The sequence below is a fragment of the Streptacidiphilus pinicola genome (assembly GCF_003258295.1).
Taxonomy (GTDB): domain Bacteria; phylum Actinomycetota; class Actinomycetes; order Streptomycetales; family Streptomycetaceae; genus Streptacidiphilus; species Streptacidiphilus pinicola.
Map to the genome: position 1 here is coordinate 1 of NZ_QKYN01000042.1, position 57,259 is coordinate 57,259.

A 57,259-nucleotide genomic window follows, 5' to 3' on the forward strand; every position below is an offset into this window, starting at 1 on the left:
CGACCGGCGCGGGCGCGGCGGCAGCGGCCGGAGCCGGGGCGGCCACCGGGGCGCCGGTGCCGTCGTCGATGATGGCCAGTTCGGCGCCGACCTCGACCGTCTCGTCCTCGGCGACCTTGATGGAGGCCAGGATGCCCGAGGCGGGGGCCGGGATCTCGGTGTCGACCTTGTCGGTCGAGACCTCGAGCAGCGGCTCGTCGGCCTCGACGCGCTCGCCCTCGGCCTTCAGCCAACGGGTGACGGTGCCCTCGGTCACGCTCTCGCCGAGTGCGGGCAGTGTTACTGAGACCGCCATGGTTTCAGTTGCTCCTTGTGGTGCGTTGCGGATGGTTGGCGTGCGACGAGGGGTTGTCAGTCGTGATTGTGCAGCGGCTTGCCCGCCAGCGCGAGGTGGGCCTCGCCGAGGGCCTCGTTCTGGGTGGGGTGCGCGTGGATCAGCTGCGCCACCTCGGCGGGCAGGGCCTCCCAGTTGTAGATCAGCTGGGCCTCGCCGACCTGCTCGCCCATGCGCTCGCCGACCATGTGCACGCCGACGACGGCGCCGTCCTTGACCTGGACCAGCTTGATCTCGCCGGCGGTCTTCAGGATCTTGCTCTTGCCGTTGCCGGCCAGGTTGAACTTGGCGGTGACGACCTTGTCGTCGCCGTACAGCTCCTTGGCCTTGGCCTCGGTGATGCCGACGGAGGCGACCTCGGGGTTGCAGTAGGTCACGCGCGGCACGCCGTCGTAGTCGATCGGGACGACCTTGAGGCCGGCGATGCGCTCGGCGACGAGGATGCCCTCGGCGAAGCCGACGTGGGCCAGCTGCAGGGTCGGGATCAGGTCGCCGACGGCGGAGATGGTGGGGACGTTCGTCCGGCAGTACTCGTCGACCAGGACGTAGCCGCGGTCCATGGCGACCCCGGCCTCCTCGTAGCCGAGGTTCTGCGAGACCGGGCCGCGGCCGACGGCGACGAGCATGAGCTCGGCCTCGACCTGCTTGCCGTTCTCCAGCGAGGCGCGGACACCGGTCTCGGTGTACTCGACGCCGGCGAAGCGGGCGCCCAGCTCGAACTTGATGCCGCGCTTGCGGAAGGCGCGCTCCAGCAGCTTGGAGGAGTTCTCGTCCTCGAGCGGGGCCAGGTGCGGCAGCGCCTCGATGATGGTGACCTCGGCGCCGAAGGACTTCCACACGGAGGCGAACTCGACGCCGATGACGCCGCCGCCCAGCACGATCGCGGACTTCGGCACGCGGTCGAGGGTCAGCGCGTGGTCGGAGGAGATGACCCGGTTGCCGTCGATGGCCAGGCCCGGCAGCGACTTCGGCACGGAGCCGGTGGCCAGCAGGATGTGGCGGCCGGTGTAGCGCTGGCCGTTCACGTCCACGGAGGTGGGGGAGGAGAGACGGCCCTCGCCCTCGACGTAGGTGATCTTGCGGCTGGCGACCAGGCCCTGCAGGCCCTTGTACAGGCCGGAGACGACGCCGTCCTTGTAGGCGTGCACCGCGTTGATGTCGATGCCCTCGAAGACGGCCTTGACACCGAAGCCCGCGGCCTCGCGGGTCTGGTCGGCGACCTCGCCGGCGTGCAGCAGCGCCTTGGTCGGGATGCAGCCCTGGTGCAGGCAGGTGCCGCCGAGCTTGTTCTTCTCGATGAGCGCGACCTGCAGACCCAGCTGGGCCGCCCGCAGCGCCGCGGCGTAACCGCCGCTTCCGCCTCCGAGAATGACTACGTCGAAAACGGTGCTGGCGTCGTTCGCCACGTCACGTCCTCCATGCAATGGGTGCGGATGCTCCCGGTCGTTCGCCGGCCGGGTGTGGTGCTCCCTTGTGGGGAGACCCGTCGTGCCGGAGATACATCCTCGCACTTGTCGTGCGGTGGTGAGGGACCGGGCCACGGTGTGGACGGCTCCCTCCCGCGGGGGTGGGGTGGGTGCCTCGCCGGGAATTGTCTGTTTCCGCAGGTCGAGACGCAAATTCCGGTGCGGGGAAGGGGGCCAGGTCAGAAGGGTTTGCGGTCGCCACGGGAAGGACCCCCGCTCGCGTTCGCCCAGGGCGAACACGAGCGGGGGTCCGATCAAGGGGTTACCCCTCGGTAGATCACAGCCCGTCGATCACGGCGTGCGGATCACAGCTTGCCGTCGGCCGCGTGCTCGGCGAGCGCGACCAGGGTGCGCACCGCGGTGGCGGTGCCGCCCTTGGGGGTGTAGCCGAAGGGCGCGCCCTCGTTGAACGCCGGGCCGGCGATGTCCAGGTGGGCCCAGGTGATGCCGTCCGCGACGAACTCCTTGAGGAACAGGCCGGCGACCAGGCCGCCGCCCATGCGCTCGCCCATGTTGGAGATGTCGGCGACGGTGGAGTCCATCGGACCGCGCAGGTGCGCCGGGAGCGGCATGGCCCAGGCGGGCTCGCCCGCGGCCTCGGCCAGCTCGGTGACGGTGCCGCGGAAGGCGTCGTCGTTGGCCATCACGCCGAAGGTGCGGCTGCCCAGCGCCATCACCATGGCGCCGGTCAGGGTGGCGACGTCGATGATGTAGCCGGGCTTCTCCTCGCCCGCGCGGACGATGGCGTCGGCCAGCACCAGGCGGCCCTCGGCATCGGTGTTGAGCACCTCGACGGTCTTGCCGCCGTACATGCGCAGCACGTCGCCGGGGCGGGTGGCCGAGCCGGACGGCATGTTCTCCGCCAGCGCGAGCCAGCCGGTGACGTTGACCGGCAGGCCGAGCTTGGCGACCGCGAGCACCGAGGCGAAGACGGCGCCGGCGCCGGCCATGTCGCACTTCATGGTCTCGTTGTGGCCGGCGGGCTTGAGCGAGATGCCGCCCGAGTCGTAGGTGATGCCCTTGCCGACGAAGGCGAGGGAGGCCTTGGCCTTGGGGTGGGTGTAGGCGACCTTGACCAGGCGCGGCGAGCGGGCGGAGCCGGTGCCGACGCCGAGGATGCCGCCGAAGCCGCCCTTGGTGAGCGCCTTCTCGTCGAGCACCTCGACCTTGACGTTGCCGAGCTCCTTGCCGGCGGTGGTGGCGATGTCGGCGAAGGACTTCGGGAAGAGGTCGTTCGGCGGCATGTTGACCAGGTCGCGGGCCCGGTTCATCTCCTCGGCCACGACGGTGCCGCGCTCGACGGCGGCCTTGGCCGCCTTGTCGGCGCGCTTGGCGCCGGTGACGGCGACCTCGGCGAGGGGGGCCTTGGCGTCGGCCTTGCCGTTCTCGCTGCGGCAGGCGGTGAAGGTGTAGGCGCCGAGCAGCGCGCCCAGGGTGATGGCCTCGACGGCGGTGGCGTCGGCGGCGGGCAGGGCGAAGGCGGCCTTCTTGCTGCCCTGCAGGGTGCGCGCGGCGACGCCCGCGGCGGCGCGCAGCGCCTCGGCGGCGTAGCCGTCCTCGGCGGCCTCGCCGAGACCGACGGCGAGCACCAGCGGGGCCTTCAGACCGGCGGGGGCCGGGACCTTGACGGCCTCGCCCGCGGCGCCGGTGGCGCCGAGGGTGGTGAGCACCTCGGCGAGGCGGCCCTCGAACGCCTCGTCGACCACCTCGGCCCCGGGGGCCAGGACCAGGCCCTTGGGGCCCTTGGCCACGGCCACGACGACGGCGTCCGCGCGCAGCGCGGCGGCCGTGGAGGTGCTCAAAGACACTGCAGTCACGGAATGCGTCCTGTTCTGTCGAAAACTGTTCTGTCGAAAACGCCCTGCGCGAAAGTCTTGAGTTCGCTTGTCTGTCCGGATGCGGGCAGGCGTCGTCCCACGGCTCGGCCACGGCGGGTGAACAGACCGGCTCCTGGCATGGTAGTCCGCATAATGAGCCCTCGCTCCGTCGCGGGGCGCGAAATTTCGAGACAGCACCCCGCTACGGGGTGGCAGCTGCGAAAAGGGTCCACAAAAGAAGTGATCCAGTGGCCGAGACCTCGACCATCGCGCCCAGGACATCTCCGGTGATTCCGCCGAAACGCCGCAGACAGTGCGTGAGCAGCAGGGCGGCGAGCCCGAGGCCGCCGGCCGCCGAGACGACGGTGCCGAGCGCCAGCGGCAGCTGGTTCTGGCCGTAGCGGGCGGTGGCCCAGCCGGCGAAGGCCAGGGCGGCGACCACCACCAGGGTGACCAGCGCACCGCGCAGCCGCGGCACGGTGCCCGCGACCATCGCGCCCAGGCCGCTCTCGCGCGCCGACGGCACGCCGTCGGCGCAGCCGCGCAGCAGGGCGGTGCGCGAGGTCACCGCGGCCAGGCCGAGCGCGAACGCGCCCTTGGGCAGGCCCAGGTCGAAGCAGCGGGCGACCGCGGCGATCTGCGCCAGCAGGGTGAGCACCAGCACCAGCACCCCGAAGGGGCCGATGTCCGAGGCTTTCATGATCTTCAGTGCGGCGTCCGGCGGCCGGTTGCTGCCGAGCCCGTCGGCGACGTCGGCCAGGCCGTCCAGGTGCAGCCCCCGGGTGAGCGCGGCCAGGGCGGCCACCCCGGCCACGGCGGCCAGCAGCGATCCGGTGTGCGCCCAGGCCAGCAGCGTCGCGAAGCCGGCGGCCAGTCCGCCGAGCACCAGGCCGACCAGCGGGGCCAGGGATATCGCCCGGCCCGCCGTGGGCCGGTCCCAGCGGTTCACCCGAACGGGCAGGACGGACAGGGTGCCGAAGGCGAAGCGCAGCGGTTCGAGGCCGCGCTTGAAGAGCTGTGCGAGCACTCAGTCCCCAACCGGTTTCAGCGGCAGTTCGGCGAGCAGCGCCGCTGCGGCCTTGAGCAGCGGCAGCGACATCAGCGCGCCCGCGCCCGCGCCGGCCGCGACGTGCTGGTCCTGCAGCGGCGTGATGCCCATCCGCTCGTACGCCTTGGCCTGGGCCGGCTCCCCGGTGACCTGCCCGGCCCGCCACCACTCCGGCGCCCGGAAGGCGATCCGCTGCGCGACCAGCGCGCAGGCCGTGGAGACGACGCCGTCCAGCAGCACCGGCAGCCGGCGCAGGGCGCACTGCAGCAGGAAGCCCGCCATGGCGGCGAAGTCCGCGCCGCCGACGGCGGCCAGCAGGTCGATCTGGTCGGCCAGCACCGGGCGGGCCCGGCGCAGCGAGTCGCGGATCGCCGCGCACTTGACCATCCAGACGCGGTCGTCGATGCCGGAGCCGCGCCCGGTGACGACGGCCGCGTCGGTGCCGCAGAGCACGCCGATCAGCACGGCGGCCACGGTGGTCGAGCCGACGCCGAGGTCGCCGAGGACGACCAGGTCGGTGCCGGAGTCGGCCTCCTCGTCGGCGAGCGCGACGCCGGCGGCGAAGGCCTGCTCGGCCTGTTCGCGCGTCAGCGCGTTCTCCACGTCGATCCGGCCGGAGCCGCGGCGGACCCGGTGCCGGCTCACCTCGGCCGGGAACGCGTCCTCGTCGGCGTCGACGGCGAGATCCACCACGCGCACCTGTGCGCCGAACTGACGGGCCAGCACGCTGACCGGCGCGGTGCCGTCGAGGATCGAACGCACCCGGCGCTCGGTGGTGCCGGGCGGCAGCACGGAGACGCCGAGCGAGGCGATGCCGTGGTCGGCGGCGAAGACCAGGACCTTGACGCGTTCCAGCGGCGTGGTGGGGACCTTGCCCTGGACCGCGGCCAGCCAGCCGGCCAGGTCCTGCAGCTCGCCCAGCGAGCCGCGCGGCAGGTCGAGCGCGGCGAAGCGCTCCTCCGCGGCGAGGCGGCACTCGTCGTCGGGCCGCGCCAGCCGCGCGGAGATCTCGTCGAGGTCGAAGGTCGTCACGGCCCGAACGTTACCGTCACCGCTCGGACAGGCGCAGCGCCCGGCCCGCGACCACCAGCCGCACGTCGTCGCAGACCTCGGCGACCGCGGCGTTGAGCCGGCCCAACTCGTCCCGGAACCGGCGGCCGGAGGCGGTGGCCGGCACGACGCCGCTGCCGACCTCGTTGCTGACCGCGACCAGCCGCCGCGGGCTCGCGGCCAGCGCCGCGACCAGCTCGGCGGTGCGCGCCCGCAACTCCTCTTCGCCGCCGCCGTACCAGCGCTCCTCCTCCCAGGCGCCGACCCGGTCCATCGCGTCGGTCAGCCACAGCGCCAGGCAGTCGACGAGCAGCGGGCCGCCGCGCTCGGCGAGCAGCGGGGCGAGGTCGCAGGTCTCCACGGTGCGCCAGTGTCCGGGGCGGCGGCCCCGGTGCAGTGCGATGCGCTCGGCCCACTCGGTGTCCCCCTCGCGCCGCCCGGCGGTGGCGACGTAGGTCACCTCCGGGTCCTGGGCGAGCAGCCGCTCCGCGAGCGAGGACTTGCCGGAGCGCGCGCCGCCGAGCAGCAGCGTGCGGAGCGGACGGCGACGGAGGAGGAGGCGCATCGGGCCATTGTGCCGGGTACTGTCCAGTTGTTGACGCGAGGGCGAGAGGAGCCCGGCATGGTGTGGACCTGGCGGTACGAGAAGCTCGACGGCTCGGTGGTGCCGGCGTCGAACGGGGTCGAGGAGTTCCCGACCCAGGGTGACGCGGAGACCTGGATCGGCGAGACCTGGAAGGAGCTGCTCGCCGACGGCATCGACCAGGTGGTGCTGCTGGAGGACGGCGAGAAGATCTACGGTCCGATGAGCCTGCACCAGTAGCGGTGACACGGAAGGGGTCCGGGGCGGCTGCCCCGGACCCCTTCCGTGTCGCTGGGAACGCGTCAGTTCACGCGGCCCTTGGGGGAGTTCTCGGCGGTCTTGGCCGGGTCGAACTCGGCGACCGGGGCGAGGATCTCGTCCATGGCCTTGAGCAGACCGGCGTCCAGCTTCACACCGGCGGCCTTGACGTTCTCGGTGACCTGCTCGGGCCGGGAGGCGCCGATGATGGCCGCGGAGACGTTGCTGTTCTGCAGCACCCAGGCGACCGAGAGCTGGGCGAGCGTCAGGCCGGCCTCGGCCGCGAGCGGCTGCAGCCGCTGCACGCGCTCCAGCACGTCGTCGCGCATCCAGCGCGAGATCATGTTGGCGCCGCCCTTGTCGTCGGTGGCGCGCGAGCCGGCCGGCGGCTGCTGTCCGGGCAGGTACTTCCCCGTCAGCACGCCCTGCGCGATGGGGGACCAGACGATCTGGCCGATCCCCAGCTCCTCGCAGGTCGGCACGACCTCGGCCTCGATGACCCGCCACAGCGCGGAGTACTGCGGCTGCGAGGAGACCAGCGGGACGCGCAGCTCCGTCGCCAGCTCGTGCGCGGCGCGGATCTGCTCGGCGCTCCACTCGGAGACGCCGATGTAGTGGGCCTTGCCGGAGTGGACGATGTCCGCGAAGGCGACCATGGTCTCCTCCAGCGGCGTCGCGGTGTCGTAGCGGTGGGCCTGGTAGAGGTCGACGTAGTCGGTCTGCAGGCGCTTCAGCGAGCCGTTGATCGACTCCATGATGTGCTTGCGGGACAGGCCGGTGTCGTTCTTGCCCGGGCCGGTGGGCCAGTAGACCTTGGTGAAGATCTCCAGGCCCTCGCGGCGCTGTCCGGAGAGGGCCCGGCCGAGGACGGCCTCGGCGCGGGTGGCGGCGTAGACGTCCGCCGTGTCGAAGGTGGTGATCCCGGCGTCGAGGGCGGCGTGGACGCAGGCGATCGCCGCGTCCTCCTCGACCTGGGAGCCGTGGGTGAGCCAGTTGCCGTAGGCGATCTCGGAGATGACGAGGCCGCTGCGGCCGAGGTGACGGAACTCCATGAGGGCGAGCCTAACCCCGCCCGTCCACGGAGCTACGGCCGTACACCCACCAGATGCGTCAGCGCCGCGACCTGACGGTAGGGATCGGTGCGCCCGGCGCGGTCCTCGGCCTCCAGCAGCAGCGCGAGCTCCGCCGGGGTGGGGGCCGTGGAGTCGGCCAGGTCGGTGAAGACCCGCACGCCGTACCAGGCCCGCAGTGGCACGTCGAGCTCGGCGAGGGTCCGGCCGAGTGTCTCGCGGCGGTCGGCGCGGGTGGGCAGACCCAGGCGGTTGGTGTAGCCGTCGCCGGCGAAGGCGGCGACGGTGGTGGCCCAGTCGCCGGACAGTCCGGGTCGCATCGCCAGCGCGTCGCCGTTGCGGACCAGCACCGACAGCAGGCCGCCGGGGGCCAGTATCCGGGCCAGCGCCGCCAGCAACGGGCCGGGCTCGGGCAGGTACATCAGCACGCCGTGGCAGAGCACCACGTCGAACGCGGCCGGTCCGAACCAGCGGCCGCAGTCCTCGCCGGAACCCTGCAGCAACTGGACTCGGGCCTGCGTGTCGGGGGCCTCCAGGGCGAGCGCCCGCCGGGCGGCGTCGAGCGTCGTCGGATCCGGGTCGAGGCCGGTCACCCGGTGGCCGAGACGGGCCAGGCGCAGCGCCTGGGTGCCCTGGCCGCAGCCGACGTCGAGGACCCGCAGGCCCGCGTCGACCCCGTCGTGCCGGGCGAGCTGTTCGTCGAGCTGCCGGGCGACGAGCTCCTGGCGCACCAGGTTGCGCAGTCCGCCGAGCCCCGCGAGCCAGGCCGCCGCGCCGGGCGTGAAGCCGACCGGCGGCGGGACCGGACGGGGCACCGGCGGGAGGGACTCAGTGGCCGCCCGCTGTAACGGCAGCACCATGGTGGACTCGTCCGCGCCGGGACGCGGGTCCATCCACAGACCGGCGTCCAGGGGCGAGTACGAGTACCCGAAGTGGCCCCCGCCCTCGGGGGCCCGATGGCTGGTCAGGGCCGCTGCCCGCGCTTGACGGCGGGCTTGGGCAGACGCATCTTCCGGATGTTGGAGGAGCGCAGCAGACCGTAGGCGACGGCGCCCTTGGTGTTCTGGTTCGGGAAGCGCCGGGCCAGCTCCTTGCGCAGGCCGCGCGCGAAGAAGAAGGTCGCGACGACGATCAGCAGGATCACCGCGTAGAGCGCCAGCGTGGAGAAGACCACGACGGAGGCGCTGCGCAACAGCGTCGCCAGCAGGAAGATCACGATGACGACCGGCATCGCGAACTCGAGCGCGGTCCAGCGCGAGTCCACGTAGTCGCGCACGAACTTGCGGACCGGTCCGGCGTCGCGCGGCGGCAGGTCGCGCGGGTCGCCCTGGCCGCGCATGGCCAGCATCTGGCGCTCGCGGTCGCTGCGCCCGGCGGTCTTGGCCGCCCTGGCGCTGGCCTTACGGTCCGGCGGCACGTAGGCGCGGCCACGCTGGTTGGTCGTCGCGGCGCTGCGCTTCGGCGTCGGTCGGCCCTTCTTGGCCTCCGCCGCGGGCACGGCCTTCTGAGCCTCGGCGGCCTCGTCCTCGACGAGGGTGGCGGCGTCGGCAGGGGCATCGGAGGAGCTACGTCGGAACACACAGCAAGAGTACGTGGTCAGGTGGTGTATTCCCCAGCCCCCCGGGTAGTGGGCTTGATCAGGGATCCTCTCCGCCGCGCGGCGTAGATCGGCTCGCGCCCGATCAGCCCCACGGATGAGGCGTGAGCGCTCTTGGCTGTAGCAGTCTTGTTGCAGCGCGGATCGCTGCGGCGACGGCCGCGCGACCCGTAGGCTTGGGTGCGAGAAGACGGCGAAACCGGCAGGTCGAAGAAGGGGGCGCGCGAAGCCCATGAGCGACGGAATCATGAAGCGGATGGGGATGATCTTCCGCGCCAAGGCCAACAAGGCCTTGGACCGCGCGGAGGATCCGCGCGAGACGCTGGACTACTCGTACCAGAAGCAGCTCGAACTGCTGCAGAAGGTACGGCGCGGCGTCGCGGATGTGGCGACCTCCCGCAAGCGTCTCGAGCTGCAGCTCACGCAGCTGCAGCAGCAGTCCTCGAAGCTGGAGGAGCAGGGCCGCAAGGCGCTCTCCCTCGGCCGTGAGGACCTGGCCCGCGAGGCGCTGACCCGCCGCGCCGGGGTCCAGCAGCAGGTGCAGGACCTCGAGGTCCAGTACCAGCAGCTGCAGGGCGAGGAGGAGAAGCTGACGCTGGCCTCCCAGCGGCTGCAGGCCAAGGTGGACGCCTTCCGCACCAAGAAGGAGACCATCAAGGCCCAGTACAGCGCCGCCCAGGCGCAGACGCAGATCGCGGAGTCCTTCTCCGGGATCTCGGAGGAGATGGGCGACGTCGGCCTCGCCATCCAGCGCGCGGAGGACAAGACCGCGCAGCTGCAGGCGCGCGCCGGCGCGATCGACGAGCTGCTGGCCAGCGGCGCGCTGGACGACCCGTCCGGCATGCGCAAGGACGACATCGCGGCCGAGCTGGACCGCATGTCCGCCGGCTCGGACGTCGAGCTGGAGCTCGCCCGGATGAAGGCCGAGCTGGGCGGTGGCAGCGCGCCGACCCCGGCGATCGAGCAGGGCAACGGCGCCGCGGCGCCGCAGTCCGCGCCGCAGCAGAACCCGTACCAGGCGCCGCAGGACCAGCGCCCGCACGAGGGCTGAGGGGGCGGGGCATGATCGTCAGGATCCTGACGGAGGGGCAGTTCGAGATCCCGGACACCCTGGTCGAGCGCCTCAACGAGCTGGACAACGCGGTGCTGGCCGCGCTGGACAGCGGCGAGGAGCAGGAGTTCAAGGTCAGCCTGGCGGCGCTGCTGGGCGCGGTCCGCGAGGCCGGCACGCCGGTCGCGGCCGACTTCCTGGGCGCCTCGGACGCGACCCTCCCGTACGCGGACGCCACGGTCGAGGAGACCCGCGCGCTGCTGAAGTCCGACGGACTGATCCCGGGATAAGCCCCGGGACAAGCCCCGGCATAAGCACAGCCCGGGCTGAACAACGAAAGGACCGGCGCCCCCTCGGGGGCACCGGTCCTTTTGCGTGTGCTACTTACGGCAGCGCGAGCATCTGGTCCAGCGCGGCCTTGGCGAAGCGTTCCGTCTCCGGGTCGACCGTGATGACGTTCGGCACGCGGCCGTCCACCAGCGACTCCAGCGCCCAGACCAGGTGCGGCAGGTCGATCCGGTTCATCGTGCTGCAGAAGCAGACGCTCCGGTCCAGGAAGACGATCTCCTTGTCCGGGTGCGCGTTCGCGAGCCGGCGGACCAGGTTGAGCTCGGTGCCGATGGCCCACTTGGAGCCCGGCTCGGCCGCGTCCAGGGCCTTGATGATGTACTCCGTCGAGCCGACCATGTCGGCGGCCTCGACGACCTCGTGCGTGCACTCGGGGTGCACCAGCACGGTGACGCCGGGGACGCGCTCGCGGACCTCGTTCACCGAGTCCAGGCTGAAGCGGCCGTGGACGGAGCAGTGGCCCCGCCACAGGATCATCCTGGCCGCGCGCAGCTCCTCGGCCGTGAGGCCGCCGTTCGGCTTGTGCGGGTTGTAGACGACGCAGTCGTCCAGCGAGAGACCCAGCTCCTTGACGGCGGTGTTGCGGCCGAGGTGCTGGTCGGGCAGGAAGAGGACCTTCTCGCCCTGCTCGAAGGCCCACTCCAGCGCCCGCTTGGCGTTGGAGGAGGTGCAGATGGTGCCGCCGTGGCGGCCGGTGAAGGCCTTGATGTCGGCGGAGGAGTTCATGTAGGCGACCGGCACGACGCTGTCGGCGACGCCCGCGTCGACCAGCTGGTCCCAGCACTCGGCGACCTGCTCGGCGGTGGCCATGTCGGCCATGGAGCAGCCGGCGGCCAGGTCCGGCAGGACGACCTGCTGGCGCCCGGAGGTGAGGATGTCCGCGGACTCGGCCATGAAGTGCACGCCGCAGAAGACGATGTACTCGGCCTCGGGGCGGGCGGCCGCGTCGCGGGCCAGCTTGAAGGAGTCGCCGGTGACGTCGGCGAACTGGATGACCTCGTCGCGCTGGTAGTGGTGTCCCAGGATGAAGACCTTGTCGCCCAGCGCGGCCTTGGCCGCGGTGGCCCGCGCGACCAGGTCCGGGTCGGACGCGGCGGGGAGGTCGCCGGGGCAGTCCACGCCGCGCTCGCTCGCGGTGTCGGCCTCGCGGCCGAGCAGCAGCAGGGCCAGCGGCGTGGCGCCGGGCTCGGCGAAGGGTGCGCCCGTGGCGGGCGCGGTGGTGGTGGTCACGGGCGGCTGCCCTCCTGCTCGGCGGGGTGAGCGACCTCGCCTTATCGTCTACCTGACGCTATCTATGATAGCTCGCCACGATCACACCGGCCATGGGCTCAGAGGCAATGTGACCTACCCCGCTCTCGACACCTCGGCGCTACCGACGAGGGGCACGGACCTGCCCTATCGTCTGGGGACATGGCCACAGAGAGGGTAGTGGACGGCCGGAGCATGCGGCCGCGCGGGCGGGCGGAGAAGCACCGGGCGGCCACGCCGCTGGAGCTCTTCTTCGACCTCTGTTTCGTCGTCGCCGTCGCGCAGGCCGGCTCGCAGCTGGCTCACGCACTGGCGGGCGGACAGCTCCGGCACGGGATCCTGGGCTACCTCGTGGTCTTCTTCGGGATCTGGTGGGCCTGGATGAACTTCACCTGGTTCGCCTCCGCCTACGACACCGACGACGTGCCGTACCGGATCGCCACCTTCGTACAGATCGCCGGCGCGCTGATCCTGGCGGCGGGCGTGCCCCGGGCCTTCGCGGACGGCGACTACCGGATCACCGTCACCGGCTACGTGGTGATGCGGGTGGCGCTGGTCGGCCAGTGGCTGCGCGCGGCGGCCTCCAACGACGGGGCGCACCGGACCGTCGCGCTGCGCTATGCCGCCGGGGTGGCGCTGGTGCAGGTGTACTGGGTGCTCTGGATGCTCGACATCCCCGGTCAGGCGAAGCTTGCGACCTTCGTGGTCGGCATGGTCGCCGAGCTGGCCGTCCCGGTCTTCGCGGAGCGGCCGGCGGCGACGGCCTGGCATCCCGGGCACATCGCGGAGCGGTACGGCTGCTTCACGTTGATCGTGCTGGGGGAGTCGGTCTCGGCGGCGACGATCGCGGTCCAGTCGGCGGTGGACGAGCACGAGGCTCTCGGGCAGCTGTGGCCGATCGCCGCGGGCGGGCTGCTGATCTGCTTCTCCGCCTGGTGGATCTACTTCGCCCGGTCGGTCGAGGGGCATCTGAGCGGCAACCGGCAGGCCTTCGTCTGGGGTTACGGCCACTACCTGGTCTTCCTCTCCGCGGCCGCGATCGGCGCCGGGCTGGAGGTGGCCGTCGAGCACGCGGTCGGCAAGGCGCACGTCGCGGCGCACACGGCCACGCTCGCGGTGACCGTCCCGGCCGCGGTCTACCTGTTCACGGTGTGGGCGCTGCACTCGCGGCACACCAAGCGCGGGGCGGCGCTGTGGGTGCTGCCGGTGAGCGCGGTGGTGGTGCTGTTCTCGCCGACGGTGCTGGTGGCGGGGGTCGTCTGCGCGGCCTCGGTGGCGGTCGGCCTGCTGATCCACCGGCTTCAGGGCGAGGACGTGCGGCGCTGACCTGTGACGGCGCAACCTGTGAAAGGCTGAGCGTGTGCCAGCACCGAGAACGCCGATCAGTCCTGCCGCCAGCCTCGACGACGTCGACCGCAGGGTGCTGGAGCTCCTCGGGCGCGACGGGCGTGCCTCCTACGCGGAGATCGGCCTGCTGGTGAACCTCTCCGCCACCGCGGTCAAGCGGCGCGTGGACCGGCTGCGCGAGCGCGGCGTGGTGCGCGGTTTCACCGTGGTGCTGGATCCGGGCGTGCTGGACTGGACGACGGAGGCCTTCGTCGAGGTCTTCTGCCGCGAGCGCACCCCGCCGGAGGAGATCCTCTCCTCGCTGCGGCAGTTCCCCGAGGTCGTCGCCGCCTGGACGGTGACCGGCGACGCGGACGCGCTGGTGCACCTGCGCGCGGCGGACATGCGGCACCTGGAGGCGGTCATCGAGCGGATCCGCCGCGAGCCGGGCGTGCAGCGCAGCCGCAGCACCGTGGTGCTCAGTCGTCTGATCGGTTGACGATCCTGCGCGCGCAAGCCTGAACGCGCAGGAATCGTGCGCGGGCTGCAGGGTTCCGACAGGCGTCGAGCGCGGTGTGGTGCCTAGGGTGGCAATGCCCCTCACCACCCCCTGTGCACCGAAGGATCTCCCGTGTCCCACGCCGACCGTATGCACCGGTACGACGCACGCATGGTCGACCTGGTCTTCGACTACATGCGGGAGCGCCTGCAGTACGACCCGGTCCCGCTCGACCACCCCGGTGACGGCGAGAAGCTGAGCGCCGCGCTGGACGGGCTGCTGAACGACCGCGGAAACGATCCTGCGGACGTGCTCAAGCTCTACGACCACGAGCTCTCGCGGGCCGTGATCTCCGCCGACAGCCCCCGCTACCTCTCGTTCATCCCCTGCGCGCCGACCAAGGCGGCGCTGCTGTTCGACATGGTCGTCTCCTGCGCCTCCCTTCAGGGCATCTCCTGGCTGGAGGCCGCCGGCGCCATCGCCGCCGAGAACCAGGTGCTGCGCCTGATAGCGGACCGGGCCGGGCTGCCCGCCACGGCCGGCGGCTGCTTCGTCTCCGGCGGCTCGGCCGGCAACCTCTCCGCGCTCGTCGTCGCCCGTGACGTCGCCCGCCAGCGCCTCGGCGTCGGCATCGGCGCCCGGCTGCGCATCGCGGTCAGCGACCAGACGCACTCCTCGGTCACCAACACCCTGAACATCATCGGCGTCGAGAAGTTCGTCGTCCCGACGGTGGACCACCGGCTCACCGGTGAGGCGCTGCGCGCCGCCATCGCGGCCGACGGGGACCCGGGCTCGATCATCGCCGTGGTCGGCACGGCGGGGACCACCAACGCGGGCATCGTCGACGACCTGGCCGGCATCGCCGAGGTCGCCCGCGAGCACGGCCTCTGGTTCCACGTCGACGGCGCCTACGGCGGCGCCGGTCTCTTCGCGCCCTCGGTGCGGGAGAAGTACCGCGGCATCGAGCACGCCGACTCCTTCGTGGTGGACCCGCACAAGTGGCTCTTCGCGCCGTTCGACTGCGCCGCGCTGATCTACCGCGACCCGCGCCTGGCCAAGGCCGTGCACACGCAGGACGCCTCCTACCTGGACGTGCTGCACACCGCCGACCACGAGCAGGAGTGGAACCCGACCGACTACGCCTACCACCTGACCCGGCGCGCCCGCGGTCTGCCGCTGTGGTTCTCGCTCGCCGTGCACGGCACCGAGGCGTACTCCGAGGCGATCGAGACCGGCATCACGCTGGCCAGGGACACCGCGGCGCTGATCCGGGCCGAGTACCCGGACCTGGAGGTCATCCGCGAGCCGGAGCTCTCCAGCGTGGTCTACCGGCGCAAGGGGTGGACCGCCAAGGACTACTACGCCTGGTCCGAGCGTCTGCTGGCCGACCAGATCGGCTTCGTCACCCCGACCGGCTGGGAGGGCGAGGTCGTCGCCCGCTTCGCCTTCCTCCACCCGGGGACGACGATGGAGATGGTCCGGGAGATCCTCGACACGATGGTCTGAGGCGACCACGGCTACAGGTAGGCCCCCGACGGCAGGTAGTGCGTCGGGGGCTTCATGCCGCGCAGGGCCAGGTAGCCGCGGGTGGCGGCGGTCAGCCCGGCGGCCATGGCCACGTCCACGGCCCAGTCCTGCTCGGCCGTCGCCGAGCGCACGTCCGCGGTCTCCACGTCCGGGATCCGCGCCAGGGTCTCCGTCAGCAGCGCGGTGGCGACCCGGCGGGAGGTGGCCGCGAGCAGCATCACCCGTCCGCCCAGGCGGTAGCAGTAGCCGGAGCCGCCGAGGGTGTCCGCGACCAGCAGTTCGTCGCTGGTGCGCAGCAGCGCCAGATGGTCCTCGCCGTGGGCGGCGCCACGGCTGCGGCGGTCGACGGAGTCGAGCAGGTCGAAGTGGGTGGCGTCGCCCAGGTGCACCGGGATGCCGCCGGTGGCGGGCAGGCCGGTGCGGTCCACCCGGCCGCTCAGCGCCATGGTGGGGTGCAGCCGGAAGCCGGCGGCGTGGTAGCGGCGGGCGGCGCGCGGGTCCTCCGAGGCGACGATCATGCCGCGCAGGCAGCCGTGGGCGTAGCTGAGCGCGTGGTCCAGCAGGGTGCGGCCGAGGCCCTGGCCCTGCCCCTCGGGCCGCACGGCCAGCAGCGCCAGCCCCCACAGGCCTTCGCGCTTGAGGGAGAGGGCCACCCCGAGCGCGGCGCCGTCCTCCTCGGCGAACCAGCAGCCCGGCTGGTCCGCGGCGGCCAGCCGTCTGGTGCGCACGTCGGCGCGGGCGGCCTCGCGGCCTTCCAGCGGTTTGCCGAAGGCGGCCGCGTCGATCGCCCGGACGGCGGAGGTGTCGGCGGCGGAGTCGTGGACGGGTCGCAGCAGCACGTGCACGATCCTGGCAGCACCGTGGCGCCCTGTCAGCGGGCGCAGTGATGACCGGTGCCGAGTGTGCGAGCATGGACGGGATGGAGCCTCCCGGAATACCTCCGGGGCGTCGGCGGTTTCCGCCGGTGGAAGTACGTCGTCAATCCCGGGAGTAAGCAGATGACCGTCCAGGACGAGACCAGCGTCGAGAGCGGGATCATCCTCACCGACACCGCCGCGGCCAAGGTCAAGAGCCTGCTGGAGCAGGAGGGTCGCGACGACCTCGCGCTGCGCGTCGCGGTGCAGCCCGGTGGCTGCTCGGGCCTGCGCTACCAGCTCTTCTTCGACGAGCGTTCGCTCGACGGCGACGTCGTGGCCGACTTCGGCGGCGTGAGTGTCGTCACCGACCGCATGAGCGCCCCGTACCTGGCCGGCGCCACGGTCGACTTCGTGGACACGATCGAGAAGCAGGGCTTCACCATCGACAACCCGAACGCCACCGGCTCCTGCGCCTGCGGCGACTCCTTCAGCTGAACAGCAGCCCGGCTGAACAGCCCCGAAGAGATCCGCCCCGGCCGACGGCCGGGGCGGATCTCTTTCTGTTTCAGCCCTGCCTGTCTCAGCCCTGCGGCTGCACCGGCTGGTCGTTGCTGGCGTCGATCACCTTGCGGCCGTCCAGCGGCCGGCCCAGGTCCACGCCGGCGTGCTGGGAGCTGATCACCATCGGGCACATCTGGCCCGTCGGCGCGTGCTGGGTGACCACCACGGCGACCCGCACCTCGCCCGGCTGCGACTGGTCGGCGGTGACGCCGTACTTGTCGCAGACGCCGGCGTAGAAGTAGACGGTCAGCACGTTGCCCTTGGTGCTGTAGCCGGAGATGGGCAGGCCGTGCGCGGGCTTGGCGGGCGTGCCCGAGCCGGAGCCCGGCCCGGTGCTCGAGCCCGCCCCGCCGGTCTGGGTGGGCGGGGTCGGGGAGGGGGTCACGATCGGGCCGCCGGGGTTGACCCGGGAAGGCGAGCTGCTCGCCACCGGCGGCGCGCTGGAGCCGCCGACGGTGGTGCTGCCCGAGGCGCAGGCCGTCAACCCGGCGGCGCCGACCACCAGCACGGCCAGCGCGCCGAGGACGCGGGAGCGGGAGCGACGATGGGTGTGCACGGTGTGGCCTCCTGGTCTGTCCCTTGCAGTGCGTGCATGGGACGCGGAAGACCGCGGACCGGTTCCACCCCTGACTACTCCGGCAGGCCGCCGAAGATCCGGGCCTCGCGGGCGCCGATCCGGAAAACCGGGTGGCGGCGCGGCGGCGCGGGCGGCGCCGGGGGCTCCACGGCCGCCTGCGGCCAGAACCGGCCGAGTCTGCGCCCGCGCTCCACCAGACCCGCCAACGTGTCGGCGTCCGCTTCGCCGCGCAGGTACGCGGGGATGTGGATCGGGCTCTGCTCGGGCATCATCGGGAGGCCTCCTCACGCCGGGTCGCCGCTGCCGCTGCGCAATGTGACCGGCGTCTCACGATCGACAGTAGAACCACGTCGGCCGCCCTTCCAGTCCTACGCTGCGGTAACGGATGGTGTCCGCCCGACCGGCGGCCGGTACGGTAGATCGTCGTTCCGCCCGTCTCGCTACCGTCACCCCGAGGAGCACGCCGCCGTGCGTATCGCTGTCACCGGCTCCATCGCCACCGACCACCTGATGACCTTCCCCGGTCGCTTCGCCGAGCAGTTCGTCGCGGACCAGCTGCACACGGTCTCGCTCTCCTTCCTCGTCGACACCCTGGACGTGCGACGCGGCGGTGTCGCGCCGAACATCTGCTTCGGCATGGGTGTGCTGGGCCTGCAGCCGGTCCTGATCGGGGCGGCGGGCGCCGACTTCGCCGAGTACCGCTCCTGGCTGGACCGGCACGGGGTCGACACGGCCTCGGTGCACATCTCGGAGACCCGGCACACGGCGCGCTTCGTCTGCACCACCGACGAGGACCACAACCAGATCGCGTCCTTCTACACGGGCGCGATGAGCGAGGCCCGCAACATCGAGCTGCGTCCGGTCGCGGACCGCGTCGGCGGCCTGGACCTGGTGCTGATCGGCGCCGACGACCCGGAGGCGATGGTCCGGCACACCGAGGAGTGCCGCGCCCGCGGTTACGCCTTCGCGGCCGACCCCTCGCAGCAGCTGGCCCGCCTGGACGGCGACTCGATCCGCACCCTGGTGGACGGCGCGGCGTACCTGTTCTCCAACGAGTACGAGAAGGCGCTGATCGAGTCGAAGACCGGCTGGTCCGAGGACGAGTTCCTGGACCGCGTCGGCGTCCGCGTCACCACCCTGGGCGCCAAGGGCGCGCGGATCGACCGCAAGGGCGAGCCGACCATCTTCGTCTCCTGCCCGGCCGAGACCGCCAAGGCCGACCCGACGGGCGTCGGCGACGCCTTCCGCGCCGGCTTCCTGGCCGGCCTCACCTGGGGCGTCTCGCTGGAGCGGGCCGCGCAGATCGGCGCGATGCTGGCGACGCTGGTCATCGAGACCGTCGGCACCCAGGAGTACGAGCTGCGCCGCGGCCACTTCCTCGACCGCTTCTCCGACGCGTACGGCGAGGTGGCCACCGCCGAGGTCCGCGCGAAGATGGGCTGACCCTCGGAGACGGACTGACCCTCAGCCCCGTCCGCCGCTCAGCCCAGTCTGCGCACCAGGTAGGCCGTGCCGTCCGCCCCCGCGAGGTAGTCACTCGCGGGGGCGGTTCCCTCGTAGGACTGGTTCTGCAGGTGGCACCAGGCCGGGACGTCGATCGCGGCGACCTCGTCGTCGCTCAGCACCGCGACCAGGCCGCCCACCGGGACGCCCTCGAAGGCCTTGGCCAGTTCGATGACGGGCACCGGGCAGAGCCGCCCCAGCACGTCCACCACGAGGGCGCCCTGGGCGCTGCGGCCGGTCGCCGTGGGCGTCAGCCGCGCGCGGACCTCGGCGACGGCCGGGGGCAGGACCGCGAGGAACTCCTCGACCTGCTCCCGCGTCGCGTCGCGCGGCAGCGAGACGCGGATGTTGCCCTCCGTCAGCGCGCCCATCGCGGCCAGCACGTGGCTCGGCGTCAGCGTGCTGGAGGTGCAGGAGGAGCCGGAGGAGACGGCGAAGCCCGCCCGGTCGAGGGAGCCCAGCAGGGACTCGCCGTCGACGTAGAGGCAGGAGAAGGTGAGCAGGTGCGGCAGCCGCCTTGCGGGGTCGGCGAGCGCCGGGTCGCCGAGCACGGAGACGTCGGGGACCAGCGCGGGGACCCGCTCGTGCAACAGCCGCACCAGCGGGCGCAGCCGGGCGTCGGCCTCGGCAGCCTCCTGCCGTGCCGCCCGCAGCGCGACGGCCGCGGCCACGATCGCGGGGACGTTGACGTAGCCGGGGACGCGGCCGCCCTCGCGCTCGTCGGCCGGGAGCGGCGAGCGGTAGCGGACGCCCTTGCGGACGGCGAGGACGCCGACGCCGGCCGGGCCGCCCCACTTGTGCGCGGAGGCGGCCAGCGCGGACCAGGGGCCGTCGATCCGGCCCCAGGCCGCGGACTGGGCGGCGTCGACGAAGAGCGGGACGCCCGCCTCCCGCGCGAGTTCGGCCGCGGCGGGGACGGGCTGGACGGTGCCGACCTCGTGGTTGGCCGACTGGAGGCAGGAAAGCGCGGTCCCGGGGGAGCGCAGCGCCGCCTCGAAGGCGTCGAGGTCGACCCGGCCGAGGGAGTCGACCGGAACGACCGTCACCGAGCCGTCGTGGTCCGCCCGGAATCGCTCGGCGGCGTGCAGGACGGAGGAGTGTTCGACAGCGGAATGGACGAGATGACGCCCTTTCCGGTGATTTCCGGCGAGCAGTCCGAGGACGGCCAGATGGTTCGCCTGCGTACCTGACGTAGTGAGACTCAACTCGTCGGCGCGGACCCCGAGGTCGGCGGCGAGGCTCTCGCGGGCCGAATCCAGCAGCAACCGGGCCTGGCGCGCGTCGCGGTAGAGCCGCGCCGGATCGGCCCAGCCCTCGTCGAGCGCGGCCAGCAGGGCCTGCCTGGCCAGCGGGTGCAGCGGAACGGTGGACGCGACGTCGAAATTCGGCACCCCGTCACCGTAACGAGTGCAGCCACCGTAACCAGCGGCGTCGCCTGCCCCTGATGGTATTACGTCCTCATGCGTCGTCAGGAGGCGGCCCCCCGGCCGCCGGACCGGCGTGTCGCGGGCCCCCGGGGCGAGCCGCCCGTACCCCTGCTGACCTGCAAAATCGCCCGAACGAGGGCAGTGCGGGGTGATGATCGGCGCGTTAGTGGGACCTGCCCGCGAACCGTCGATCGGGCTGGAGTAGGGTTTGGGCCGCATAAACATCCAAACCCTGCCCGTGACCATGCCACTGGGAATCCCGGAGACTCGCTCCGGGGCTTCGGTCGGCTGGTGAGCGGGAGAGACTTCGGGAAGGCGCTAAGTGAGTCCCAACGGCTCCGACCGCTCGCCGCGGCGCTCGATGCGGCGGAAGCTGCTTTCAGCGCTGACGCTGGGCCTCGTCCTTGCCACCGCCACAGGTTGCTCGTCCGACGACCTGCCCCGCCTCGGCCTGCCCATCCCCCGGGACCAGCAGGGCCACACGGTCCTCTTCCTGTGGCAGACCTCCTGGATCGCCGCGCTGGCGGTCGGTGTGCTCGTGTGGGGCCTGATCCTGTGGGCTGTCGTGTTCTACCGGCGTAGCCGCACCAAGGTCGAGGTGCCGCCGCAGTTCCGCTACAACATGCCGCTCGAAGCCCTGTTCACCGTGGTCCCGCTGATCATGGTGTCGGTCTTCTTCTTCTACACGGCACGAGACGAGGACTCGCTCCTCAAGATCGACAAGCCGATGCACCACATCAACGTGGTCGGCTTCCAGTGGAGCTGGGCGTTCAACTACGAGTACGCCATGAGCATCCACCAAGACCAGACGAAGGCGGACCCGACCGGCCCCGGCGCCTACGACGTCGGTACCCCCGGCCAGCCGCCGACGCTGTGGCTGCCGCAGGGTGAGTCCGTCGAGTTCGACCTGACCTCGCGCGACGTCATCCACGGCTTCTGGCCGGTCGACTTCCTGATGAAGATGGACGTCATCCCGGGTGTGGTGAACCACTTCCAGGTCACCCCGACCGTGCTCGGCACCTTCCGCGGGAAGTGCACCGAGCTGTGCGGTGTCGACCACTCGCAGATGCTGTTCAACGTCAAGGTGGTCACCCCGGCGGAGTACCAGCAGCACCTGGTCGATCTGCGCGCCAAGGGCCAGTCGGGCAATGTTCCGTCCGGCATCGTTACCACGGGAGCGGGGAACCTCCAGAAATGACCATCCTCAATGAACCCCATGGGCTCAGCGGGGGTACCGCCACTGCGGAGCGCCCGGCCAGGGGAGAGAAGACCGGGACGTCGATCATCAAGTGGATGACGACGACCGACCACAAGACCATCGGTTCGCTGTACCTGGTCACGTCGTTCGCCTTCTTCCTCGTCGGCGGCATCCTGGCGCTGACCATGCGTGCCCAGCTGGCGCAGCCCAACGCGGGCGTCCTGACGAACGAGCAGTTCAACCAGGCGTTCACGATGCACGGCACGATCATGCTGCTGATGTTCGCGACGCCGCTCTTCGCCGGCTTCACGAACTGGATCATGCCGCTCCAGATCGGCGCCCCTGACGTCGCGTTCCCGCGGCTGAACATGTTCGCCTACTGGCTGTACCTGTTCGGCTCGCTGATTGCCGTCGGCGGCTTCCTCACCCCCCAGGGTGCGGCCGACTTCGGCTGGTTCGCCTACGCGCCGCTCTCCGACGCGATCCACAGCCCCGGTGTCGGCGGCGACATGTGGATCATGGGTCTGGCGCTCTCCGGCTTCGGCACCATCCTCGGCTCGGTGAACTTCATCACCACCATCCTGTGCATGCGTGCCCCGGGCATGACCATGTTCCGGATGCCGATCTTCGTGTGGAACGTCCTGCTGACCGCGGTGCTGGTCCTGCTGGCCTTCCCGGTCCTGGCCGCCGCGCTGCTGGCGCTCGAGGCCGACCGCAAGTTCGGTGCGCACGTCTTCGACCCGGCCAACGGTGGCGCCATCCTGTGGCAGCACCTGTTCTGGTTCTTCGGTCACCCCGAGGTCTACATCATCGCGCTGCCGTTCTTCGGGATCATCTCCGAGGTCGTGCCGGTCTTCTCGCGCAAGCCGATGTTCGGTTACTCCTCGCTGATCGCGGCGACCATCGCGATCGCCGGTCTGTCCGTGACGGTGTGGGCGCACCACATGTACGTCACCGGCGCGGTGCTGCTGCCGTTCTTCTCCTTCATGACGTTCCTGATCGCCGTTCCGACTGGCGTCAAGTTCTTCAACTGGATCGGCACCATGTGGCGGGGCTCGCTGAGCTTCGAGACCCCGATGCTGTGGACCATCGGCTTCCTGATCACCTTCGTCTTCGGTGGTCTGACGGGTGTTCTGCTCGCCTCCCCGCCGATCGACTTCCACGTCTCGGACTCGTACTTCGTCGTCGCCCACTTCCACTACGTGGTCTTCGGCACCGTCGTCTTCGCGATGTTCGCGGGCTTCCACTTCTGGTGGCCCAAGATGACCGGCAAGATGCTGGACGAGAAGCTCGGCAAGATCTGCTTCTGGATGCTGTTCGTCGGCTTCCACACCACCTTCCTGGTGCAGCACTGGCTGGGCGCCGAGGGCATGCCGCGTCGTTACGCGACGTACCTGCCCACCGACGGGTTCACCACGCTGAACCTGATCTCGACCATCGGCTCCTTCATCCTGGGCGCGTCGATCCTGCCGTTCCTGTACAACGTCTGGAAGACCGCCAAGTACGGCAAGAAGGTCGACGTCGACGACCCGTGGGGCTACGGTCGCTCGCTCGAGTGGGCGACCTCCTGCCCGCCGCCGCGGCACAACTTCCTCACCCTGCCGCGCATCCGCTCCGAATCCCCGGCGTTCGACCTGCACCACCCGGAGATCGCGGCGCGCGACTACCTGGAGAACCACGGCGAGGTGCCGGCCCACCTGCAGGCCGCACTCGAGAAGAAGGAGGCGGGTGACCGATGAGGGAGCAAGGCAAGATCTTCGCCGGCTTCGCGGTCTTCGTCCTGGGCATGGCCATCTGGTACGGCCTGTGGGCGAAGGATCCGACGGGCACCACCTGCCTGTTCCTGGCCTTCGGGCTGGGGTCGTTCATCGCCTTCTACCTGCTGTTCACCGCCAAGCGCGTGGACACGGGCGCGGGTGACAACCCGCAGGCGGAGGTCTCGGACGACGCGGGTGTGCAGGGCTTCTTCAGCCCGCACAGCTGGCAGCCGCTGGCCCTGGGCCTCGGCGGCACCCTGGCCTTCCTCGGCGTCATCTTCGGCTGGTGGCTGATGATGTTCGCGATGCCGGTGATCCTCATGGGCATCTGGGGCTGGAGCTTCGAGTACTACCGCGGCGAGAACCAGACCCAGTGAGCTGAGTCGGACCGCTCCGAGGGCCGAGCACTGCGCTGAAAAGCGCAGTGCTCGGCCCTTCGGCTTTCCCGGCTCACTCGGGTGGGTGACGGAGCAGGTGCGAAATGTACAGATTTCCTACGATGTGACGGGGCATCGGATTTCTCAGGCGGAGAGGCTGCACATGAAGTCGGCAAGGATTCTGGTCGCGGGCGCGGTCCTGGCCGTCGGTCCGCTGGCGGCATGCAGCGGCGGCGGCGTCGGCCCCGAGCAGCAGGTGGACGCGGGCGGGCTGGTCCAGGTGAGCCCGTCCGGCGGCGGGAACGTCGACCCGTCGCTGCCCGTGGTGGTCACCGCTACGAGCGGCGGGAGGCTCACCGACGTGACCGTCGTCGCCGACAACGGCCGCCAGGTGGCCGGGGCGCTGACCCCGGACGGCCGCTCCTGGCGCTCCACCGGGTCGCTCGCGGCCGGCACCCACTACACCGTCAGGATCGCGGCGGCGGACGGGGACGGGAACGGCCGTGGCGCGGTCCAGAAGAGCTTCACCACGCTCGCGGCGACCGCGACCCTCACCGCGACCATGACACCCGGCGACAAGGCCCTCTACGGCGTCGGTGAGCCGATCACGGTGGCGCTGAGCCACCCGGTCCACGACCCGGCCGCCCGGCAGATCGTCGAGCGGGCGCTGACGGTCCGCTCGACGCCCTCGGTGACCGGCGGCTGGTACTGGGTCGACGACTCGACGCTGCACTTCCGGCCGAAGGACTACTGGCCCGCCCACGCCGTCGTGCAGGCCTCCTTCGACCTCGGCGGGGCCAAGGTGCAGAACGGCCTCTACGGCGGCGCGCCCGCCTCCGCCGCCTTCCGGACGGGCGACAAGATGCTGGCGCTGACCGACGCGGGCAGCGACTACATGACCGTCTACCGCAACGGGCAGCAGATCCGCTCCATCCCGATCACCACCGGCAAGCCCGGCTTCTCCACCCGCAACGGCATCAAGGTGGTGCTGGAGCAGCAGCAGGAGGTCTTCATGAACTCCTCCACCGTCGGCATCGCCGCGGGCAGCCCCAACGCCTACCACCTCGACGTCTACTGGGACACCCGGGTCACCTGGAGCGGCGAGTACGTGCACGCGGCCCCGTGGTCGGAGGGCTCCCAGGGCGTCGCCAACGTCAGCCACGGCTGCACCGGCATGAGCACCGGCAACGCGGAGTGGTTTTACTCCGCCTTCCGCCGCGGCGACCTGGTCCAGGTGATCAACAGCCTGGGCCACCAGATGGAGCCCTTCGGCAACGGCTTCGGCGACTGGAACCTCGGCTGGTCCGACTGGCAGAAGGGCAGCGCGCTGGGCCGCACGGTCACCACCGCGCCCGCCGACCCGGCCGCGGTGACCGGTGGCGGCTCCGCTTCCTCCGGTGCGGCCTCGGCGTCCCTGGCGAGCGTGGGGTACCTGCGTCCCAGCGCCTGAAATCCGCTGCGCCCCCGCTCAAGTCCCGGTAAGAATGGGGACTTTGGCTGATCTTGGGGGAGGGCCCGTGGGGCGCAGCAGATTCGTCCTGCCGATCGTGTTGGTCGGTACGTTCATGGCGATCCTGGACGTCGCCATCGTCAATGTGGCGATCCCGTCGATCCGGTCCGGCCTGAACGCCGGGTTCGGCGCGGTGGAGCTGGTGGTGTCCGCGTACACGATCGCCTACGCCTCGCTGCTGGTGACCGGCGGCCGGCTCGGGGACATCCTCGGGCGCAAGCGGATGTTCGTGCTGGGGCTGCTGGTCTTCACGGCCGCCTCGGCGCTGTGCGGGGCCGCGCCGGACATCGCCGTACTGGTCGTCGCCCGGGTCCTGCAGGGCGTCGGCGGCGCGATGCTGTACCCGCAGGTGCTGGCCATCATCCAGACCACCTACCAGGGCGAGGCGCGGGGCCGGGCGCTCGGCGTCTTCGGTGCGGTGATCGGCATCGCGGCCATCGCGGGGCAGCTGATCGGTGGTGCCCTGCTGGCGCTCGACCTGTTCGGCTGGACCTGGCGTCCGGTCTTCCTGGTCAACGTGCCGGTGGGCATCCTCGCGGCGGTCGCGGCGCTGATCTGGCTGCCGGACGACCGCGAGGAGACGCGGACCCGGCTGGACCTCGGCGGTGCGGCCCTGGTGACGGCGCTTCTGCTGCTGCTCTCGGTGCCGCTGCTGCTCGGTCGGGACCAGGGCTGGCCGCTGTGGCTCGTGCTGATGCTCGTCGCGGCGCTGCCGGTCGGCTGGGCGTTCCTGCGCTGGGAGCGGGCGGTCGCGGCGCGCGGCGGGCAGCCCCTGGTGCGGCTGGCCCTGTTCCGCAACCGCGGCTTCGCCAGCGGCGTGCCGATCGCGGTGCTGTTCCAGGTGTCCTACGCGGGCTTCCTGTTCGTCCTCGCCGTCTTCCTGCAGACGGGGCTGGACTTCTCGCCGATGAAGTCCGCGATGGTCTACACGCCCAGCGCGATCGGCTTCTTCTGCACCTCGTTGCTGGCCCCGCGGCTGGTGCCGCTGCTCGGCCGGCACGTGCTGGCCGTCGGCTACGTGCTGGCCGCGATCGGCCTGCTGGGCACGGCCGCGACGGCGGCCGCCGCGGGCACCTCGCTCTCGGTGTGGGCGCTGGCGCCGACCATGCTGCTGACCGGCGCGGGGCAGGGCCTCGGCATGAGCCCGCTGGTCGGCACGATCCTCTCCGGCGTCCCGCCGAAGGACGCGGGCGGCGCCTCCGGCGTGGTCACCACCTCGATGCAGACGGGCAACGTGCTGGGTGTGGCGCTGTTCGGGCTGCTGTTCTTCACCCTGGTGGGCTCGGCGGCGCACGGCACCGCGTACGCCACCGCGTTCGGCGAGCTCATGCCGTTGAGCGCGGTGCTGCTGCTGGTGGCGGCCTTCCTGGTCTACCGGATGCCGCAGGCGGCCGGACAGCCGGCGAACGCGCTGATCGAGCGGCTGCCGGGGTGGGCGGGTGGCTTCGCCTGGTCGATGTTCCTGGCCACCGGCGGCCGGGTGGGGGAGAGCCTCTTCAACGAGCTGCTGTCCCGGGTGCGCGGCGAGCGCCTGGACCGGGCGGACCACGCGCCGGATCCGCTGGGGGAGTTCCTCAGCTTCCACTACCGCCACCAGGAGGAGGCGGACGCGGCCTGGCTCGCCTACCTCCAGCGCGAGGCGCTCGCCTACGGCGACCGGCCGATCCCGCACGAGGGGGAGCGCACGCCCGTCATCCAGGCGCAGGTCGCCGAGATCGCGCGGCGCCAGGCCGAGGGACGGCTCGACCCGGAGCTGGACCCGGCGCTGTTCCGGCTGATGTGCTTCGGCCTGGCCAGCTACCCGACGCTGCTGCCGCAGGTGACCCGGATGGCGACCGGACTCTCCCCGCACGACCCGGAGTTCGTCACCCGCTGGGAGGAGTTCCTGAGCCGGATCGGCGCCCGCCTGGAGAGCGTGCACGAACGGGGCTGACGCCGTCTATGCGCGGAGATCGGGCTCTGCTCTACTGAACGCTTTCAGCCTTCTCCGCGAAGCGAGGTGGCGTGCGATGTCCCTCCAGCAGACCCATCCGGACGGCCGGGTCGCCCTGGCGGAGGGGGTCGTGCTCGACGACCCCCGGTTCGCCAACGGCGATCTGGCCCCCGTCCCCGTCGAACGGCGCACCTGGCGGACGTACAACTACCTGGCGCTCTGGGTCGGCATGGCCCACTGCATCCCGTCGTGGACGCTGGCCTCCGGGCTGGTCGCGCTCGGGATGGACTGGAGACAGGCCGTGCTGACCATCGCGCTGGCCAACCTGATCGTGCTGGTCCCGATGCTGCTGACCGGGCACGCGGGCACCAAGTACGGCATCCCCTTCCCGGTGTTCGCCCGCGCCTCCTTCGGGCTGCGCGGGGCGAACCTGCCGGCGCTGGTCCGGGCCGCGGTGGCCTGCTGCTGGTTCGGGATCCAGACCTGGATCGGCGGGGAGGGCATCTACCTGCTCGCCGGCAAGGTGCTCGGACCCGGTGCCGGCCACCGCTGGCTGACGGCGAGCCAGGTCTACGGCACGCCGTGGACGCAGTGGGTGTCCTTCCTGGCGTTCTGGCTGATCGAGATCCTGGTGATCACCCGCGGGATGGAGACACTGCGCCGGGTGGAGAACTGGGCCGCGCCGCTGGTGATCGTCGGCGCCCTGGCGCTGCTCGGCTTCATGGTGCACAAGGCGGGCGGGCTCGGCCCGTTGCTGGACCAGCCGTCCAGGCTGGGGTGGGGGAGCGGCTTCTGGAAGGTCTTCTTCCCCTCGCTGATGGGGATGATCGGCTTCTGGTCGACGCTCTCGCTCAACATCCCCGACTTCACCCGGTTCGGCGGCAGCCAGAAGGCGCAGCTGTGGGGTCAAACGCTGGGCCTGCCCACGACGATGACGCTCTTCGCCGTGCTGTCGGTGCTGGTGACCTCCGGCTCGCAGGCCGTCTACGGGGCGCCGGTCTGGGACCCGATCGCGCTCACGGCCAGGATGAGCAACGTGGTCGGGGCGCTGTTCGCGCTGCTGATCGTCATGGTGGCGACCCTGTCGGTGAACATCGCCGCCAACGTCGTCTCCCCGGCCTATGACCTGTCCAACCTGCTGCCGCGGTACGTCAGTTTCCGCACCGGCGCGCTGATCACGGGCGTGGTCGGGATCGCCGTCCTGCCGTGGAAGCTGATCGCCAACCCGCACGTCTACATCTTCACCTGGCTGGGCGTCGTCGGCGGCCTGCTCGGGACGGTGGCCGGCATCCTGATCGCCGACTACTGGCTGCTGCGCGGCACCCGGCTGCACCTGGCCGACCTGTACCGGCGCGGCGGGCGCTACTGGTACACCGGCGGCTGGAACCTGCGGGCGGTGCTCGCGTTCCTCGTCGGCGGCGTGCTGGCGGTGGGCGGCTCGTACTCGACGGTGGTCGCCGGAGTGAAGCAGGGGCCCTTCCCGGAGGGCGGCGTCGTCCCGGCGCTGAAGCCGCTCGCCGACTACGGCTGGGCGGTGGGCCTCGGCTCGGCTCTGCTGGTCCATCTGCTGCTGAGCCTGGGGCACAGGGGGCCGGGCAGCACCCGCGACTGACGCACGGACACGTCACCGGCAACGCACGAGGCCCCCTCCCGAAGGAGGGGGCCTCTACCGCTGTGGCGGCGGCGTTACTGCAGTGCGGCTACCTCAGTGGTGGCCGTGGCCCGAGGTGAGCTCGGCGTGCTCCTCGACGGTCGGCTTCGCGATCTGGCTCTGCGGGCCGAAGTAGCCGTCGGAGAGCTTGGCGCGGAGCTTGGCCGCGCGGCTGACCTTGCGCTTGACGCCGTTCTCGTCCACCGCCGGCGGCAGCTCGGTCGGGGCCTGCTGCTCGTGGGCGGTGAGGCGGAACAGCTCCTCCTGCGGCAGCTGCGCGTGGACCTCGATGAACTCACCGTGCGGCAGACGCTTGATCGTGCCGGTCTCGCGACCGTGCAGGATCTTGTCCTTGTCCCTGCGCTGCAGACCCATGCACCAACGCTTGGTGATCATGAAGGCAGCGACCGGGCCGACGAAGAACAGGATGCGGCAGGCCCAGGTGATCGCGTCGATCGACAGGTGCAGGTGCGTGGCGAACAGGTCGTTGCCACCACCCACCAGCAGGATGATGTACTCCGTGATCCACGCGACGCCGAGGCCGGTGCGGACCGGGGCGTTGCGCGGGCGGTCCAGGATGTGGTGCTCACGCTTGTCACCGGTGATCCAGCCCTCCAGGAAGGGGTAGATCGCGATGACGATGAACATCAGACCGAAGACCATCAGCGGGATGAAGACACCCAGCTCCAGGGTGTGACCCCAGGCGCGGATCTCCCAGCCCGGCATGATGCGGATCAGGCCCTCGGAGAAGCCCATGTACCAGTCCGGCTGGGCGTCCGTGGACACCTGGTCGGGACGGTACGGACCGTACGCCCAGATCGGGTTGACCGAGGCGATCGCCGAGACGAAGGCGATGACACCGAAGACCAGGAAGAAGAAGCCACCCGCCTTGGCCATGTAGACCGGCATCAGCGGCATGCCGACGACGTTCTTCTCGGTGCGGCCGGGGCCCGCGAACTGCGTGTGCTTGTGGTAGAAGACCAGGATCAGGTGGGCCACCAGCAGGCCCAGCATGATGCCCGGGATCAGCAGCACGTGGATCGTGAAGAAGCGCGGGATGATGTCGTTGCCCGGGAACTGACCCCCGTACAGGAACATCTGCAGGTAGGTGCCGACCAGCGGCATCGACAGGATCGCGCCCTCCATGAAGCGGATACCCGTACCGGACAGCAGGTCGTCCGGGAGGGAGTAGCCCATGAAGCCGTCGAACATGCCCAGGAAGAGCAGCAGGAAGCCGAACAGCCAGTTGATCTCACGCGGCTTGCGGAACGCGCCGGTGAAGAAGACGCGCATCATGTGCACCAGCATGGCCGCGACGAAGACGATCGCCGCCCAGTGGTGGATCTGACGGATCAGCAGACCGCCGCGCACGTCGAAGCTGATGTCGATGGCCGACTTGTAGGCCTCGGACATCTTGATGCCCTGCAGCGGGACGTACGAGCCGTGGTAGACGACCTCGCCCATGCTGGGCTGGAAGAACAGCGTCAGGTAGACGCCGGTCAGGATGATGATGATGAAGCTGTAGAGGCAGATCTCGCCCAGCATGAAGGACCAGTGGTCCGGAAAGATCTTCCGGAGGTTGGCCTTGGCCAGGTTGTAGATGCCCAGACGGCCGTCGACCCAGTCGGCCGACTTCTCGCCCAGGTGCTTCTGCTCGACACCGGCCTCGCTGTGGCCGATCTGCTCCTCGTGGGAGCTGTCGTACTCGTGAGTGCTCATTCGCTGCGCTCCCAGAAGCCGGGGCCGACGGGAACAGTGAAGTCGCCGAGCGCCTGCAGGTTGCCGGTGTTGTCGACACCGATCTGCAGCTGCGGCAGGGCGTGGCCGGCCGGACCGAAGATGACGCGGGCGCCGTCGGACAGGTCGAACGTCGACTGGTGGCACGGGCAGAGGACGTGGTGCGTCTGCTGCTCGTACAGGCTGATCGGGCAGCCGACGTGGGTGCAGATCTTGGAGAAGGCGAGGACGCCCTGGTAGCCCCAGGTCGCCGACTTCTTGTCCTTGATGTCACCCGGCTGCAGGCGGACCAGCATCAGCGCGTCCTTGGCGATGCGGACCTGGAAGTCCTCGTCGTCCTCGGACAGGTCCTGCGGCATCGCGAACGTCAGCGAGCCGACCTGCACGTCGGAGGCCTTGATCGGCTCACCGGTGTTGATGTTCTTCAGGAGCATGCCGGCCTTCCAGCCGGTCGTGTCCAGCTTCTGCTCCGGCAGCGGGCCGAGGTCGCGGAAGAGCACGACCGCGGAGAGCGGGACCATCGCCATGGCGCCGATCATCGTGTTGCGGATCAGCTTGCGACGGCCGAAGCCCGACTCCTTGGCGCCCTGGCGGAAGTCGGCGAAGACCTGCTCGCGGACGGCCGGGGTCGCCTCGATCGGGTGACGCTCGGCGATGTGCTCCTCGTCCGACATCAGCGTGCGGGCCCAGTGGACCGCACCGGCGCCGATCGCGAACAGCGAGACGCCCAGGGTGGTGCCGAGGGCGAAGTTCAGCGGGGCGACGTTGCCGATGGGCCAGACGTAGACGTGGTGCGTCGGCCCCGGCTTGAAGATGACATAGCTGGCGATGAAGGCGACGGTCGCCAGCATCGACAGCAGGAACCACATCGCGACCTGGCGCTCCGCACGGCGGGCGGCCTTCTCGTCGATGTCGGTACGGCGCGGCTCGTGGGCCGGCAGGCCCGGGTCGGCGAAGTGTCCGTCCTTGGTGACGACGGGTCCGCCGCCGTGACCGTGCGCGGCCTCCGGCAGGTGTTCTTCAGACATGTTGTCCTGGCTCGTCATGACTTCTTGGCCTTGGGGGTGCGGGCGGCGATCCAGATGGCCGCGCCGATCAGGGCGCCCAGCGCGAAGATCCACCCGAAGAGACCCTCGGAGACCGGGCCGATCGCGCCCAGGGTCATCCCGCCGTAGCTCGGGTTGGTGTTGCTGTCCGTCGTGTGGGTGACGTAGGCGATGATGTCCTTCTTGTTCTGCTCCGACAGGGTGGAGTTGGGGAAGGACGGCATGTTCTGCGGGCCGGTGAGCATGGCCTCGTACATGTGCTTGGCGCTGGTACCCGCCAGGCTCGGCGCGAACTTGCCCTCGCTCAGTGCGCCACCGGCGCCGGCGAAGTTGTGGCACTGCGCGCAGTTGGTGCGGAACAGCTCGCCACCCTTGGAGACGTCGCCGCCGGTGTACTGGCTCTCGGTCGGCACGACCGGGCCGGCGCCGAGGGAGGCGACGAAGGCAGCCATCTGGTCGATCTGGCCCTGGCTGTAGATGACCTTCTTCTTCGGGATCTGCGCGCCCGGCTGCTGGGCCGGCATACGGCCGGTGCCGACCTGGAAGTCGACGGCGGCGGAGCCGACGCCCACCAGGGACGGACCGATCGAGGTGCCCTCGCCGTTCAGACCGTGGCAGCTGGCACAGCCGACCTGGTACAGCCGCTTGCCCTCCTCGACCTGGAGGGACTGGCTGGCGTCGGCCGAGGCGCTGCTCGTCGGCGCGAGCGCCGCGTACAGCCCCCCGGTGACCACCAGGGCGAAGATGAGGACGACGAGCGCTGCCAGCGGGTGGCGCCGTCGTGCGGAGAGCTTTTTCACGGAATAAACCCCGGTGTGAGGATCTGGAGCGTCTGGAGTCCGATAGGACCGTCCCTGACGGTCCGACCCTGCTACTTGATCAGATAGATGGTCGCGAAGAGGCCGATCCAGACCACGTCGACGAAGTGCCAGTAGTAGGACACGACGATCGCCGCGGTCGCCTGCTCGTGCGTGAACCGCTTGGCCGCGTAGGTGCGGCCGAGGACGAGCAGGAACGCGATCAGACCACCCGTCACGTGCATCCCGTGGAAGCCGGTGGTGAGGTAGAACACCGAGCCGTAGGGGGAGGAGGACAGCGACAGGCCGTCCTTCTTCACGAGCTCGGTGTACTCGTAGATCTGACCGCCGATGAACATCGCGCCCATGATGAAGGTCACGATGAACCAGGCCCGGAGCTTCTTCACGTCGCCGCGCTCGGCGGCGAAGACACCCATCTGGCAGGTGAACGAGGAGAGCACCAGGATCGTGGTGTTCACGGAGGAGAAGGGAACGTTCAGCGCCTCGTTCTGGGAGTGCCAGAAGCTGACACCCGTCACCGAACGGAGCGTGAAGTACATCGCGAAGAGGGCCGCGAAGAACATCAGCTCGGAACTCAGCCAGACGATGGTTCCGACACTGGTGAGGTTCGGTCGGTTGACCGAACCGTGCGCGTGCCCGGTTTCTACTGCAGTTGCTGTCGCCACGACCGACATTATGTCGGTCCCTTATTCCGCACTAACGCCGGGGGGTCTTCCTCCGCGTGTCTGGGGGGTGACGTACCCTCCGACGCCTCTTCAGGGCTGGTCATCGCGGGCATGTCGGACCCCCGGGCGACGGGGTGTCGCTCGACGCAGCGCGGCGTCCCTCAAAAGAGTGGGCGTCTGCCGCTGTCCGGACCTTCCTATCAGAGATCGTCGTTCACCCGGTGTTGTGGCGCGCGGGACGCGAGTAGCATCCGAACCGAGCACCGCGCAGTGGTTCCGGTCACCATCCCAGCGGGGAGAGTTACGAGCGATGGCACTGAACATCCTTGTCTACAGCGACGACCGCAACACCCGGGAGCAGGTCCTCCTCGCCCTCGGCAAGCGGCCCGACACGGAGCTGCCGGAGTTCTCCTACCTCGAGTGCGCGACGGCCCCGGCCGTGGTCCGGGCGATGGACGAGTTCCAGAAGGGCGCCCGGCACGTGGACCTGCTGGTGCTGGACGGCGAGGCGGTGCCGCTGGGCGGCATGGGCCTGAGCCGTCAGCTGAAGGAGGAGGTCTACCAGTGCCCGCCGGTGCTGGTGCTGATCGGCCGCCCGCAGGACGCCTGGCTCGCCACCTGGAGCCAGGCGGACGCCGCGGTCCCCGCCCCGCTCGACCCGGTCGCCCTGGTCGGTGCGGCCACCGCGCTGCTGCGTGGTCGCGCGGGCCTGGCCGCCTGAAATCTTGCCGCCTGAAATCTTGCCGCCTGAGATCAGTGGTCTTTTGAGGGGCGCGTCTCGATAGGCTGGGGCCGTCTTGATCGACCCCGGCCTTCGAGAGGCGACAGTCATGGTGCACTCCACTCCTGCGTTCGGCGGCGACGACCCCGCGCGGGTGCGCACCTGGCCGGACGTCCTGATGCCGCTGCTCTCCGGGGAGAACCTGACCGCGGCCGACACGGCCTGGGCGATGGACCAGATCTTCTCCGGCGAGGCGAGCCCGGCCCAGGTGGCCGGCTTCATGGTCGCGATGCGCGCCAAGGGCGAGACGGTCGAGGAGATCTCCGGCCTGGTCGAGGCGATGTACGCGCACGCCACGGTGATCGAGGTGCCCGGCCCCGCGGTCGACATCGTCGGCACCGGCGGTGACCGGGCCAAGACCGTCAACATCTCCACCATGTCCGCGATCGTCGCGGCGGGCGCGGGCGCGCGGGTCGCCAAGCACGGCAACCGCGCCGCGTCCAGCGCCAGCGGCGCCACCGACGTGCTGGAGAAGCTGGGCGTCAACCTGGCTCTTACGCCGCGTCGGGTCGCGCAGGTCGCCGCGGAGACGGGCATCACCTACTGCCCCGCCCCGGTCTTCCACCCCTCCATGCGGCACGCCGCGCCGGCGCGCGGGGACCTGCGCATCCCCACCTTCTTCAACCTGCTCGGCCCGCTCACCAACCCGGCCCGGGTCGGCGCGAACGCGGTCGGCTGCTTCGACGCGCGGATGGCGGGCCTGATCGCGGGGGTGCTGGCCAAGCGCGGCAACTCGGCGCTGGTCTTCCGCGGCGACGACGGCCTGGACGAGCTCACCGTCTCCGCCACCTCGACCGTCTGGCGGGTGCGCGGCGGCGACGTCGAGGAGTTCACCTTCGACCCGCGCGAGGTCGGCATCGACCTCGCGCCGATCGAGGCGCTGCGCGGCGCCGACCCCGCCTACAACGCCGAGGTGGCACGCCGGGTGCTCGCCGGCGAGCGCGGTCCGGTCCGCGACGCGGTGGTGCTGAACAGCGCCTCCGCGCTGGTGGCGCTGGAGCAGGTGGGCGCGACCGCGCCGTTCGTGGAGCAGATGCGCGCGGCGATGGCCCGTACCGCCGCGGCGATCGACTCGGGCGCGGCGGAGCGCAAGCTCGCCGAGTGGGCGAAGGCGACGACGCAGGCGTAGCCGGGGAGGGGCGCGGATCGCCGCGCCCCTCGACGGCTTCTCACATGCCGGAATGGTTCTCGTCCGCACAGTGACCCTCTGGCATACTTCTCGACAGGTCACGAGTGACAGCACGCGGCGTACGCCGCTGAAGCCCCGGCTCGCTGTCCGGCAACCCTCCGACCGTGGTGGGGTGCCTCCGGGTGACGACCAGGCCTGCGGCGAGGTGCCGCCGGGCAAGCGCGTGTCTTCCGAGGAGTTCTCCCGTGCAGAAGCGAATGCGGTAGAGGCCGTTCCGGCCTCCACGTCTCCGTAGTACATCCATGCCCCCCTCCGGGCGGGGCTGATTCGCCATACCCATGTGCAGCTTCCGGAGGTACCGCCATGTCTGTCGTCGCCCGTAATGTCACTGTTTGTCCGCCGCTCGCCGTGCTCGGCCGGGACGTCGAGGTCCCCCTCGTCTCCGGTGAGAAGGTCGGCTACGCCGCCCTCGACTACGCCGCCAGCGCGCCCGCCCTGCAGCGCGTCTGGGACGACGTCGCCGCCTACGCCCCCTACTACGGCAGCGTGCACCGCGGCGCCGGGTACCTCTCGCAGCTCTCCACCGACCTGTTCGAGCAGAGCCGCGCCGCGGTCGCCGACTTCCTCGACCTGCGCGAGGACGACCAGGTGGTGTTCACCCGGGCGACCACCGACTCACTGAACCTGCTGGCCGGCGCGCTGCCGAGCGGCACCCGGGTCTTCGCCTTCGAGACCGAGCACCACGCCTCGCTGCTGCCCTGGCCCGGCCGCGGCCTGGAGGTCGCCTACCTGCGCGCGCCGCGCTCCCCGCGCGAGGCCGTCGCGGCGCTCGACGCCGCACTGGAGGCGGCCGGCAGCGGGCCGAAGCTGGTCTGCGTCACCGGGGCCTCCAACGTGACGGGCGAGATCTGGCCGGTCGCCGAGCTCGCCGCCGTCGCCCACGCCCGCGGCGCCCGCATCGTCCTGGACGCGGCCCAGCTCGCGCCCCACCACCGGGTCTCGGTGCGGGAGTTGGACGTGGACTGGGTGGCCTTCTCGGGCCACAAGCTGTACGCGCCCTTCGGCGCGGGCGTGCTCGCCGGGCGCGCCGATTGGCTGGACGCGGCCGAGCCGTACCTCGCCGGCGGTGGCGCGAGCCGTACCGTCGCGCGGGAGGCGGACGGCTCGGTGGCCGTCGAGTGGCACCGGGGCCCGGCCCGGCACGAGGCCGGCTCGCCGAACGTCATCGGCGCCTACGCCATCGCCTCCGCCTGCCGCGCGCTGACGGAGGCCGGGCTGGACACGCTGCACGCGCGCGAGCAGCAGCTGATCGAGTGGCTGCGGGCGGGGCTGGCCGAGATCCCCGAGGTGCGGGTACTGACCCTGTTCGGCGAGGACCACCCGCGCGTGGGCGTGCTCTCCTTCGTGGTCCAGGGCTGGAACAGCTCGCACTTCGCCGCGGCGCTCTCCGCGGAGTACGGCATCGGCGTGCGCGACGGCCTGTTCTGCGCGCACCCGCTGGTGCGTACCCTGCTGGGCGGCGAGGAGGCCGCGCCGAGCGAGTGCGGCGCGCCCGAGCCCTCGCTGCCGGGCGAGCGCAGCCTCAACGCGATCCGCGTCAGCTTCGGCGCGGGCACGCCCGAGGAGCACGTGGACCGCTTCCTCGCGGCCGTGCGCGAGCTGGTCGGCAACGGCGCGGCCTGGTCCTACCGGACCGAGGGCGGCCGCTGCGTCCCGGACACCCGTCGGTAGGACAGGCCCTAGTCGTCCAGCCCGATGGCGAACGCGGCGTCGAGGTCGTGGGTGGAGTAGGTGCGGAAGGCCACATGGGTCTCCGTGTGCTCCACCCCGGGCACCTTGTTGACCTGACCGGGGATCACATCGGCCAGCTCCTCGTGGGCGCGCACGCGCACGATCGCGATCAGGTCCCACCCGCCGGTGACGGAGTAGACCTCGGTGACGCTCTCCAACGCGGCGATCTGCTCCGCGATCTCGGGAATCCGGTCGACGCTGGTCTTGACGAGCACGATGGCGGTGATCACGGAGGCTCCTGTCGGCGAGGGTCTGCGCGGACCATGCTAGGCGAGCCACCACCCGACCCCGACGAGGACGGTGCCGAGGGAGAGGAAGAAGGCGGCGGCGGTGAACTTGGCCGGCCGCTCCGCGGACCTCACGGTGCCGACCGTGACGACCACGCCACCGATCAGGGTGAGCGCGCCGAAGAAGACCAGCACCATGCCCAGACCGGAGGCGCTGAAGGTGCCGCCGGGGTGGGGGTTGTAGACGCCGCCCGCGAGGGTCCAGAGGGAGGCGGGGTTCGGGTTCACTGACCGGACTCCTGGGAGGCGAGCTGCTGCTGTTCCTTCTGCAGGTTCTGCAGATCCGACTCGACGCCGGAGCCGGCGTTGTAGACGCCCGTGTTGTCGATGGTGCCGCGGACCACGCCGTCCCGGCCGGTGCCCTCCTCGGTGCGGTGGTTGCCGAGGGCCCCGGTCGCGCCCGCGGTGAGGATGTCCTCGCCGACGGTGGTCCCGTTCTTGTCCTGGTGGAGCGTCAGGTCGTCGGTCAGGGTGCCGGAGATGTTGCCGAGGGCGCCGGCGGTCAGATTGCTCACCTTGCCGCCCTCGCCGGTCAGGAACTTGCCCACGTCCTCGGACACCTTGCCCGACCCGGCGATCCCGCCGGTGAGGCCGGCGAACGCGGCCGACCCGAGGGCCTCGGTCGCCCCGTCCTCCATGTCCTGCACGCCGGTCACCTTGGTTCCGGAGAGGATCTGGTTGGCCATCGCGCTGCCGGTGTCCGCCGCGAAGTTGGTGACGAAGGACTTGCCGATCGAGCCGAGCACCTTCGCGATGGTCGCGGCCGTCTCCTCCGAGAGCTCGAAGAACTCCTTCAGCAGCTCGCCCACCTTCTCCGCGGCCGCGGAGAAGCGTTCCACCAGCTCGACGATCTTGGCGACGCGTTCCGCGACCGCGGCATTGGCGAGCAGGTCGCCGATTCCGGCCGTGAGCAGACCCACGAGGAAGCCCGCGGCCTCCATCTCGGCGATCTGTACGCAGATGTCGACGATGGCGAGGTTGATCTCGTCGATCATGTTCGCGTAGGTGCGCAGGCCGTCCGCGATCTTGTGCAGGTTGGACGCGAAGTCGTTCAGCGTCTGTGCCTGCTGCTTCCAGTGCTCGTCGAAGGCCTGCCGCGCCGGACCGCTCCACTCCGCGGGCGTCAGGGCCGCCTGCTGGTCCAGCTCACGGACCCGGTTGCTCAGGTTCTGGCCCATGTCGTCCCAGCCCTGGGCGACGGAGCGGAGCACGTCCCCGTCGCCGCCGGGCAGTTCGACGCCGACCGCCTGGAGGATCTTCAGGACGGTGCCGTCGATCCAGCCGTTGATGTTCACCACTGTGCTGTCCCCCGTACGTCAGAAGCTCTGGTGCACCCGGCCGAACCGCTGCCGGGTCTGCTCCTCGTTCTCCATGTAGATCTGCGTGGTCCGTCCGAGCTGCTCCGCCTCGGCGTCCAGCGTCTCCGCGGCGATGCCGAGCGCCTTGAGCGCGCTGGTGAGCAGGCCGGCGTACTGCTCTGCCGCGCCGTCGCAGATGCCGAGCACCCCGAAGGCCTGGCCGATCCGCGCCGCGTCGGAGCCGAAGGCCATGGCGTCGGTCGTCAGCCCCTGTGCTTCGGCGTGGTAGTCCTGGGCCAGGTTCAGCACGGCCGGGACGTCGATCTCGAACTGTTGGTCAGTCATCTGTCTGTGCTCCCCGTTGCTTGACGCCCGGGAGCCTAACAGTGGCCCGCGTTCCGCTTCGACGCCGCCCGCGGGCGGCGCCACAGGAGGCAGGCGAAGAGGAAGCCGCCGGTGAAGCCGATGAGGTGGGCGGCGTAGGCGACGCCGGGCACGGTGGGGTCGGTGGCGGGGACGGAGAGCCACTGGACGGCGAACCAGAAGCCGAGGACGAGCCAGGCCGGGAAGCGCAGCGGGAGGAAGAGGAGCAACGGGATCAGGCTGGTGACCCGGGCTCGGGGATACAGGCACAGGTACGCACCCAGGACGCCGGCGATCGCACCGGAGGCGCCGACCAGGGTCTGGGTGGCGCCGGGCGAGCCGGACTCGAAGAGGGCGTAGCCGTAGGTGGCCAGGTAGCCGAGGGCCACATAGAAGAGGAGGAACGCCAGCGGGCCGATCCGCTGCTCGACCATGGCGCCGAAGACGAAGAGGAAGACCATGTTGCCGACCAGGTGCAGCCAGCCCCCGTGCACGAACATGGCGGTCAGCACCGACAGGGCCGGGATCTTCGGCAGGCCGCCGGCGCCCACCGCGCAGTGGTGCAGGTGGGCCAGTTTCGCCGGCAGGGGCGCGTTGGTGAGCAGCTCGGCGGGGATGACGCCCCACTGGCGGTAGTAGAGGGTCTGCGCGCAGGCGCGGCCCGCGCCCCCGCCGTAGAAGGGGTCCAGGCCGGAGACCGGGCCGATCACGAAGACGACCACGCACAGCGCGATGAGCGAGTACGTCACCAGCGGCAGGTACGGAACGGGACGGGGGGCGCGTGTCGTGGGCTCCGGGGCCGCGAGGGTCGCCATGGGCAAAGCATTCCTTCTCCGGACGAATCTGACACTCGTACACAGGGGCGAGTGGGGGACCGTGCCCGAGCCGCGGCGGGAGGCCATAGGGTTTCCCGGGTAGAGACGACGACGAGAGGATCTCGCCATGGCCGTTCCCCTGCCGACCGAGGGGACCAGGTGGCGCTGCACGCTCTGCGGCAACCTGACCCGCTTCGAGGTGACGCGCTCCTCCCGTGTCGTCGAGTTCGTCCACCTCGACCTGGCCGGTGAGCCCACCGTCGAGGAGCGCGAGGTGCTGAGCGAGACCGTCGAGTCGGTGCGCTGCCGCTGGTGCAACGCCGTGGACCAGATCGAGCTGGTGGACCGCCCGGGCGCAGCCGCCGAGGCCGCGGAGCAGGCCAAGCGCGGTTGACCTCGCCCGGTTGACGGCGGGGGTACGTGGCGAAATGAACAGCGGGGGGCGTCAGCGGGGACAATGACACCGGACGGTGCAGCGGATCGGAGCGGAAGACGTGGAGCAGCGAGACCAGGCGTCGGCGCCCGGCGACGGCGCCGAGGGCGCTGAGGACACCGAGGACGCCCTGACGCTGGATCGACCGCTGCCCGAGGGCGTGCGGAAGCGAGTCGTCGGCATCGCCGCCGACGCGCTCGGCGCCTTCACCGCGTCCGAGCTGCCGACCCGGCTGCGCCCCTACGTCAAGTTCACCCGCGAGGCCCGGGTCAAGCGCGGGGCCACCGCCATCGCCGCCGCACTGGAGACCGAACCGGCCTTCCGGGCGCGGATAGCGGAACGGGTCCGGCAGGGCCAGCCCGATCTGGTGGCCGCGCTGGAGGGCGGGACGGTCCCGGCCGCCGCCGACCCGCAGGACGTGGCGGCCGCCGCGTACCTGCTGCGCACGCCCGGCTGGACCAGGATCGTCGACGAGGCCGGCGAGGAGGTCGAGCGCGCCGAGCACGAGGGCGCCGCGGCCGAGTCGGCCCGGCTGGCCGAGAAGCTGCAGGACGAGCTGGCGACGCTGCGCGCCGTCGCGCGCACCGACGCCGAGCGGGCCAAGGCCGAGCTCGACGCCCTGAAGAAGGAGGGCGACAGCCTGCGCCGGCAGCTGCGCTCGCTCACCGCCGACACCAAGCGCGCCGAGGCGGCGGCCCGCAAGGCCGCCGGCGAGCTGGAGGCGCTGCGCGCCACCGGCGCGACCGAGCGTGGGGCGCAGGAGAGCGAGGTGCGCCGGCTCAAGCACCGGGTCACCGAGCTGGAGGCCGCCCTGGAGAGCTCGAAGCGGGCCGCCCGTGAGGGGCGTTCGGCGGAGGAGATCCGGCTGCGGCTGCTGCTGGACACCGTGGTGCAGGGCGCCCAGGGCCTGCAGCGCGAGCTGGGCCTGGCGCCGCTGAGCGGCCGGCCCGCGGACTCGGTCGACGCCGTCTCCCCGGTCGCGGCCTCCCCGCACGACGTGGCGCGGCGCGCGCTGGAGGGCGACGACCCGGCGCTGCTGGACCAGTTGCTGGAACTGCCGCAGGTGCATCTGGTGGTGGACGGCTACAACGTGACCAAGACCGGCTGGGCGGGCATGCCGCTCGACCGTCAGCGCCAGCAGCTGACCCGCGGGCTCGGCCTGCTGGCCGCGCAGACCGGCGCGGAGATCACCTGCGTCTTCGACGGGCAGGACCTGGACGGGCCGATCCCGATGGCGCCGCCGCCGCGCGGCGTGCGGGTGCTGTTCAGCCGCACCGGTGAGACCGCCGACGAGCTGATCCGCCGTCTGGTGCGCGCCGAGCCGGAGGGCCGGCCGGTGGTGGTGGTCTCCACCGACCGTGAGGTCGCGGACGGCGTGCGCGCCGCCGGAGCGCGCCCGGTGCCGTCCACGATGCTGCTGCGACGGCTCGTCAGGTCCTGACCCGTCGGTGCTGTCCGCGTGCTCGTCCGACCACGCTGAGCAGCGGGATCTTGAGCGTTTGTTAAGAGAGAGGACCGGATCCACATCCGGGGGAGACAATCGCCTGGTCTCCTCACTATCCTCACGCACAACGTCCGCACTCGCGTTCACATTTCGTCTCTGCGGGCGTTTCCGTGTGCGAAGGGACTGCATTCGTCGTGGCTTCTCACCGCCGGCCCCGTGAGGCCAGCCGTGCCCGTGTCTCCGTGCTGACAGCCGCCGCGGCCACCGTGGTGGCCCTGTCGGCGCAGACGGCGGCCCAGGCTGCCCCGGCGATCAGCACCAAGGACGCCAAGGCCCAGGTCGACGCGGACCGTTCCGACGCCGCGGCCAAGACCGAGCAGTGGAACCAGGCGCACACCCAGCAGCAGGCGCTGCAGCGCCGGGTGGCGATCCTTCAGGACGAGATCGCGCGTCAGCAGGCCGAGATCAACGGCGAGCTGGACAATCTCGGACAGATCGCCAACTCGCAGTACGCCTCCGGCGTGATCGACCCGACCATCCAGCTGATGCTCTCCAGTTCGCCGGACGCCTTCCTGCAGAAGGCCGCCTCCCAGGACGAGCTCACCAGCAACCAGACCTCCGAACTGCAGGCGCTGGTGTCCCAGGAGGCCACGCTCCAGCGCGAGAAGGCCGAGGCCGCCGCCGAGCTCGCCCAGGAGCAGACGCTGCTCTCGCAGATGAGCGCCGCCAAGACCGAGGCCCTGGCCAAGCTGAAGCACGCGCAGTCCGTGCTGGACGCACTGACCCCGGCCCAGCAGACCGCCGTCAACGGCGGCGGTGGCGGCGGTGGCTACGGCTCGGTCTCCAGCAGCGGCTACACCGGCCACATCGACCTGTCCGGCATATCCAGCGCCGCGCGCACCGCGATGGAGGCGGCGATGGGTCAGATCGGCGTGTCCCCCTACCTCTGGGGCGGTTCCACGCCGGCCGGCTTCGACTGCTCGGGCCTGGTCATGTGGGCCTACGCCCACGCGGGCATCTCGCTGCCGCACTCCTCCTACGCCGACGAGAGCGTCGGCACCAGGGTGCCGAGCATGGCCGACGCCCAGGTGGGCGACATCATCGTGATGGAGAACGGCGCCCACGTCGGCCTCTACGCCGGCAACGGGATGCTGCTGAACGCCCCGGAGTACGGCTACGACGTCTCGGTCCAGCCGATGAGCTACTTCGGCGGCGTGGTGGCGATCCGCCGCATGTGACGGCGTGTCGGAGCTTCTGTGAAGACTCTCACAGAACCGGTCCGCACAGCGATGGTATGACCGAATTCTCCCGCATGTCATCGGCATCCGGTCAGATTCCGACTACGGAGCGTTGATCCACTGACGACGCGTCGAAAGTGACGGAAGTTTTTTCTGACAAGGATTTGAAGCGATCACGGTTCGGTTACTAGGGTCTCTCCTCGAACCACCGTACGGTCGTCCATCCATCCCGGGTGGCAGCGGTGGTCACCGTCGAGTTCGACGACGCGGCAGATGGGGGAGGCCGTCGAGTCGGAGCCGGGGAACCAACGGTTCCCGGGGTGAATCGACGCCAGGGGCGGACCGGTGGGATTCCGGGACGACGGAGGCGTCGTAGGGCTGACTTCCTGGCCCGAACCCGTCAGCTCACCCGGTAGGCGGCCGTAGGAAGAAGGAGCTCGCCTTCGTGGCGTCCCATCGTCGTCCCAAGTCTCCCAGTCGCGCGCGCATGTCGGTCCTGACGGCCGCGGCCGCCACCGCGGTGGCGGTTTCCGCCCAGAGCGCGCAGGCTGCCCCGAAGCCGACCACGGCCCAGCTCAAGGCTCAGCTGCAGCAGCTGAACACCGAGGCCGACCAGGCGGTCCAGAAGTACGACGGCTCCCAGGAGCAGCTCCAGCAGCAGCAGGCCAAGGTCGGCACGCTGCAGGACCAGATCGCCCGGAGCCAGGCAGGTGTGAACACCCGCCTCGAGCAGCTCGGCCAGATCGCCAACCAGCAGTACGCGACCGGCGAGGTCGACCCGACCGTGCAGCTGCTGCTGTCCGCCACCCCCGACGACTACCTGACCAAGGCGTCGTCCCTCGGGCAGCTGACGTCGAACCAGGCCTCCGAGATCCAGCAGCTCCAGACCGAGGAGCAAAAGCTCTCCGGCCAGAAGGCCCAGGCGGAGCAGACCCTGCAGCAGATCGAGTCCACCACCAAGCAGCTGGCCGCACAGAAGGCCGAGGCGCAGAAGAAGGTCCAGCAGACCCAGGCGCTGCTCGACTCGATGACCGCCGCGGAGCGCGCCGCCGTCACCAGCGGCCCCGCCTCGGGTTCGGGTTCCGGTTCGGGCGGCTCCGGCGTCACGGTCGGCGTCAACCTCGGCGGCTCCAAGGCCGGCGACTCCGCGGAGGCCACCGCCTTCGCCGCCGCCCAGACCAAGCTCGGCAGCCCGTACGTCTACGGCGCGACCGGCCCGGACTCCTTCGACTGCTCCGGCCTGACCCAGTGGGCCTACGCGCAGGCGGGCGTCTCCCTCGGCCGCACCACCTACGACCAGATCAACGACGGCACCCCGGTGTCCTCCACGGCCGATCTGCAGGTGGGCGACCTGATCTTCTTCAACGGCGACAGCCACGTCGGCATCTACGCCGGCAACGGCATGGTGCTGCACGCCCCGCACACCGGCACCGTCGTCAAGTACGAGCGCATGGACTGGATCGGCTCGATCTACGCGATGCGTCACATCTGAGCCCTGCTCGTCCCGTGAGCCCGCCGTCGGACACCGACGGCGGGCTCATCTGCTGTTGGGTGCCGAGTGTCGGGGTGTCGGGCGTTCACTCCGTCGGGTGCATTTGCGGTGCGGCGTGCGGGGGTGTGTCGACCGGGCCGCCCGCCATCCGTCTCGGGGGCGACCTGCGGATTGGTTCACCTGCGCGGATTTCGTGGGGATTTTTCAGCTCCTGGGAGCTTGGACTGCTTCTGTCCCACTCGCTAGCGTCTCCGCTCGTGGCTTCCCATCGAAGAGGCAGACGTCTCGGCCCCTCCGTGCTGTCCCGGGCCGCGGTGACCGTGGCCGCCGCGACGGCGGCGGTGCTCTCCGCGCAGGCCGGCGCCGAGGCGCAACCCGGTCCGTCCGGCGGCGCCGCCGCCGGCAGCCCCGACGAGGTGCGGCACCAGGTCGACTCGCTCTACTCCCAGGCGGAGACGGCGGATCAGCGGGCCGCGGGGGCGCAGGAGCGGCAGGCCGAGCTGCAGCGCCGGGCCGCGCTGCTCGAACAGCAGCTGGCCCAGGAGCAGCAGCGCGCCAACGACGTGGCGGGGCAGCTGGGCGTGATGGCGCAGTCCCAGTACGAGCAGGGCGGGACGATCGACCCGGTGCTGCAGCTGCTGATGAGCGCCCGTCCCGCGGACTACCTCGACCGCGCTGCCAGCCTCGGTGCGGTCGACTCCGACCTCGCCTCCCGGCTGGACGAGCTGCGCACCGACGAGCAGCGGGTGCAGCGCGACCGCAGGCTGGTGACCGAGCAGCTGGACGAGCTGGAACGGCTGCGCCGCTCCATCGCCACCGCCAAGGCCGACGTGCAGCGCCGGCTCGGCCACGCCCAGGCGCTGCTCGCGAGCCTGACGGCCGGTCAGCGCCAGGCGCTGCAGCGGCAGGAAGACGCCGCGGCTCAGGCCGCCGCCCAGGCGGCCGCGCTGCCGCTGCCGACGGGCCTCGGCCCGGTCGACGCCCGCGCCGCCGCGGCCCTGGCGGCCGCGCAGGCCGCGCTGGGGCTGCCGTACGTGTACGGCGCTACCGGTCCGGGGTCCTTCGACTGCTCCGGTCTGATGTACTGGGCCTGGCGGCACGCCGGGGTGTCGCTGCCGCGCACCTCCCAGGAGCAGGCCTTCGCGGGGCGGCGCGTCCCGCTTTCCGAGGCCAGGCCGGGGGACCTTGTGGTGTACTACCGGGATATGCACCATGTCGGCATGTATGCCGGAAACGGCATGATCATCCACGCTCCGTACCCCGGCGCCCGGGTCCGCTACGAGAGCGTCGACGACATGCCCGTCGCCGCTGTGGTCCGCCCCTGATGCGGCAGAGCTTGAGAACGGCGGGCCCGATATCCCGCAGGAGCGTCCTGCGGTACGGCGCGGGCCTCGCCGTGGCGGGGGCCGTCGGCACCACCGCCTGGCAGGCCTGGGCCGATGCCGTCGACGACGAGCGCGAGGCGCACGCCGTCCGCGCCGACGCGGTGGCGCGGACGCTCGCCGCCCGCGCGGCCGCGGTGCGGGCCCGCGACGCCCGGGCGCTGGCCGCGACGCTGGCCCCGAGCGCCCCGGCGGACCTGGTGCGCCGTCAGCACGAGCTCGTCGCCAACCTGGCCGAGGTCCCGCTGTCGCGCTGGGACTACCGGCCGCTCGCCTACGACGCGTTCACCCTCCCCGCCGCCGACGGCGCGGGAGACCGGGCGGCGGTCGCCGTCGAGCTGGACTACGCGCTGGCCGGCTTCGACGAGGAGCCGATGACGGCCACCCAGTACCTCACCTTCGAGCGGGCCACCGACGGCCGCTGGCTGCTCGCCTCCGACCAGGACCACGGGGGCGGCGACGTGCTGCTGTGGGACCTCGGGCCGGTGCGCGTGGTGCGCGGCCGCTACAGCCTGGTGCTCGGGCTGCGCGACCAGGCCGCCCTGGCCGCGCTCGGCGCGGAGGCGGACCAGGCCGTGCCGAACGTCAGCGGCGTGTGGGGGGGCGGCTGGGGGCAGCGCACGGTGCTGATCGCGCCGCAGACCGCCGACCAGTTCGGCACCCTGCTCGGCGCGGACCCCGCCGCCTTCACCGGCATCGCCGCGGTCTGCACCGGGGAGCTGGGCGCCGCGGACGCGCGGCGCACCGACCGGATCACCGTCAACCCGGGCGCCTGGGACGGCCTGAACGCGCTCGGCCGTCGGGTCGTGATCACCCACGAGACCACCCACGTCGCCACCCGGGCGCAGACCGAGCGGTGGACGCCGCGCTGGCTCTCCGAGGGCGTCGCCGACTGGACCGGCTACCTCGGCACCGGCCGCACCCCGGCCCAGACCACCCCGGAGCTCGGCGCCGCCGTCTCCGCGGCGGGCCCGAACGCGTCCCGCCTGTTCGCCGCCCTGCCCCGCGACGCGGCCTTCGACGGCGGCGCGCCCGGCACGGCGCTGCAGCAGGCCTACCAGAAGTCCTGGTTCGCCTGCCGTACCGTCGTCGAGCGGTACGGGCAGCCGAAGCTGGTCGCCCTCTACGCGGCCGTCGCCGCCGGGGGCCGGGACGGGACGCTCGCCCCGGACGCCGTGCTGGACCGCGCCCTGCGGGCGACCCTCGGGATCGGCACCGCCGCGTTCACCGCGCGGTGGCGCGCCGACGCGCTGGCGGCGCTGGCGACGCCGCAGGCACGCCCGGCGGGGTGAGCGCGGCCGTGCCCGCGTCCGCGCCGGTCCGCCACAGCCGGATGCAGGCCAGCAGCGCGGCGGCGAGCAGCAGCAGGTCGCGCGCGGAGATCAGCGCGGTGCCGAGCGCCGAGCGGCGGACCAGCTCGCCGAAGTACAGCGGGAACTCCAGGAAGGTCAGCGGCGCGGCCGCGGCCACCAGCCAGGCCACCGGCCGCATCCGGGTCGCGGGCACGGTCAGGCAGACCGCGGCCGCGCCCAGCAGCCAGATCAGGTACTGCGGGCTGATCACCCGGCTGGTCACGGTGAACAGCAGCACCGCGGTCAGCGCCGCGTCCGCGACGGTGGCCGCCGTCCAGAGCCGGTTGCGCAGCCGCCACAGCAGCAGGAACGCGAGCGAGAGCAGGCTCAGCCCGACCATCACGTGGCTGACCGCCTGCACGCCCCGGCCGAGGAACTCCAGCGAGCCGTAGTGCATGGCCACCCGGCCGTGCCAGAGCCCCGTCAGCGAGCCGAAGTAGAAGGGCAGGGCGCCCAGCGACTCGACCTCGATACCGCGCGCGCCCTGGAAGTCCAGGAAGGAGAAGGCGCCGTGCGTGGAGACGGCGAAGCCGAAGCAGACCGCCGCGCAGGTCACCGCGCAGGCCGTCCAGGCTCGCCGGGCGGCGTGGCCGCGCGGCGTCGCGCCGGCCAGGACCAGCACCGGCCAGACCTTCAGCATCGCGCCGAGCCCCGCCAGCACCCCGGCCAGCCGGGGCCGGGAGACCAGGGACAGCGTCGCCGCGATCGCGACCAGCGTCACCACCAGGTCGAAGCGGCAGTAGGCGGTCGGGCCGAGCAGCGGCACGGTCACCACCCACAGCCAGGCGCCCGACCGGCCGCCCCCGCGCCGTCCCGCCCGCAGCAGCAGCCCCAGCGCGGCCGCGTCGCACGCCGCGACCAGGGCCAGGAACGCCACGAAGTACGATCCCGGGAGCCACAACGGCAGCAGTATCACCAGGCCGGCCAGCGGCGGGTACTGCCAGGTGACGTCGTCCAGCGGAAAGGTGCCGGTGCGCAGGACCTCCGCCCAGCCCTGGTAGATGACCTTGACGTCGCTGGTGACGTCGGTGTGCGGGACCCGCAGCACGCCCAGGGCCAGTATCACCAGCAGGACCCGGCCCAAGGTCCAGCCGGTCCAGACACGCACGGTGCCGCTGGTGAGGTTACGCATTGCCATATCGTACGTATCAGCCCAAGTCGGACCGAGGAACTCAGAGCCGTCGTGAACAAGACCCTGATCGTCACCAACGACTTCCCCCCGCGCCAGGGCGGCATCCAGACCTTCGTGCACAACATGGCCCTGCGCCTGCCAGCCGACAAGCTCGTCGTCTACGCCTCCACCTGGCGGGACGGCACGGAGGTGCGGAAGTTCGACGCGGAGCAGCCGTTCGAGGTGGTGCGGGACCGCACCACGATGCTGCTGCCCACGCCCCGGGTGACGCGGCGGGCCGCCGAGCTGCTGCGCGAGCACGGCTGCGCGTCGGTCTGGTTCGGGGCGGCCGCCCCGCTGGGTCTGATGTCCCCGGCGCTGCGGCGGGCGGGCGCCGAGCGGATCGTCGGGATGACCCACGGGCACGAGGCCGCGTGGGCGCAGCTGCCCGCCTCGCGGCAGCTGCTGCGCCGGATCGGCGCGGGCACCGACACGCTGACCTACCTGGGCGAGTACACCCGCTCCCGGATCGCCGCGGCGGTCGGCCCGCAGGCGGCCGCCCGCATGGTGCAGGTGCCGCCGGGGGTCGACGAGCAGACCTTCCACCCCGCCTCGGGCGGCGACGAGGTCCGGGACCGGCTGGGCCTCACCGACCGGCCGGTCGTGGTCTGCGTCTCGCGGCTGGTCAAGCGGAAGGGCCAGGACACCCTGGTCCGCGCCTGGCCGAGCGTGCTGGCCAAGGTGCCCGACGCGGTGCTGCTGATCGTCGGCGGCGGCCCGTACCGGGCCGATCTGGAGAAGCTGGCCGAGGAGACCGGCGTCGCCGCCTCGGTCCGGTTCACCGGCGCGGTCCCGTGGGAGGAGCTGCCCGCGCACTACGGCGCGGGCGACGTCTACGCGATGCCGTGCCGGACCCGCCGCGGCGGGCTGGACGTCGAGGGCCTCGGCATCGTCTACCTGGAGGCCTCGGCGACGGGTCTGCCGGTCGTCGCCGGTGACTCGGGCGGCGCCCCGGACGCGGTCCGGCAGGGCGAGACGGGCTACGTCGTGCCGGGCCGCGACCGGGGCGAGCTCGCCGAGCGCCTGGTCGAGCTGCTGGACGACGCCGGTCTCCGCGCCCGGATGGGCGCGGCGGGGCGGCAGTGGGTCGAGCAGGCCTGGCGCTGGGACCTGCTCGCGCACCGGCTGGAGGGCCTGCTCTAGCTGACCCGCTGCCAGATGTCGTACGTCTGCGTCCCGTGGCTGGTCCTGCCCGGAACGCTCGCCACGAGCCGGTAGCCTGCCGGGTCCGCCCGGAGCGCAGCCTTCAGCTGCCTGTCCAGAGCGGCCGTCGGGCCGTAGTCCAGCACGACCAGGTTGAAGTACCCGTCGTGGATGGCCGCCCGGTAGGCCGGGAGGCCGGTCAGGGAGGTGCCCGACTTCGTCGTGTACTGGAAGTAGTACGTGGTCAGCCACTCGTACGGCTCGGTCCGCGCGGCCAGGTAGTAGCGGGGGACCTCGTTCTCCTCCACCAGGTAGCGCTGATTCGAACCCGGCCCGACCAGCGGCCGCAGCGCCGACACCTCGCCCGAGGAGTCCGGCCAGCCGCCGTACATCGGGGTGACGGCGTGGTTCGCGTAGAAGGCCAGCAGCACGCAGACGCCCAGCGCGAAGCCCGGGACCGCCCGGGCCGTGTTGAGCCGCGCCGCCGAGGCGAGGCCCAGGCCCGCCACCGGCGCGGCGAAGAGCAGGCCGAAGCCCACGTGCTTGTGCAGCGAGACCGAGGTGCCCAGGTGCGCCTGGTAGAGCGTGGCGAAGCTCGCCGTCACCGTCAGCGCGGCGGCCAGCAGCGTGCCGGGGAGACGTGGCCTGTCGGGGGACTGGCTCCGCGCCGCCACGACGACGCCGACGACGGCGAGGACCGCGATCCAGCCGCCCCAGACCGCGGAAAGCCGCAGGATGTTCGCGAGCGGTTCGGCGCCGGTCGCGCGGTTGACGGTGGTCTGGTCCAGGCCCTGCCGCAGCGAGGGCCAGGCCACCAGCGCCGCCCAGCCGAGCCCGACGGTCGCGGCCGCCAGCAGGCCGCCGCGCACCGCGGCGCGCGCCCAGGAGCCACCGGCCGCCACCACGGTCAGCGCCGCGGCGACCACCACGGTCGGCAGGTACAGCGCGGAGGCGTACTTGGTCGCCGCCGCCAGCACCAGCACCGGCGCCGCGCACAGCACCCACGCCGGGTTGGCCCGGGCCAGCCGCACCACCAGCCACAACGCCACGGCCAGCAGAAAGACGCACATCGCGTCGTAGGTGGCCAGCCGGCTCAGGAACAGCGTCGGCGCGGAGACCCCGAACAGCACCGCCGCGACGATCGCGGGCTGCCGGCCGTAGAGCCGACGGGCCGTCATCCACACCAGGATGGTGGCGCCGAGCATGAACAGCAGGCTCAGCGCCCGCGCCCCCTCCAGGCCGAGCGCACCGTCGACGAGCGCGGCCAGCACCGGGTAGAGGAAGGGCGCGCCGGAGAAGTACGACGCGTAGGAGTCGTAGGTCGGCGTGTGGTGCAGCAGGAAGGCGAGCTCGCGGTGGCCCGCGTACAGGTACAGCGCCTCGTCCTCGAAGGCGGTGTTGGCCAGCAGGTAGGCGAGGCCGATCTGCAGGGCCAGCACGGCGAGGAGTGGCCACCGGTCCCGGAGCGCGGCGCGGCTGGCGGTGAGGCTCACTGCCCGCCTCCGGCCTGCTGGTGGAAGGTGTGGCCGGTCTTGTCGACGCGGAGGATGTCGATCTCCTGGGTTCCGGTGCCGAACCTGGCCACCACCACGGAGTGCTGCATCGCGGCGCGGACGGTGGGCAGGCCGTTGGGGTCCTCACGGATGATGGAGGAGGACACCACGTAGTCGATGTCCTTCCAGCCGTGCGGCAGGGTGCGGGTGACGGCGGGGTCGAGGTCGACCTTGTAGAACCAGATCGCGCCGAGCCCCGGCCGGAAGCCCTGGTCGACCAGGTCCGGCCACATCGCGTCGTCGGAGACGATCCGGACGTGCGGCCTGTCGGCGACATTGGCTTTGATCCAGGCGGAGGCCTGGCTGTACTCCTGGTTGCTGTAGGCGGTGTCGGCGGTCTCGTCGCCGGCCTCCCAGTGCGGCGCGACCAGGCCCGCCAGGATGACGGCCCCGAAGGCCAGCACGTTGCGCGACTGTGGCAGCCACCGGGACACCCGGCCGCCGAGGAACTGACGGGCCGTCGCGTCCGCGACGCCGGCGGCGCACAGGGCGAAGAAGGGCAGCGCCTGCAGCACGTACATGGCCGGCAGGTACCCGCCGGGCCGCAGCGCCACGGCGACCAGCAGCAGCGAGGCGATCGCCACCTCGCGCACCCGCTTCACGAACAGGGCCACCAGCGTGGCGGCGACGCCGACGGCGAGGATGACCGGGTCCCGGACCACCCACCAGTGCAGCGTCATGTTGGTGACCGAGCCGGTCTGCAGCAGCCAGCCGGAGCTGCCGCCGCGGCCGAGCTGGAACTGGAGCGCGCCGATCAGCGAGTTGTGGTCGGGGCCGGGGAACAGCTCGCCCTTGAGCACCGCGTAGAGCAGGTACTGGAAGCTCAGCAGCAGGAAGCTCATGGCGAAGCCGACCATGGAGAAGATCCGGGTCGAGCGGTCCGAGCCGCGCCACACCGCGAGCACCAGGGCCGGCAGCGTGATGACCATCGTCTCCTTGGAGAGCACCGAGACTCCGGCGCAGACCCCGGCCGCGATGTGGTGCCACAGGTGCTTGCGCTGCGAGAGCGCGAAGGCGAAGGCCGCCAGCATCCACGGCACCGCGAAGTTGTCGAGGTAGATCTCGCGCTGCATGGTCACCGACAGCGGTGAGAGCCCGAAGACGACCATCGCCAACGCGGCCGCCCAGCGCGGCAGGTCCATCCGGCGCGCCACGACGTAGACCAGCGCGGCGGACGCGGCCGTGACCGGCACCATGATGACGCGGGCCTGCATCACCACGTTCATGCCGTGGTCGAACAGGGCCGGGATCCAGGACAGCGCCGCGATCTGCAGCCAGCCCAGCGGCGGATGGTCGTACCAGTAGCTGTAGTGGGCCAGCGCCCCCTCGTGCTGGACCGCCCAGGCCTGCGCGAGGTAGGTGCCCTCGTCGTCGCTGACGGTCGGGAAGTTGCCGATGTTGACCGCCTGGACCAGCACGATCACCACCAGGAGCGGCACGGCGACCACCAGGTCGGGCCGCGCCGCGGCCCAGCGCGCCAGCCGGCCGGGCGGTGGTGCCGCGGCCGGCTCCTCGGTGTTCGGGTGTGTGGCGACGGCCTCGACGACTGACGTCATCGCGGTATTCCCCCCTCGGGATGTTCAGTCAACTCTCGGCGAGGTGCGCGCCGACGTGGCGGGTGAGCTCCCAGTCCTTGCGCCCGCGCAGTTCACGCCAGACCGCGCGCAGCGCCGCCCCCGCCAGGATCAACTGGTAGAACGGGGCCCCCACGAGCAGCTTCGCGTAGTGGCTGAACCGCACCCGCAGCTGGTACTGCTTGCCGAAGTCGTGCAGCCCGACGACCTCGAAGGCCGTCATCGCGGCCATCGGCACCAGCGGCGAGAAGGAGACGAGCGCGACCGCCACCGGCACCTGGGCGACGAAGGCCAGCACCACGCCGGCCAGCAGGGCCAGACCCGACAGGGCCTGGATGAACGGGGTGACCAGCGTGTAGCGGGCCAGCATCCGCTGCCGCAGCGAGGGCAGCCGCTTCCAGTCCTTCTTGCGGTAGACCTGCAGGAAGCCCTGGTTCCAGCGGGTGCGCTGCTTGAACAGCGAGACCACCGAGTCCGGGGTCTCCTCGCGGGTGACCATCTCGGAGTCGTAGGCGACCACGACCTTCTTGCCCTGGCTGGACAGCCGCACGCCCAGGTCGCAGTCCTCGGCCAGGCAGGCCTCGTCCCAGCCGCCGTACTCGCGCAGCAGCTCGGTGCGGACGAAGACGGTGTTGCCGCCGAGCGGGATGAAGCCCTTCTCGGCGTGCAGGTGCAGCCGCGAGCGGAACCAGAAGAAGTACTCCAGGCAGTTGCGCAGGCTGTACCAGCTGGAGTGGAAGTTGATCAGCTGGACGCCCCCCTGCACCACGTCGGCCCGGGTGTCGCGGAAGGCGTGGTCGACGTGCGCCAGCAGCTCCGGATGGACCTGGTCCTCGGCGTCGAAGACGCCGACGACGTCGCCGCGGCAGCTGGGCAGCGCGTTGTTGAGCGCCTTCGGCTTGTTCTTCTTCTCGTGGTGGTCGGTCACCACGCTGACCAGCCGCGGGTGTTCCGCGGCGAGCCGGTGCGCCACCGCGGCCGTGTCCGGATCGTCGTGGCCGACGATGACGATGACCTCGTAGTCGGTGTGCGTGGACTCCAGCAGCCGGAGCACGGTGTGCTCCAGCACCTCCTGTTCGTGCCGCGCGGGCACCAGCAGCGAGAAGGAGAGCGCTCCGGCTCCGTCCGGCGCGCTGAACCGGGTGCCGGCCAGCGTCTCCGGGGTGCGCCAGGCGTGCAACATCCACCACAGGGTGAACACGGCCACCCAGAAGAGTGCGAGCGAGCACACCACGATGAACGCGGAAATCATGGTTGGGTCCCCTCCCCGGATTTCTCAGGACGTGTACGTGATCGTGGGGGCGGAGACCGCGAAGGTGTCCGTGGAGGCGCCGACGCCTGCGGTGAAGCCGACCAGGACCTTGTTCGGCAGGGTCACCGCCTGGTCGATCTCCTGGACGCCGTCGACGGAGACGACGAGATGACTCGCCGCCGTCACCTGGACGTCGATCGTGTGCGTCGCCCCCTGCAACGCCGGCATGTTCGTGGTGTACCCGAGTGTGTTGAACGTCGTGGTGCCGGAACTCGTGGTGGCCACGCCCAGATCGGGCGCGCTGCCGGCGCCGAAGTTGGAGAAGACCGCCAGCCCGGCGACCGTCGCGTCCAGCCCGGTGGCGCCCAGCCCGCTGCCGTCGTGGCCGAGCGACGAGGTGGACATGGTGGCCGCGTTCAGCAGCGCGAAGGTCATGCCGTCGCCCGGCTGCGTGCCGGTGGAGTTGATCGACTCCGTGAACGTGGCGTGCAGCCCGAGCGGGCTGACGGGCGTGGCGTTGATGACGTCGCCCTTGGACGAGTGCATCCCGTCGGTGGTGAGCGAGACGACGCCCGCCGACTGGGTGCTCACGCCGTTCAGGTGCCAGCTCGGGTCGGTGAAGCCGGGCAGCGTGCCGCCGGTCCCGGCCGGCTGGCCGGTGCCCGAGAGTGAGACGGTGACGGTGCCGCTGGTCGTGGTGACGGCGAAGGAGCTGTTCTGGTCGCCCGTCAGCGTCGGTGCGAAGCTGACCGGCACGCTGATCGAGGCGCCCGGGGCCACGGCCGTGCCCACGGCGGGCAGCGTCGCGCCGAAGGGCTCGGCCGGTGCCGTGACCGCCGAGACGGTCTCGGTGCCGCTGCCGTTGTTCCGCAGCGTCACCGACTGGCCGGCGGTGCCGCCGACCGTCTGCGAGCCGAAGGTGACCGCGGTCGGCGTCGGCGTCAGCGCCTGCCCGCCGGTGGCGGCGGGGGCCGGCGGGGTGATGGTGAGGTTCGTGATCGCGTGGACGTCCGTGCTGCTGCCCGTCCCGCCGGTGAAGCCGACGTAGGCGTTGCTGGGCAGCACCCCCGCGGCCGGGACGTAGTCGAGCAGTTGGGTGCCGTCGACGCCGACCTTGACGTGACCGCCGGCCGTGGTGACGGTCACCGCGTGGCTGCCGCTCTCCAGCGAGGTCGGGACCTTGGCCCAGGCCAGGTAGTTCAGGTTGTCCGCGCCGGAGCCCGGGCCCTGCGCGATGCCGACGAAGTTGCCCATCCCGGTCTGGCCGCTCCAGCTGGTGGCCAGGACCACCGCGAGGCCGGGCAGCTTGGAGAAGCCCATGCCGCCGCCGGCGACGCCGGTGCCGGTCGCGCTGCCCCTGGACGAGTCGACCAGTGCGTAGGTCGCCCCGTCTCCGCCGCTGCCGCCGCTGAACGTGCTGGTGAACGACGCGGTCAGGCCGTCGGTCTGCACGGCGCTCGGGTAGAAGGCGGAGCCGGACTGCTGGGTCGTCGCCGGGGTGAGCCGGATCGCGCCGGCCGAGAGCGTCGCCGAGCCGTTGGCCTGCCAACCCGTCGGTGGCTGCGGCAGTGTGGCGAGGCCGGTGCCGGAGAGCTGGACGTACAGGTCGCCCTGGCCGGTGTTGCCGGTGATCTCGTAGCTGTCGCTGAGCGCGCCGGCCGTGGTGGGCGAGAAGACCACCGGCACCTGGACCGCCTGGCCGGGGCCGAGCACCTGGCCCTCGGCGATCGCGTTCGGGCTGGAGAAGGTGCCGACCGGCGCCTTCGCCTTGTTGAGGGTGACCGGGATGTTGCCGTCGTTGGTGACGGTGAAGCTCAGCGGCGGCGAGGTCGTGCCGACCGGCACGTTGCCGAAGGCCAGCGCGGCCGGAGTGATCGTCAGATGCCCCTGCCCGGTCACCGAGCTGCCGCTGAGCGGCACGGTGAAGGTGCCGGAGGTCGAGGTGACCGAGAGCTGGTCGCTGGACGAGCCGGCCGTGGTCGGGTGGTAGGTGACGGACTCGGTGAACGAGCCGCCCGCCGGCACCACGGTGCCGACGGCCGGGGCCCCCGTCACGCTCCACGGGGCGGAGGGCGCGCCGACGGCCGAGACGGTCTCGCTGCCGGTGCCGGTGTTGGTGAACTGCACGCTGCTCGACACCGGCACGCCGGTGGGCTGCCCGGTGAAGCTCACGCTCGCCGGAGCGGTCGCGAACCCGGCCTTGACGCCGGTGCCGCTGACCGAGAAGCCCACCGTGCCCTGGTCGGTGGCGATGTCGACGATGCCGGTGGTCGCCCCCGCCGCGGTCGGCGTGAAGGTGACCGGGACGGTGAGCGTGCCGCCGGTCGCGAGGGCGGCGGGCAGCGTGGGCGGGGTCACCGCGAACGGCGCCGAGGTGCTGACGCCGGTGACGTTCAGCGCGCGCGAGGCGGTCACGGTGAGCGTCCCGCTGCCGCTCGCCCCCACGTTGACCTGGCCGACCGAGACCGGCTGCCCGGTCAGCACCGAGGCCGCGGGGCGGCCGAAGGCCAGCACGTGGCCGTCGCGGGAGCCGATGTAGACCCGGCCGCCGCTGGTGGCCGGGGTGACGAACTTCGAGGCGATGCCGTAGGGCGCGGACCAGAGCACGCTGAGCGAGCCGTCCGCGTTCGGCGTGGCGTTGTACGCGTAGAGCGTCGCGCCGTTGCCGTACATGTCGTCGGCCCTGGAGACCCAGACCACGGCGCTGCCCGCGGTGGTGCCGGTCGACGTGACGGTCGGCGAACCCTCGTTGAGGTAGCCGAAGTTGATCGAGCCCTGGCCGACCAGGGCGAGCGCCGGGTTGCCGTTGCCGTCGGCGCCGAGGTGGAAGGCCTGCAGCGGGCCGCCGTTGCTGGAGTAGTAGACGTAGCCGCCGTTCGCCCCCCAGAAGGCCGGGTGGCAGTAGCAGCCGGTGTACGGGCCGAGCGTCTGCACGTTCGCGTCCCCGCCGCCACTGCCCTGGCCCATGCCGCCGAGGTTGTCGCGGTTGAGCAGGAAGACCCGGCCGTCCTTGCCCTCGGTGACGGCGAGGTGCGGGACCGCAGTGGTGCCGTAGCCGTCGGGGATGGCCATCACGCCGCCGGAGCCGAGGTCGCGGTCGTTCTGGTCGAGGTAGGCCGCGTTGGAGGGAGCGAAGAAGTCGTTGGCCTTGAGGGAGCCGTCGCCCTGCACGGTCAGCGAGATGACCGACTCGGACATGGTGGCCGGCGGGCTGGAGCCCGGACCGACGGGCGGCGAGACACCGTTGCCGGTGGAGAACTCGATATGGCCCTGCGCGTCGGCGACCAGGCCGCCGCCGGAGGCCCAGATGCCGCCGCCCTGGTTGGCCGCGCCGGTCTCGTCGGCCCACATCGTGGTCTGCTTGCCGGCGGTGTTGACGCCGACGACGAAGCCGCGCCAGTTGCCGTGGTCGCAGACCGAGCCGAAGCCGGCGTAGACGACGCCGTTCAACAGCAGCAGACCGGGCCGCTGGCCCTGCTGGACGGGGGTGAACACGGTGGAGGGGTCGTTGCCGGCCGAGCCGGAGATGACGACGGGGAAGCCGGGCTTCTCGTTGCCGGTCACCGGGTCCACGGCGTGCATCTTGAAGACCGGGGCCTCGTGGTACTGGCCGCCGTCCTCCTTGGAGACCAGGTACACGTAGCCGGAGGCGGCGTCGTAGACGGGCGTGCCGCTGATGCCGATGTACGGGGCGAGGTCGCCGCAGGACCAGGTGGCCCCGGGCGTGGTCACGCCGGAGGCGGGCCAGGGCGCGCCGTAGGCGTCCGTCCACTTGATCGCGCCGGTGACCGCGTCCAGGCCGTAGACGTGGTTGGTCTCGGTGGCGACCACGACGGTGCCGCCGACGACCACGGGCTGCGCGTAGACCTGCCCGTCGACGGCGGTGGAGAACTGCTGGCCGAAGTCGGACGAGGAGACCTGG

General features: G+C 71.5%; 51 protein-coding genes, 1 pseudogene and 2 riboswitches (1 of these 54 cut by a window edge). Of the genes and pseudogenes, 24 read left to right on the plus strand and 28 right to left on the minus strand.

Annotation, left to right across the window (positions count from 1 at the left end; translation table 11 throughout):
- The 6 genes and pseudogenes from DN069_RS11845 to cobU form a co-directional block, all read right to left on the minus strand.
- The coding region (locus DN069_RS11845; protein WP_111500887.1) for a biotin/lipoyl-containing protein at positions 1–295 on the minus strand (295 nt) is incomplete at its 3' end.
- A 56-nt stretch (positions 296–351) separates the two neighbouring features.
- Entirely contained in the window at positions 352–1,740 is a 1,389-nt protein-coding gene (lpdA, locus tag DN069_RS11850) for a dihydrolipoyl dehydrogenase (RefSeq protein ID WP_111500888.1), read from the minus strand.
- Between the two features lie 365 nt (positions 1,741–2,105).
- On the minus strand, positions 2,106–3,617 hold the full coding sequence (locus DN069_RS11855; protein WP_111500889.1) for a leucyl aminopeptidase: 1,512 nt from the start codon (positions 3,615–3,617) through the stop codon (positions 2,106–2,108).
- A 202-nt stretch (positions 3,618–3,819) separates the two neighbouring features.
- The gene (locus DN069_RS11860; RefSeq protein ID WP_243639118.1) at positions 3,820–4,644 is read right to left on the minus strand and encodes an adenosylcobinamide-GDP ribazoletransferase; all 825 of its coding nucleotides are present in this window, start codon (positions 4,642–4,644) and stop codon (positions 3,820–3,822) included.
- Positions 4,645–5,697: a nicotinate-nucleotide--dimethylbenzimidazole phosphoribosyltransferase gene (gene cobT, locus DN069_RS11865; RefSeq protein WP_111500890.1), complete on the minus strand. Its 1,053-nt coding sequence runs from the start codon at positions 5,695–5,697 to the stop codon at positions 4,645–4,647.
- Positions 5,698–5,713: 16 nt separating this feature from the next.
- A pseudogene (cobU, locus tag DN069_RS11870) lies at positions 5,714–6,256 on the minus strand (bifunctional adenosylcobinamide kinase/adenosylcobinamide-phosphate guanylyltransferase); the annotation flags it as partial.
- Positions 6,257–6,337: 81 nt separating this feature from the next.
- Between cobU and DN069_RS11875 the strand changes: the two are divergent.
- Entirely contained in the window at positions 6,338–6,538 is a 201-nt protein-coding gene (locus tag DN069_RS11875) for a hypothetical protein (RefSeq protein ID WP_111500892.1), read from the plus strand.
- 62 nt (positions 6,539–6,600) lie between these two features.
- Here DN069_RS11875 and DN069_RS11880 read toward each other — a convergent pair whose 3' ends face one another.
- The 3 genes from DN069_RS11880 to DN069_RS11890 all read right to left on the minus strand — a co-directional run bounded on the left by DN069_RS11880 (position 6,601) and on the right by DN069_RS11890 (position 9,205).
- Positions 6,601–7,608, minus strand: coding sequence for an aldo/keto reductase family protein (locus DN069_RS11880; RefSeq protein WP_111500893.1), 1,008 nt, complete (start codon positions 7,606–7,608; stop codon positions 6,601–6,603).
- A 32-nt stretch (positions 7,609–7,640) separates the two neighbouring features.
- Entirely contained in the window at positions 7,641–8,519 is an 879-nt protein-coding gene (locus DN069_RS11885; protein ID WP_341538466.1) for a class I SAM-dependent methyltransferase, read from the minus strand.
- Between the two features lie 71 nt (positions 8,520–8,590).
- Positions 8,591–9,205: a DUF3043 domain-containing protein gene (locus tag DN069_RS11890; protein ID WP_165845473.1), complete on the minus strand. Its 615-nt coding sequence runs from the start codon at positions 9,203–9,205 to the stop codon at positions 8,591–8,593.
- A 250-nt stretch (positions 9,206–9,455) separates the two neighbouring features.
- Between DN069_RS11890 and DN069_RS11895 the strand changes: the two genes are divergently transcribed.
- Both DN069_RS11895 and pspAA read left to right on the plus strand, forming a co-directional pair.
- Positions 9,456–10,274 carry a PspA/IM30 family protein gene (locus tag DN069_RS11895; protein ID WP_243639119.1) on the plus strand — a complete coding sequence of 273 codons (819 nt, stop codon included), beginning with the start codon at positions 9,456–9,458 and terminating at the stop codon, positions 10,272–10,274.
- 11 nt (positions 10,275–10,285) lie between these two features.
- Complete coding sequence (gene pspAA / locus DN069_RS11900) at positions 10,286–10,564, plus strand: PspA-associated protein PspAA (protein ID WP_111500896.1); 279 nt, start codon at positions 10,286–10,288, stop codon at positions 10,562–10,564.
- A gap of 94 nt (positions 10,565–10,658) precedes the next feature.
- Here the strand turns inward: pspAA and nadA are convergent, their stop codons facing one another.
- On the minus strand, positions 10,659–11,852 hold the full coding sequence (nadA, locus tag DN069_RS11905; protein WP_111500897.1) for a quinolinate synthase NadA: 1,194 nt from the start codon (positions 11,850–11,852) through the stop codon (positions 10,659–10,661).
- A gap of 180 nt (positions 11,853–12,032) precedes the next feature.
- Here nadA and DN069_RS11910 point away from each other — a divergent pair, with 180 nt between their 5' ends.
- The 3 genes from DN069_RS11910 to DN069_RS11920 all read left to right on the plus strand — a co-directional run bounded on the left by DN069_RS11910 (position 12,033) and on the right by DN069_RS11920 (position 15,201).
- Positions 12,033–13,196: a low temperature requirement protein A gene (locus tag DN069_RS11910; RefSeq protein ID WP_111500898.1), complete on the plus strand. Its 1,164-nt coding sequence runs from the start codon at positions 12,033–12,035 to the stop codon at positions 13,194–13,196.
- A 34-nt stretch (positions 13,197–13,230) separates the two neighbouring features.
- Positions 13,231–13,695: an Lrp/AsnC family transcriptional regulator gene (locus tag DN069_RS11915; RefSeq protein WP_243639120.1), complete on the plus strand. Its 465-nt coding sequence runs from the start codon at positions 13,231–13,233 to the stop codon at positions 13,693–13,695.
- A 132-nt stretch (positions 13,696–13,827) separates the two neighbouring features.
- A complete protein-coding gene (locus tag DN069_RS11920) occupies positions 13,828–15,201 on the plus strand; it encodes a pyridoxal phosphate-dependent decarboxylase family protein (protein WP_243639122.1) in 1,374 nt (457 codons plus the stop codon).
- A gap of 11 nt (positions 15,202–15,212) precedes the next feature.
- Here DN069_RS11920 and DN069_RS11925 read toward each other — a convergent pair whose 3' ends face one another.
- Complete coding sequence (locus DN069_RS11925) at positions 15,213–16,061, minus strand: GNAT family N-acetyltransferase (RefSeq protein WP_111500899.1); 849 nt, start codon at positions 16,059–16,061, stop codon at positions 15,213–15,215.
- A gap of 159 nt (positions 16,062–16,220) precedes the next feature.
- Here DN069_RS11925 and erpA point away from each other — a divergent pair, with 159 nt between their 5' ends.
- On the plus strand, positions 16,221–16,574 hold the full coding sequence (gene erpA, locus DN069_RS11930; RefSeq protein ID WP_042369169.1) for an iron-sulfur cluster insertion protein ErpA: 354 nt from the start codon (positions 16,221–16,223) through the stop codon (positions 16,572–16,574).
- Positions 16,575–16,659: 85 nt separating this feature from the next.
- Here erpA and DN069_RS11935 read toward each other — a convergent pair whose 3' ends face one another.
- Positions 16,660–17,196: a hypothetical protein gene (locus DN069_RS11935; RefSeq protein WP_111500900.1), complete on the minus strand. Its 537-nt coding sequence runs from the start codon at positions 17,194–17,196 to the stop codon at positions 16,660–16,662.
- Positions 17,197–17,270: 74 nt separating this feature from the next.
- Positions 17,271–17,489 (minus strand): hypothetical protein, encoded by a 219-nt coding sequence (locus DN069_RS11940; protein WP_111500901.1) that lies wholly within the window; start codon positions 17,487–17,489, stop codon positions 17,271–17,273.
- Between the two features lie 196 nt (positions 17,490–17,685).
- Here DN069_RS11940 and DN069_RS11945 point away from each other — a divergent pair, with 196 nt between their 5' ends.
- Positions 17,686–18,660, plus strand: a complete 975-nt coding sequence (locus DN069_RS11945) for a carbohydrate kinase family protein (RefSeq protein ID WP_111500902.1) — start codon at positions 17,686–17,688, stop codon at positions 18,658–18,660.
- 38 nt (positions 18,661–18,698) lie between these two features.
- On the opposite strand, the gene DN069_RS11950 is transcribed toward DN069_RS11945, so the two are convergent.
- The gene (locus tag DN069_RS11950; RefSeq protein WP_111500903.1) at positions 18,699–20,111 is read right to left on the minus strand and encodes a cysteine desulfurase/sulfurtransferase TusA family protein; all 1,413 of its coding nucleotides are present in this window, start codon (positions 20,109–20,111) and stop codon (positions 18,699–18,701) included.
- Between the two features lie 358 nt (positions 20,112–20,469).
- Between DN069_RS11950 and ctaC the strand changes: the two genes are divergently transcribed.
- The 6 genes from ctaC (at position 20,470) to DN069_RS11980 (ending at position 28,534) form a co-directional block, all read left to right on the plus strand.
- The gene (ctaC, locus tag DN069_RS11955; protein WP_111500904.1) at positions 20,470–21,345 is read left to right on the plus strand and encodes an aa3-type cytochrome oxidase subunit II; all 876 of its coding nucleotides are present in this window, start codon (positions 20,470–20,472) and stop codon (positions 21,343–21,345) included.
- Positions 21,342–23,084: an aa3-type cytochrome oxidase subunit I gene (ctaD, locus tag DN069_RS11960; RefSeq protein WP_111500905.1), complete on the plus strand. Its 1,743-nt coding sequence runs from the start codon at positions 21,342–21,344 to the stop codon at positions 23,082–23,084. The genes ctaC and ctaD overlap by 4 nt, the downstream gene beginning before the upstream one ends.
- Positions 23,081–23,479 (plus strand): cytochrome c oxidase subunit 4, encoded by a 399-nt coding sequence (locus DN069_RS11965; protein ID WP_111500906.1) that lies wholly within the window; start codon positions 23,081–23,083, stop codon positions 23,477–23,479. The genes ctaD and DN069_RS11965 overlap by 4 nt, the downstream gene beginning before the upstream one ends.
- Positions 23,480–23,642: 163 nt before the next feature.
- A complete protein-coding gene (locus tag DN069_RS11970; protein ID WP_111500907.1) occupies positions 23,643–24,929 on the plus strand; it encodes a L,D-transpeptidase in 1,287 nt (428 codons plus the stop codon).
- Between the two features lie 67 nt (positions 24,930–24,996).
- Positions 24,997–26,922: an MFS transporter gene (locus tag DN069_RS11975; RefSeq protein ID WP_165845474.1), complete on the plus strand. Its 1,926-nt coding sequence runs from the start codon at positions 24,997–24,999 to the stop codon at positions 26,920–26,922.
- Positions 26,923–26,998: 76 nt separating this feature from the next.
- Entirely contained in the window at positions 26,999–28,534 is a 1,536-nt protein-coding gene (locus tag DN069_RS11980; RefSeq protein ID WP_111500909.1) for an NCS1 family nucleobase:cation symporter-1, read from the plus strand.
- A 93-nt stretch (positions 28,535–28,627) separates the two neighbouring features.
- Here DN069_RS11980 and qcrB read toward each other — a convergent pair whose 3' ends face one another.
- From qcrB to ctaE, 4 genes are all read right to left on the minus strand, one after another.
- On the minus strand, positions 28,628–30,292 hold the full coding sequence (gene qcrB / locus DN069_RS11985; RefSeq protein WP_111500910.1) for a cytochrome bc1 complex cytochrome b subunit: 1,665 nt from the start codon (positions 30,290–30,292) through the stop codon (positions 28,628–28,630).
- Positions 30,289–31,356 (minus strand): cytochrome bc1 complex Rieske iron-sulfur subunit, encoded by a 1,068-nt coding sequence (gene qcrA, locus DN069_RS11990; protein WP_111500911.1) that lies wholly within the window; start codon positions 31,354–31,356, stop codon positions 30,289–30,291. The genes qcrB and qcrA overlap by 4 nt, the downstream gene beginning before the upstream one ends.
- Positions 31,353–32,156 (minus strand): cytochrome bc1 complex diheme cytochrome c subunit, encoded by an 804-nt coding sequence (qcrC, locus tag DN069_RS11995; RefSeq protein ID WP_111500912.1) that lies wholly within the window; start codon positions 32,154–32,156, stop codon positions 31,353–31,355. The genes qcrA and qcrC overlap by 4 nt, the downstream gene beginning before the upstream one ends.
- Before the next feature lie 71 nt (positions 32,157–32,227).
- Positions 32,228–32,848 (minus strand): aa3-type cytochrome oxidase subunit III, encoded by a 621-nt coding sequence (ctaE, locus tag DN069_RS12000; RefSeq protein WP_111500913.1) that lies wholly within the window; start codon positions 32,846–32,848, stop codon positions 32,228–32,230.
- Positions 32,849–33,149: 301 nt separating this feature from the next.
- On the opposite strand from ctaE, the gene DN069_RS12005 reads away from it, so the two are divergent.
- The 3 genes from DN069_RS12005 to DN069_RS12015 all read left to right on the plus strand — a co-directional run bounded on the left by DN069_RS12005 (position 33,150) and on the right by DN069_RS12015 (position 36,480).
- Entirely contained in the window at positions 33,150–33,560 is a 411-nt protein-coding gene (locus DN069_RS12005; RefSeq protein WP_111500914.1) for a response regulator transcription factor, read from the plus strand.
- Between the two features lie 109 nt (positions 33,561–33,669).
- A complete protein-coding gene (trpD, locus tag DN069_RS12010; RefSeq protein ID WP_111500915.1) occupies positions 33,670–34,749 on the plus strand; it encodes an anthranilate phosphoribosyltransferase in 1,080 nt (359 codons plus the stop codon).
- A gap of 96 nt (positions 34,750–34,845) precedes the next feature.
- Positions 34,846–34,977, plus strand: a riboswitch (SAM riboswitch).
- A 135-nt stretch (positions 34,978–35,112) separates the two neighbouring features.
- Positions 35,113–36,480, plus strand: a complete 1,368-nt coding sequence (locus DN069_RS12015) for an aminotransferase class V-fold PLP-dependent enzyme (protein ID WP_111500916.1) — start codon at positions 35,113–35,115, stop codon at positions 36,478–36,480.
- 8 nt (positions 36,481–36,488) lie between these two features.
- Here DN069_RS12015 and DN069_RS12020 read toward each other — a convergent pair whose 3' ends face one another.
- The 5 genes from DN069_RS12020 to DN069_RS12040 are packed head-to-tail and all read right to left on the minus strand — an operon-like array spanning position 36,489 to position 39,303.
- Positions 36,489–36,770, minus strand: a complete 282-nt coding sequence (locus DN069_RS12020; protein WP_111500917.1) for an Lrp/AsnC family transcriptional regulator — start codon at positions 36,768–36,770, stop codon at positions 36,489–36,491.
- Positions 36,771–36,806: 36 nt separating this feature from the next.
- Complete coding sequence (locus DN069_RS12025; RefSeq protein ID WP_111500918.1) at positions 36,807–37,055, minus strand: hypothetical protein; 249 nt, start codon at positions 37,053–37,055, stop codon at positions 36,807–36,809.
- Positions 37,052–38,125, minus strand: coding sequence for a WXG100 family type VII secretion target (locus tag DN069_RS12030; RefSeq protein ID WP_243639124.1), 1,074 nt, complete (start codon positions 38,123–38,125; stop codon positions 37,052–37,054). The genes DN069_RS12025 and DN069_RS12030 overlap by 4 nt, the downstream gene beginning before the upstream one ends.
- Before the next feature lie 18 nt (positions 38,126–38,143).
- On the minus strand, positions 38,144–38,470 hold the full coding sequence (locus DN069_RS12035; RefSeq protein ID WP_111500919.1) for a hypothetical protein: 327 nt from the start codon (positions 38,468–38,470) through the stop codon (positions 38,144–38,146).
- A gap of 35 nt (positions 38,471–38,505) precedes the next feature.
- Complete coding sequence (locus tag DN069_RS12040; protein WP_111500920.1) at positions 38,506–39,303, minus strand: rhomboid family intramembrane serine protease; 798 nt, start codon at positions 39,301–39,303, stop codon at positions 38,506–38,508.
- 127 nt (positions 39,304–39,430) lie between these two features.
- On the opposite strand from DN069_RS12040, the gene DN069_RS12045 reads away from it, so the two are divergent.
- The 6 genes from DN069_RS12045 (at position 39,431) to DN069_RS12070 (ending at position 46,584) form a co-directional block, all read left to right on the plus strand.
- Positions 39,431–39,697 (plus strand): hypothetical protein, encoded by a 267-nt coding sequence (locus tag DN069_RS12045; RefSeq protein WP_111500921.1) that lies wholly within the window; start codon positions 39,431–39,433, stop codon positions 39,695–39,697.
- 100 nt (positions 39,698–39,797) lie between these two features.
- Positions 39,798–41,177 carry an NYN domain-containing protein gene (locus tag DN069_RS12050; protein ID WP_111500956.1) on the plus strand — a complete coding sequence of 460 codons (1,380 nt, stop codon included), beginning with the start codon at positions 39,798–39,800 and terminating at the stop codon, positions 41,175–41,177.
- 245 nt (positions 41,178–41,422) lie between these two features.
- Positions 41,423–42,418, plus strand: a complete 996-nt coding sequence (locus DN069_RS12055) for a C40 family peptidase (protein ID WP_111500922.1) — start codon at positions 41,423–41,425, stop codon at positions 42,416–42,418.
- Between the two features lie 274 nt (positions 42,419–42,692).
- A riboswitch (cyclic di-AMP (ydaO/yuaA leader) is annotated at positions 42,693–42,853 on the plus strand.
- A 52-nt stretch (positions 42,854–42,905) separates the two neighbouring features.
- The gene (locus DN069_RS12060; RefSeq protein WP_243639125.1) at positions 42,906–43,910 is read left to right on the plus strand and encodes a C40 family peptidase; all 1,005 of its coding nucleotides are present in this window, start codon (positions 42,906–42,908) and stop codon (positions 43,908–43,910) included.
- Positions 43,911–44,167: 257 nt separating this feature from the next.
- Entirely contained in the window at positions 44,168–45,235 is a 1,068-nt protein-coding gene (locus DN069_RS12065; protein ID WP_111500924.1) for a C40 family peptidase, read from the plus strand.
- Entirely contained in the window at positions 45,235–46,584 is a 1,350-nt protein-coding gene (locus tag DN069_RS12070; RefSeq protein ID WP_133259896.1) for a hypothetical protein, read from the plus strand. Before DN069_RS12065 ends, DN069_RS12070 begins: the two co-directional genes overlap by 1 nt.
- Here DN069_RS12070 and DN069_RS12075 read toward each other — a convergent pair.
- Positions 46,517–47,776 (minus strand): glycosyltransferase 87 family protein, encoded by a 1,260-nt coding sequence (locus DN069_RS12075; RefSeq protein WP_165845475.1) that lies wholly within the window; start codon positions 47,774–47,776, stop codon positions 46,517–46,519. The genes DN069_RS12070 and DN069_RS12075 overlap by 68 nt on opposite strands.
- 51 nt (positions 47,777–47,827) lie before the next feature.
- Here DN069_RS12075 and DN069_RS12080 point away from each other — a divergent pair, with 51 nt between their 5' ends.
- Positions 47,828–48,958, plus strand: coding sequence for a glycosyltransferase family 4 protein (locus DN069_RS12080; protein ID WP_111500927.1), 1,131 nt, complete (start codon positions 47,828–47,830; stop codon positions 48,956–48,958).
- Here DN069_RS12080 and DN069_RS12085 read toward each other — a convergent pair.
- The 4 genes in view from DN069_RS12085 to DN069_RS12100 are tightly spaced (at most 28 nt apart) and all read right to left on the minus strand, a layout consistent with a single transcriptional unit that may run on beyond the window.
- Positions 48,955–50,451 carry an ArnT family glycosyltransferase gene (locus tag DN069_RS12085; RefSeq protein WP_111500928.1) on the minus strand — a complete coding sequence of 499 codons (1,497 nt, stop codon included), beginning with the start codon at positions 50,449–50,451 and terminating at the stop codon, positions 48,955–48,957. The two genes, DN069_RS12080 and DN069_RS12085, sit on opposite strands and share 4 nt — an antisense overlap.
- Entirely contained in the window at positions 50,448–52,067 is a 1,620-nt protein-coding gene (locus DN069_RS12090; protein ID WP_243639126.1) for an ArnT family glycosyltransferase, read from the minus strand. The genes DN069_RS12085 and DN069_RS12090 overlap by 4 nt, the downstream gene beginning before the upstream one ends.
- A 28-nt stretch (positions 52,068–52,095) precedes the next feature.
- Complete coding sequence (locus tag DN069_RS12095) at positions 52,096–53,337, minus strand: glycosyltransferase family 2 protein (protein WP_111500929.1); 1,242 nt, start codon at positions 53,335–53,337, stop codon at positions 52,096–52,098.
- Between the two features lie 24 nt (positions 53,338–53,361).
- On the minus strand, positions 53,362–57,259 hold the 3' portion of the coding sequence (locus DN069_RS12100; protein WP_111500930.1) for a beta strand repeat-containing protein. It continues 152 nt past the right edge of the window; only the last 3,898 of its 4,050 coding nucleotides appear in the window; the start codon falls outside the window, past its right edge; it ends in the stop codon at positions 53,362–53,364.

Coding starts and splice junctions, on each gene's coding strand:
- trpD (WP_111500915.1), top strand. CDS start 33,670: ATGGTGCACTCCACTCCTGCGTTCGGCGGCGACGACCCCGCGCGGGTG.
- DN069_RS11910 (WP_111500898.1), top strand. CDS start 12,033: ATGGCCACAGAGAGGGTAGTGGACGGCCGGAGCATGCGGCCGCGCGGG.
- DN069_RS12075 (WP_165845475.1), bottom strand. CDS start 47,776: ATGCGTAACCTCACCAGCGGCACCGTGCGTGTCTGGACCGGCTGGACC.
- DN069_RS12095 (WP_111500929.1), bottom strand. CDS start 53,337: ATGATTTCCGCGTTCATCGTGGTGTGCTCGCTCGCACTCTTCTGGGTG.
- DN069_RS12070 (WP_133259896.1), top strand. CDS start 45,235: ATGCGGCAGAGCTTGAGAACGGCGGGCCCGATATCCCGCAGGAGCGTC.
- DN069_RS12005 (WP_111500914.1), top strand. CDS start 33,150: ATGGCACTGAACATCCTTGTCTACAGCGACGACCGCAACACCCGGGAG.
- DN069_RS11875 (WP_111500892.1), top strand. CDS start 6,338: ATGGTGTGGACCTGGCGGTACGAGAAGCTCGACGGCTCGGTGGTGCCG.
- ctaE (WP_111500913.1), bottom strand. CDS start 32,848: ATGTCGGTCGTGGCGACAGCAACTGCAGTAGAAACCGGGCACGCGCAC.
- DN069_RS12045 (WP_111500921.1), top strand. CDS start 39,431: ATGGCCGTTCCCCTGCCGACCGAGGGGACCAGGTGGCGCTGCACGCTC.
- DN069_RS11880 (WP_111500893.1), bottom strand. CDS start 7,608: ATGGAGTTCCGTCACCTCGGCCGCAGCGGCCTCGTCATCTCCGAGATC.
- DN069_RS11895 (WP_243639119.1), top strand. CDS start 9,456: ATGAGCGACGGAATCATGAAGCGGATGGGGATGATCTTCCGCGCCAAG.
- DN069_RS12040 (WP_111500920.1), bottom strand. CDS start 39,303: ATGGCGACCCTCGCGGCCCCGGAGCCCACGACACGCGCCCCCCGTCCC.
- DN069_RS11940 (WP_111500901.1), bottom strand. CDS start 17,489: ATGATGCCCGAGCAGAGCCCGATCCACATCCCCGCGTACCTGCGCGGC.
- DN069_RS11965 (WP_111500906.1), top strand. CDS start 23,081: ATGAGGGAGCAAGGCAAGATCTTCGCCGGCTTCGCGGTCTTCGTCCTG.
- qcrA (WP_111500911.1), bottom strand. CDS start 31,356: ATGACGAGCCAGGACAACATGTCTGAAGAACACCTGCCGGAGGCCGCG.
- DN069_RS12035 (WP_111500919.1), bottom strand. CDS start 38,470: ATGACTGACCAACAGTTCGAGATCGACGTCCCGGCCGTGCTGAACCTG.
- DN069_RS11980 (WP_111500909.1), top strand. CDS start 26,999: ATGTCCCTCCAGCAGACCCATCCGGACGGCCGGGTCGCCCTGGCGGAG.
- ctaD (WP_111500905.1), top strand. CDS start 21,342: ATGACCATCCTCAATGAACCCCATGGGCTCAGCGGGGGTACCGCCACT.
- DN069_RS11885 (WP_341538466.1), bottom strand. CDS start 8,519: ATGGACCCGCGTCCCGGCGCGGACGAGTCCACCATGGTGCTGCCGTTA.
- DN069_RS12015 (WP_111500916.1), top strand. CDS start 35,113: ATGTCTGTCGTCGCCCGTAATGTCACTGTTTGTCCGCCGCTCGCCGTG.
- DN069_RS11970 (WP_111500907.1), top strand. CDS start 23,643: ATGAAGTCGGCAAGGATTCTGGTCGCGGGCGCGGTCCTGGCCGTCGGT.
- qcrB (WP_111500910.1), bottom strand. CDS start 30,292: ATGAGCACTCACGAGTACGACAGCTCCCACGAGGAGCAGATCGGCCAC.
- pspAA (WP_111500896.1), top strand. CDS start 10,286: ATGATCGTCAGGATCCTGACGGAGGGGCAGTTCGAGATCCCGGACACC.
- DN069_RS12060 (WP_243639125.1), top strand. CDS start 42,906: ATGTCGGTCCTGACGGCCGCGGCCGCCACCGCGGTGGCGGTTTCCGCC.
- DN069_RS12090 (WP_243639126.1), bottom strand. CDS start 52,067: ATGACGTCAGTCGTCGAGGCCGTCGCCACACACCCGAACACCGAGGAG.
- erpA (WP_042369169.1), top strand. CDS start 16,221: ATGACCGTCCAGGACGAGACCAGCGTCGAGAGCGGGATCATCCTCACC.